The organism is Pseudomonas sp. LB3P25, from assembly GCF_054897985.1.
The window spans coordinates 6,595,729-6,653,399 of the sequence record NZ_CM142711.1; the positions used below are offsets into that span (position 1 = coordinate 6,595,729).

Sequence of the window (57,671 nt, forward strand, 5' to 3'; positions counted from 1 at the left end):
CCGGACAGCCGCAGCCCTCGCTCGGGCAGCGCGATGTTCCACTACCAGCCTGAAGACAACCCGAACAAGGTCATCAACGCTGGCTATCGCTATCGCAATGACCAGGTCCGTTACGACCAAAACACCGGTAAATGGTCGGTGGGCGGCGGTGACTATGGCACCCCGGGGCAGCCTGGCTTCGTGAAGGACTACTACAAGATCAAGCAGCACGATTTCTCGGTGATCTGGCCAATCGTGCCGCAGTGGAACGCCATCAGCCGCTGGCAGTATGACTACAACCGTAACCGTACCCTGGAAGCCTTTGGTGGTTTCGAGTACGACAACTGCTGCTGGAAACTGCGTTTGATCAACCGCTACTTCGTCGACTACGACGAATTTAGCCAGGACGCTCCGCAAAACGAAAAAGGCGACCACGGCGTCTTCCTACAAATCGTTCTGAAAGGTCTCGGCGGCCTCACCGGCGCCAAAGTAGAGAGCTTCCTCGACAAAGGCATCCAAGGTTATCGTGAACGTGAAGACCAAGCTTTCTGATTGTCTGCGCCCGCTAGTGTTGGGCGCGTTGTTCCTGGGTACCGCAGCGAACGCTGCGGTACAGTCCATTGATAAAGTGGTGGCCATTGTCGACAACGACGTGGTCATGCAGAGCCAACTGGACCAACGTGTCCATGAAGTTCAGCAAACCATCGCCAAACGCGGTGCAGCCGCGCCACCGGCCGGCGTGCTGGATCAGCAGGTGCTTGAGCGTCTGATCGTCGAAAACCTGCAACTGCAGATCGGTGAGCGCTCCGGTATCCGCATCACCGATGAAGAACTGAACCAGGCTGTCGGCACCATTGCCCAGCGCAACAATATGACTTTGGATCAATTCCGCGCCGCCCTGACTCACGATGGTCTGTCCTACGACGACGCCCGTGACCAGATTCGTCGCGAAATGATCATCAGCCGTGTGCGTCAGCGTCGTGTGGCCGAACGCATCCAGGTCTCCGAGCAGGAAGTGAAAAACTTCCTCGCTTCCGACCTTGGCAAAATGCAATTGTCAGAAGAGTTCCGCCTGGCCAACATCCTGATTCCTACGCCGGAAAGCGCCAACTCCGACGCCATTCAGAATGCCGCCAAGCAAGCCGACGCGGTTTACCAGCAGCTCAAGCAAGGCGCTGACTTCGGTCAGTTGGCAATCGCCAAATCCGCCAGCGAAACCGCACTGGAAGGTGGCGACATGGGCTGGCGTAAAGCCGGTCAATTGCCACCACCGTTCGATCGCATGCTGAGCACTATGGCTGTCGGTGACATTACCCAGCCAATGCGTACGCCGGGCGGCTTCATCATCCTGAAGATCCTCGACAAGCGTGGCGGTGAGACCCAGACGCGTGACGAAGTGCACGTGCGTCATATCCTGGTCAAACCGAGCCCGATCCGCGACGAAGCAAAAACCAAGGCTCTGGCTCAGTCGCTCTACTCCCGTATAGAAGCGGGCGAAGATTTCGGCGAACTGGCGAAAAGCTTCTCGGAAGATCCGGGTTCCGCCCTCAACGGTGGTGACCTGAACTGGATCGACCCGAATGCTTTGGTGCCTGAATTCCGCGAAGTGATGGCCAAGACCCCGCAAGGTCAGCTGTCCAAGCCGTTCCAGACCCAATACGGCTGGCACGTTCTGGAAGTCCTTGGCCGTCGCGCCACTGACAGCACCACCCAGGCCCGTGAGCAGCAAGCAATGACCGTATTGCGTAACCGCAAATACGACGAAGAGCTGCAAACCTGGCTGCGTCAGATCCGTGACGAAGCGTACGTAGAGATCAAACTCCCTGGTGCAAACCAGGCAGCGCAGTGAAACCCAAACGTTTCGCGCTGACACCCGGCGAACCGGCCGGTATAGGTCCTGACCTGTGCCTGCTGCTCGCCTCGCAAGCCCAGCCACATCCCCTGATTGCCATTACCAGCCGCGACCTGCTCCTTGAGCGGGCCGTGCAGCTGGGGGTGGCTGTCGATTTGCTGCCGGTAACCCCGGACAACTGGCCAGATGTACCCGCGCCAGCCAACAGCCTGTATGTCTGGGATACACCGCTCAACGCCAAGGTCACTGCCGGGCAACTGGACAAGGCCAACGCGGCTTTCGTCCTTGAAACCCTGACCCGAGCTGGCCAAGGCTGCCTGGACGGGCATTTTGCCGGCATGATCACGGCCCCCGTGCACAAGGGCGTGATCAATGAATCCGGGATCGCGTTTTCCGGGCACACAGAGTTTCTCGCCGACCTGACTCATACCGCACAAGTCGTGATGATGCTCGCCACCCGCGGATTGCGCGTGGCGCTGGTCACCACTCACCTGCCTCTTCGCGAGATTGCCGATGCGATCACGCCGGAGCGACTGGAACGGGTCACGCGAATTCTGCACGCCGACCTGCAAGAAAAATTCGGCATTGCCCAGCCACGCATCCTCGTGTGTGGGCTCAACCCCCATGCCGGCGAAGGCGGACACCTGGGCCATGAAGAAATCGACATCATCGAACCTACATTAGAGCGCTTGCGCGGCGAAGGAATGGACCTCCGTGGCCCCCTGCCCGCCGACACTCTGTTTACCCCCAAATATCTGGAGCACTGCGATGCGGTGCTGGCGATGTACCACGACCAGGGCCTGCCTGTGCTGAAGTACAAAGGCTTCGGCGCGGCTGTCAATGTGACCCTCGGCTTGCCGATCATCCGCACATCGGTCGACCACGGCACTGCCCTGGACCTGGCTGGAAGCGGAAAAATCGATACTGGCAGCCTGCAAGTCGCCCTGGAAACCGCCTACCAGATGGCCGAGACCCGTTTATGACCGAGCATTACCAACACCGGGCGCGCAAGCGTTTCGGCCAAAACTTCCTGCACGACGCTGGCGTTATCGACCGCATCCTGCGCGCCATCCGCGCCAAGCCCGAAGACCGCCTGCTGGAAATCGGCCCTGGCCAGGGTGCGCTGACTGAAGGCCTGCTTAACAGCGGTGCCCAGTTGGACGTGGTAGAACTGGACAAGGATCTGATCCCGATCCTCAACCAGCAATTCGCCGGCAAGAGCAACTTCAACCTGCACCAGGGCGACGCACTGAAGTTCGACTTCAACAGCCTGAACGCTGCGCCGAATAGCCTGCGGGTGGTCGGCAACCTGCCGTATAACATCTCTACGCCGCTGATTTTTCACCTGTTGCATAACGCCAGCCTGATTCGCGACATGCATTTCATGCTGCAAAAAGAAGTGGTCGAGCGCCTCGCGGCAGGCCCTGGTGGTGGTGACTGGGGTCGCTTGTCGATCATGGTTCAGTACCACTGCCGGGTTGAACATTTGTTCAACGTTGGCCCGGGCGCGTTCAATCCGCCGCCCAAAGTCGATTCGGCCATCGTGCGCCTGGTGCCCCACGCGGTGCTGCCACACCCAGCCAAGGATCACAAGCTGTTAGAGCGTGTTGTGCGTGAAGCCTTTAACCAGCGCCGCAAGACCCTGCGCAACACCCTCAAGCTGCTGCTGAGCAACGCTGAAATCGAAGCCGCTGGCGTTGATGGCAGCCTGCGTCCCGAACAGCTCGATCTGGCCGCCTTCGTGCGCCTGGCCGACAAGCTCAGCGAACAAGTCCTACAGATGCCCGCCGCTGACTGACAGGCTATGAGCGTTATCGGGTAGGACACCAGCCTTCATGTCTGGTTTACTACCCGATACTTGGCCTAGACTGAGTTCTATCAGCTACGCCCCGCGTTCCGCTTCGTTTTTAAGGCCTCTTGCATGTCCGATCCTCGTTATCAGGTCGACGTCAGCGTCGTCACCCGCTATCTGGCAGAACAATCGCAACCCGAGCACAATCGCTTTGCCTTCGCCTACACCATCACCGTGCACAACAATGGCGAGCTACCAGCCAAACTATTGTCGCGGCACTGGGTGATCACCGACGGTGACGGGCATGTCGAGGAGGTTCGCGGTGCCGGCGTCGTGGGTTTGCAGCCGCTGATCCAGGCAGGTGAAAACCACACCTACAGCAGCGGCACGGTCATGACCACCAAGGTCGGCACCATGCAGGGCACTTACCAGATGCTTGCCGATGACGGCAAACACTTCGACGCCATCATCGCCCCATTCCGCCTGGCGGTGCCCGGAGCCCTGCACTGATGGCAACGTACGCCGTCGGCGATCTGCAAGGCTGCCTTCAAGCATTGCAATGCCTGCTCAAGCAAGTCGCCTTCGACCCGACACGGGATCGTCTGTGGCTGGTGGGCGATCTGGTCAACCGTGGCCCGCAGTCCCTGGACACTTTGCGTTTCCTCTATAGCATCCGCGAATCGCTGGTGTGTGTGCTCGGCAACCATGATCTGCACTTACTGGCCGCCGGGAAAAACATCGAACGCTTGAAGAAGTCCGACACCCTGCTCGAGATTCTCGCGGCGCCCGATTGTGCGGAACTGCTGGAGTGGCTGCGTCAGCAAAAGCTCATGCACTACGACGAACAGCGCGATGTCGCCCTGGTACACGCTGGCATTCCGCCCCAGTGGTCACTGCGCAAGGCCTTGAAGTATGCCGGCGAAGTCGAGACTGCGCTGCGCGACGATAACCTGCTCCCGGCCTACCTCGATGGCATGTACGGCAACGACCCGGCGAAATGGGACAACGATCTCAAAGGCGTGACCCGCCTGCGGGTGATCACCAACTATTTCACCCGCATGCGGTTTTGCACCGCCGAGGGCAAGCTTGACCTTAAAAGCAAGGAAGGCCTCGACAATGCGCCACCAGGCTACAAACCCTGGTTCCAGCACAAAGAGCGCAAGACCAAGGGCCTGAAGATCATCTTCGGCCACTGGGCCGCGCTGGAAGGTCGGTGCAACGAACCGGGCATCTCGGCCCTCGATACCGGCTGTGTCTGGGGTGGCGCCTTGACCCTGATGAATGTCGACAGCGGTGAGCGCCTGTCCTGTCAATGCGACGAGCACGGCCTTGCGCTGCCGCCAGTCGCCCCACTTAGACCCGAACCATCGTCAGCCAGCGCCCCGCGCTAGACTGCGCTTTCAGCCGAGCCACAGGAGCCCGCCATGAGCGAATTCAAACGTATCCCCCCAGAACAGGCCCAGGCCCTGCGCGAACAAGGCGCGGTGGTGGTCGATGTCCGCGATCCTGCGACCTTTGCCGCGTTGCACATCGCCGGATCGAAGCATCTGGACAACGTTTCCATCTCGGATTTCATCCGCGCCGCCGACCTTGATGCACCGACGGTAGTGGTCTGCTATCACGGCAATTCCAGCCAGAGCGCAGCGGCGTACCTGATCAGCCAGGGCTTCTCCGACGTCTACAGCATGGATGGCGGTTTTGAGCTGTGGCGTACGACTTATCCTTCGGAAACGGCGCAAGGCACTTCCGAATAATATTTTTGTAACGCGCAAGCCCCGGCCCCCGCGGGCTCGCGCGGTGGCAGACGAACGGTCTGCCACAACTAATTACGTATCTCGCCTTTACCTGCCGAATTCCCAACTATCCTTAAGCGCAGGCCATCCAAAACAGGGGAGAGCCGGTACACCGGCGCGCGGGTCATCGGGAGTAGCTTTCGGGGTAGTCAGCTTCGAAAGAGTTCTGGGGGGTAAACAGCGACTGCATATTCGGTCGCTGCCAGCATCGACTGAATGATCCGGCGTCGGCTCCACGTATCGAGCGAGGTGACGTCATGAGTATCTTTAGCCACTTCCAACAACGCTTCGAGTCCACACGCCAGGAAGAACTCTCGCTGCAAGAGTATCTTGAGCTGTGCAAAAGCGACCGCAGCGCCTACGCCTCCGCCGCCGAGCGTCTGTTACTGGCCATCGGTGAACCGGAGCTGCTCGACACCTCCGCCAACTCGAGGCTGTCGCGAATCTTTTCCAACAAGGTGATCCGCCGCTATCCGGCCTTTGAAGACTTCCACGGGATGGAAGAATGCATCGACCAGATCGTGTCGTATTTCCGCCATGCCGCTCAGGGCCTGGAAGAGAAGAAACAGATTCTTTACTTGCTCGGCCCCGTGGGTGGCGGTAAATCGTCCCTGGCCGAAAAGCTGAAACAGCTGATTGAAAAAGTGCCCTTCTACGCGATCAAGGGCTCGCCGGTATTCGAATCACCTCTGGGTCTGTTCAACGCCACTGAAGATGGCGCGATCCTTGAGGAAGACTTCGGCATCCCACGGCGCTACCTCAACACCATCATGTCGCCATGGGCGACCAAACGCCTGGCCGAATTCGGCGGCGACATCAGCCAGTTCCGGGTGGTGAAGCTCTACCCGTCGATCCTCAACCAGATCGCCGTGGCCAAAACCGAGCCGGGAGATGAAAACAACCAGGACATCTCGGCACTGGTGGGCAAAGTCGACATCCGCAAACTCGAAGAATTCCCGCAGAACGACGCCGACGCCTACAGCTACTCGGGCGCCCTGTGCCGGGCCAACCAGGGCCTGATGGAATTCGTCGAAATGTTCAAGGCACCGATCAAGGTGCTGCACCCACTGCTGACCGCCACTCAGGAAGGCAACTACAACAGTACCGAAGGTCTGGGGGCGATTCCGTTTACCGGGATCCTGCTGGCCCACTCCAACGAATCGGAATGGCACACCTTCCGCAACAACAAGAACAACGAAGCCTTCATCGACCGGATCTACATCGTCAAAGTGCCGTACTGCCTGCGGGTCAGCGACGAAGTGAAGATCTACGACAAACTCTTGTTCAACAGCTCCCTGGCCAAGGCACACTGCGCGCCTGACACCCTGAAAATGCTCGCCCAGTTCACCGTACTCTCGCGCCTCAAGGAGCCGGAAAACTCCAACATCTACTCCAAGATGCGCGTGTATGACGGCGAAAACCTCAAGGACACCGATCCGAAGGCCAAGTCGATCCAGGAATACCGCGACAACGCGGGTGTCGACGAAGGCATGAACGGCCTGTCGACCCGTTTCGCGTTCAAGATCCTGTCGAAAGTGTTCAACTTCGATCCGCACGAAATCGCCGCCAACCCGGTGCACTTGCTCTACGTGCTGGAACAACAGATCGAGCAGGAACAATTCCAGGCCGAGACCCGCGAACGCTATCTGCGCTTCCTCAAGGAGTACCTGGCACCGCGTTACATCGAATTCATCGGCAAGGAAATCCAGACCGCCTACCTCGAGTCTTACAGCGAGTACGGCCAGAACATCTTCGATCGCTACGTGCTATACGCCGACTTCTGGATCCAGGACCAGGAATACCGCGACCCGGAAACCGGCGAGATCCTCAACCGCGTAGCGCTGAACGAAGAATTGGAGAAAATCGAAAAACCGGCCGGCATCAGCAATCCGAAGGATTTCCGCAACGAAATAGTCAACTTCGTGCTGCGCGCCCGGGCCAACAACAACGGCAAGAACCCGACATGGCTCAGCTACGAAAAACTGCGGGTGGTCATCGAGAAAAAAATGTTCTCCAACACCGAGGATCTTCTGCCAGTCATCAGCTTCAATGCCAAGGCCAGCAAAGAGGACCAGCAAAAGCACAACGACTTCGTCACACGGATGGTCGAGCGGGGCTACACCGACAAACAGGTCCGACTGCTGTCCGAGTGGTACCTGCGGGTCAGAAAATCACAATAACCCGCTGCCGGTCAGACCGGTTGTCGTCAGCCAGAGGCCTGTGTACGCATTTTCTGTTACACAGACCTCTGAAGGTGTTCGAAAGTCGGTAGCGAGGTTCAGGCGGCGTCCAAAAGCGCTTGGGGGAGCGTTAACATCCCTTGGCACGGTCGATGCTGCATAACCGCTCGCCCCTTTCAGGACAGCTTCTAAGGAGCAGTCATGAGCTATGTGATCGACCGACGTCTCAATGGCAAGAACAAGAGCACGGTGAACCGTCAGCGGTTTCTGCGGCGTTACCGTGATCACATCAAAAAGGCTGTCGAAGAGGCGGTCAGCCGGCGCTCCATTACCGATATGGAACACGGCGAACAGATCAGCATCCCCGGCCGCGACATTGACGAGCCGGTGCTTCACCACGGTCGCGGTGGCAAGCAGACTGTCGTGCACCCGGGCAACAAGGAATTCACCAGCGGCGAGCACATTGCCCGCCCGCCCGGAGGTGGCGGTGGCAGAGGCCCCGGCAAGGCCGGCAATTCGGGCGAAGGGATGGACGAATTCGTCTTCCAGATCACCCAGGAGGAATTCCTCGAGTTCATGTTCGAGGACCTTGAGCTGCCGAACCTGGTCAAGCGTAACCTGACCGGCACCGACACCTTCAAGACTGTTCGTGCCGGGATCAGTAACGAGGGCAATCCGTCGCGGATCAACATCATCCGTACCTTGCGCTCGGCCCACGCACGGCGAATCGCCCTGTCTGGCAGCAGCCGGGCAAAACTGCGCGAAGCCAAAGAAGAACTGCTGCGACTCAAGCGGGATGAGCCAGACAACTTCGGCGATATTCAGAAAATCGAAGCAGAAATCGAAAAACTCAGTGCGCGCATTCATCGCGTACCGTTCCTCGACACCTTCGACCTCAAGTACAACCTGCTGATCAAGCAACCCAACCCCAGTTCCAAGGCAGTGATGTTCTGCCTGATGGACGTGTCCGGTTCCATGACCCAAGCGACCAAGGACATCGCCAAGCGCTTCTTTATCCTGCTGTACCTGTTTCTCAAGCGTAACTACGACAAGATCGACGTCGTGTTCATCCGCCACCACACCAGTGCCCGGGAAGTGGATGAAGAAGAGTTTTTCTACTCCCGCGAAACCGGCGGCACCATCGTTTCCAGCGCATTGAAACTGATGCAGGAAATCATGGCCGAACGCTATCCGAGCAACGAGTGGAACATCTATGCCGCCCAGGCCTCTGACGGCGATAACTGGAACGACGACTCGCCGATCTGTCGCGACATACTGATCAACCAGATCATGCCGTTCGTGCAGTACTACACTTACGTTGAGATCACCCCGCGCGAACACCAGGCCCTGTGGTTCGAGTACGAACGCATCGCCGAAGCCTTCTCTGACACTTTTGCCCAGCAGCAACTGGTCTCGGCCGGGGATATCTATCCGGTCTTCCGTGAACTCTTCCAGCGCAGGTTAGTGACATGACCGCCAAAGAGCAGAAGCGCCAACCCATTTCCACCGGCTCCGAATGGACGTTCGAGCTGATCCAGGCCTACGACAAAGAAATCAGTCGTCTGGCGGCTCGCTACGCGCTCGATACTTACCCCAACCAGATCGAAGTGATCACCGCCGAGCAGATGATGGACGCCTACGCCTCCGTCGGCATGCCGCTGGGTTATCACCATTGGTCCTACGGCAAACACTTCCTCAGCACCGAGAAATCCTACAGCCGTGGGCAGATGGGGCTAGCCTACGAGATCGTGATCAACTCGGACCCCTGCATTGCCTATTTGATGGAAGAAAACACCATCTGCATGCAGGCATTGGTCGTCGCCCATGCCTGCTACGGGCACAACAGCTTTTTCAAAGGCAACTACCTGTTCCGCACCTGGACTGACGCCAGTTCAATCATCGATTACCTGGTCTTCGCCAAGCAGTACATCATGCAGTGCGAAGAGCGCCACGGTATCGACGCGGTCGAGGACTTGCTGGATTCCTGCCACGCCCTGATGAACTACGGGGTTGATCGCTACAAACGCCCGTATCCGATTTCTGCTGAAGAAGAGCGCCGTCGGCAAAAGGACCGGGAAGAGCATTTGCAGAAACAGATCAACGATCTGTGGCGGACCATTCCAAAAGGTGCGGACAAGTACAGCGACAAGGACAACGCGCGCTTCCCCGCCGAACCTCAGGAAAATATCCTCTACTTCATCGAAAAACACGCACCGCTGCTGGAGCCATGGCAGCGGGAAATCGTGCGGATCGTGCGCAAGATTGCCCAGTATTTCTATCCGCAACGCCAGACTCAGGTGATGAACGAAGGCTGGGCCACGTTCTGGCATTACACCCTGATGAACGACCTATATGACGAAGGCCTGGTTACCGACGGCTTCATGATGGAGTTTCTGACGTCCCACACCAGCGTGGTCTATCAACCCGGCTTCGACAGTCCCTACTACAACGGTATCAACCCCTACACTCTGGGTTTTGCCATGTACCGGGACATCCGCCGCATGTGTGAAAACCCTACCGAAGAGGATTACCGCTGGTTCCCTGAGATCGCTGGGACCGACTGGCTGTCGAGCATCAAATTCGCCATGAGCAGTTTCAAGGATGAGAGTTTCATCCTCCAGTACCTGTCACCCAAGGTGATCCGCGACCTGAAGCTGTTCAGCATTCTCGATGACGACCAGAAAGATGACCTGCTGGTCCCGGCGATTCATGACGAAGATGGTTACCGGATCATCCGTGAAACCCTGGCGGCGCAATACAACCTCGGCAACCGTGAACCCAACGTGCAGATCTACAGCATCGACCGGCGTGGTGACCGCTCCCTGACCCTGCGTCACCAGCAACATGACCGAAAACCGCTGGGCGAGTCCACCGAGGAAGTACTCAAGCACCTCCATCGGCTCTGGGGCTTCGACATTCACCTGGAAACCCTGCAAGGGGATCAGGTGATGAAAACCCATCACGTTCCGCCCAGAGGTGAACACGGCGAAGGGGATTACGGCCGGCTGGACCTGGCTGTCATCCATCTTTGATCCTGTTTCTGCCTCCGAAAGTTCGACGCAACGGTTATTCTGTCGAGCTAACGGAGGTTTTTTATGCAGATTTATAAAGTCGGTGGTGCGGTACGTGATCGCCTGCTGGGCAAGCCAGTCACCGATATCGACTGGGTCGTGGTCGGCGCCACCACTGAGGAAATGCTCGCCAAGGGCTTTCGCCCGGTGGGCGCGGACTTCCCGGTGTTTCTTCACCCAAAAAGCGGTGAGGAGTACGCCCTCGCCCGGACCGAGCGCAAAAGCGGACGCGGTTACGGCGGCTTTACTTTTCACGCCAGCCCCGAAGTCACCCTCGAAGAAGACCTGATCCGTCGTGACCTGACCATCAATGCCATGGCCGAAGACGATCAGCAGAACCTGACCGATCCTTATCATGGCCAACGCGATCTCGAGGATCGCCTCCTGCGCCACGTTTCCCCTTCGTTCGCCGAAGATCCCCTCAGGGTTCTGCGCGTTGCCCGCTTCGCCGCTCGGTATGCCGAACTCGGCTTCACCGTCGCACCTGAGACTCTGGAACTGATGCACCAACTTAGCGAGTCAGGTGAACTGGAAGCCTTGACCGCCGAACGCAGCTGGAAAGAAATCTCCCGCGCATTGATGGAAGATCAGCCTCAGGTGTTCATTGAGGTGCTGCGCGAGTGTGGCGCGCTCAAGGTGCTGATGCCGGAGGTCGATGCGCTGTTCGGCGTACCGCAACCGGAAGCCCACCACCCGGAAATCGACACAGGCGTGCACACCCTGAGCGTGCTGGAGCAAGCGGCGAAACATAAACAACCACTCACCGTGCGCTGGGCCTGCCTGTTGCACGACCTCGGCAAGGGACTGACGCCCGAGGAGGAATGGCCCCGACACATTGCCCACGAGCACAAAGGCCTGAAGTTAATCAAAGCGGTCAACGAACGCTTCAAGGCGCCGAGGGATTGCCAGGAACTGGCGCTGCTGGTGGGCGAATATCACACCCATGGCCATCGCGCCCTGGAGCTGAAAGCGTCGACCTTGTTGGAGTTGCTGCAGAGTTTCGACATCTACCGCCGACCGCAGCGGTTCGAGGAATTTATTGCGGCATGCGAGATGGACGCGCGTGGACGCAAAGGTCTGGAGCAGAGAAGTTATCCACAGGCGGATTATTTGCGCGGGGCGGCGAATGCGGCTCGGACCGTGGCAGTTCAGCCATTGCTGGAGAAAGGATTCAAAGGGCCGGAGCTGGGTGAGGCGATCAAGCGTGAGCGGCTCAAGGCATTGAAGGCTTACAAAGAAAAAGCCTAAGCAAGAGCAAAAGATCGCAGCCTTCGGCAGCTCCTACAGGGCGCACATCAATCCATGTAGGAGCTGCCGAAGGTTCGGGCCGCGTTCGGACGATCTTTTGCTTTACAGCAAATCTGAGGGCGTCAGCTGCTTACCACGCCACTCAAAAGCCACCGGCGCCAACACCTGATCAATCTGCGCCTGGCGCCACAACGTCGCAAAGCTCTTGCCTACACCCGGATGCACGCGATCCGGTGCGATCAGCGATAACGGCCACAGCACGAAGGCGTTTTTCAGAATTTCTGCCCGCGGCAGGATCAAGCCATCAAAGTTGCCCACCAGATCGCCGAACAGCAGCACGTCGATATCCAGCGGCAACCCCTTGCGATCCGGCGCATAACGGCCGTTGTCCGCCTCGATGAATTTCAGCCGGCGATCCAGCTCCATCAGCGGCAAATCGGTAAAAGCCGACACCACAAAATTGAAGAACGGCCCGCTCTTGATCCCCACCGGCTGGCTTTCGAACACCGCCGAGCAGCGTATATCCACCAGGAAACCTGCCAAGGCTTCCAGGCCAGCCTGCAAATGGGATTCACGCTCGATATTGCTACCGAGCCCGAGATACACCTGAGTCAGCGACATCCGCGCTCGATCTCCACGCCCACACCGCCCGTGGCAGCCGGGATGGCACCTGGCTTGGTCAGCTTGAGGCGCATCCATGTGATGTTGAATTCGCTCATCAGGACTTCAGCCAGACGCTCGGCGAAGGTCTCGACCAACTGGAACTGCGCCTGCTCGGCAAACGCCTGGATGCGCGACGAAACGCTCGCGTAATCGAGCGCCAGTGTCAGGTCATCACCGGCGGCGGCTGGGCGATTGTCCCAGGCGAAACTCAGATCAAGACGCAAGCACTGTCGGATGCCTCGCTCCCAGTCGTAGGCACCAATCACGGTGTCGACTTCCAGGCCCTCGATAAACACTCTGTCCAAGCACTTTTCTCCGCTGCACGACAAGGGCGCAATGCGCCGTTAGAATCAGGGCGTCCTTGCCCGGAATAGTTAGCATGTTTTGGTTACTGGCGACCCTCGCCTACCTGCTCGGCTCTCTGTCCTTCGCCATTTTGCTCAGCCGCCTGACCGGTAACCCCGATCCGCGAATGAGTGGCTCCGGCAATGCCGGCGCCACCAATATGTTGCGCCTGGCCGGCAAGAAACTCGCCGTCCTGACCTTGATCGGGGACCTCTTCAAAGGCCTGCTACCCGTACTTATCGCCGGCGTTGCGGGTCTTTCGCTTCAGGAACAGGCCTGGATTGGCGTCTGCGCCGTTATCGGCCACCTGTTCCCGCTGTACTTTCGCTTTCGCGGTGGCAAGGGTGTCGCCACCTCAGCCGGCATGCTGCTGGGCCTCTACCCGCCCGCCGCACTGCTGGCGGTTTGCGCCTGGCTGCTGACGTTCTACCTGACTCGCACCAGCTCACTGGCGGCCTTGATCGCCACACCGCTGACCCTACCGCTGCTGGCCTGGCAAGAACCGGCGGCACTGCTGCCCATGAGCGCACTCACGGGTCTGATCGTCTGGCGCCATCGCGGCAATCTACGCGACCTGTTTGCCGGGCGCGAACGGCATTTTTAAATACCGGGCATGAGCGCGGCTCATCCCGCACATCATCACAGCGCCGACAATTGCTCCATCGGCCAACGCGCCTGCACGCTGATCGCCAGGCTTTCGTGCTGACCGGCCTGTAAGCGCTGGCAGCCGGCAAACGCAATCATCGCGCCATTGTCGGTGCAGAACTCCGGACGGGCATAAAAAACATCGCCCTTCATGTCGCCGAGCATCTTCTCCAGCGAAGTACGCAGCGCCTTGTTGGCGCTGACGCCCCCAGCGATCACCAGACGCTTCATGCCCGCCTGTTTCAGGGCGCGCTTGCACTTGATGGTCAAAGTCTCCACCACGGCCTGCTGGAACGCCAGCGAGATGTCGCAACGGGCTTGCTCGCTGTCGTCCCCGGCGCTGACGCTCTGCTGCCAGGTGTTAAGGGCGAAGGTTTTCAAGCCACTGAAACTGAAAGCCAGGCCCGGACGGTCGCACATCGGACGCGGGAAAGTGAAACGTCCTGCAACCCCTTGCTCCGCCAGGCGCGCGATTTCCGGGCCACCCGGATAATTGAGGCCCATCATCTTCGCGGTCTTGTCAAAAGCTTCGCCGGCGGCATCGTCGAGGGTCTCGCCCAAAAGCGTGTATTGACCGATCCCGTCAACCTGAACCAGCTGCGTATGACCGCCCGACACCAACAAAGCGACGAACGGGAATTCAGGCGGCTGCGACTCCAGCATGGGCGCCAGCAAGTGCCCTTCCATGTGGTGCACACCCAGCGCCGGAATGCCCCAGGCAAAGGCCAGCGCCTGAGCACAGGAGGCGCCCACCAGCAAGGCACCGACCAGGCCGGGACCCGCGGTATAAGCGATGGCGTCGATCTCGGTCGGCACACAGTCGGCTTCAGCCAACACCTGACGAATCAAGGGCAGCATGCGTTTGACGTGGTCACGCGAGGCCAGCTCCGGCACCACGCCGCCATAGGCGCGGTGCAGGTCGATCTGGCTGAACAGCGCGTCGGCCAGCAGGCCGCGTTCACTGTCATATAATGCGACACCGGTTTCGTCGCAGGAGGTTTCTAATCCCAGTACTAGCATGGGTTTGCGCCTTGTTTAGGCTGAATTCGAAGGCGCGCATAATAGTCGCCACGTGATGCCCCGACCAGCGGTTTTCGATCAGAGGCTTTGCATTCCGAGCGATGAGGGGTTAACATCCGCAACCCTTAAAAACCGACGTCTTCAAGTGCTCTTTTGCCACGAGGATGTTGACCCCGGTAATGAATGAAGGTAGCTCTGGATGCCAGCCGTCAAAGTAAAAGAGAACGAACCCTTCGACGTAGCTCTGCGTCGTTTCAAGCGCTCCTGCGAAAAAGCCGGTGTACTGGCTGAAGTTCGTAGCCGCGAATTCTACGAGAAGCCTACTTCTGAGCGTAAGCGCAAAGCAGCAGCCGCTGTTAAGCGTCACGCCAAGAAAGTTCAGCGCGAACAGCGCCGCGCCGTTCGTCTGTACTAATACACAGACGTTCGTAGCAAGCTTCTGCCAAGCCCGGCCCTCAGCCGGGCTAATGGCATTTGCGGAAAACGCTTGATGCTTCACCGTCAAAGCCGCACACGCGACCGAGACAAATCTGCTTCACAGCGTCAGACCTGGCTCTTTTGCCAGCGGTGCACGTCTTTTCTGACGAGCCTTCCAAGGCTACTGACGAGCACACCCACTGATTCCTCTCACGACGATCAGCCCAAGGCACCTTCTTGCGTGCCAGTTTATGAGCTATCCGAGGCCATCGACGGGCCGCAGCCGGATTCAGCGCAACACTTTCAAATAGTCGAATACTGATTGGTACTAACGTCAGTGGATTTTCGGCAGATACACTTCCCGACAGCGAATACGCAGACGACACTGGTCGAGCCGCACACTTTGCGCGCCTCAAACAACGACCTGCGTTCGGCCGCTCTTTGTTTTGGGTCCATTTCAGCGCAGATGACGAGAACGCCATGGCCGGGCTAATTCCCCAGAGCTTCATTGACGACCTTCTGAACCGCACCGACATCGTCGATGTGGTCAGCTCGCGCCTGCAAATGAAAAAAGCCGGCAAGAATTACACCGCCTGCTGCCCGTTTCACAAAGAGAAAACCCCCTCCTTCAGCGTCAGCCCCGACAAGCAGTTCTACTACTGCTTCGGCTGCGGCGCCGGCGGCAATGCCCTCGGCTTCATGATGGACCACGACAACCTGGATTTCGTCCAGGCTGTCGAAGAACTGGCCAAAGCCGCCGGCATGGAAATCCCCCGCGAAGAAAGCGGACGGCCGCACAAACCACGGCAGCCGACCGATTCGCCGCTCTACCCGCTGCTCACCGCCGCCGCCGACTTTTACCGCCAGGCACTGAAAAACCATCCATCGCGAAAAGCGGCTGTGGATTACTTGAAAGGTCGCGGACTGACCGGTGAAATCGCCCGTGACTTCGGCCTCGGCTTTGCCCCGCCCGGCTGGGACAATCTGTTCAAGCACTTGAGCAGCGACACTCTGCAACAGAAAGCCATGATCGATGCCGGCCTGCTGATCGAGAACGCCGAAACCGGCAAACGCTATGACCGCTTCCGCGATCGCGTGATGTTCCCGATCCGCGACAGCCGCGGGCGAATCATCGCTTTCGGCGGCCGGGTATTGGGCGACGACAAGCCGAAATACCTGAACTCACCGGAAACCCCGGTATTCCATAAGGGCCAGGAACTCTACGGCCTTTACGAAGCACGCAAAAACAACCGCAACCTCGACGAAATCATCGTCGTCGAAGGTTACATGGACGTCATCGCCCTCGCCCAGCAAGGCCTGCGCAATGCTGTCGCGACCCTGGGTACCGCCACCAGCGAAGAGCACTTGAAGCGACTGTTTCGCGTCGTGCCCAACGTGCTGTTCTGTTTCGACGGAGACCAGGCAGGTCGAAATGCCGCCTGGCGAGCATTGGAGGCGGCGTTGCCGAGCCTGCAGGACGGGCGGCGCGCACGCTTTCTGTTCCTCCCTGAAGGCGAAGACCCGGATACGCTGGTCCGCTCCGAAGGCACTGATGCCTTCCGCGCACGGATCAACCAGCATGCCCAACCATTAGCGGATTATTTTTTTCAACAGCTGACCGAGGAGTCGGACCCACGCTCGCTCGAAGGCAAGGCCCACATGGCCACCCTCGCCGCGCCGCTGATCGACAAAGTCCCGGGTGCGAACCTGCGCATCCTGATGCGGCAGCGCCTGACCGAAATTACCGGGCTTAGCGGTGAAGCCGTCAGTCAGCTGGTGCAAAGCGCTCCTCAGGATGCCCCACCGGCGTACGACCCCGGCATCGATTACGACGCCATGCCCGATTACAGCGACTACCATCAGCCACAGGCACAAGAGATGTACGTGCCGCAGCAGGAATGGACGCCGAAAAAACCCGGTGCAGGCGGCAAGAAGTGGGACAAGAAGCCGTGGGACAAGAACGGCAAACGCGGTGGTGATCGCGACCAACATAGCGCCCCACGCACACCGATCGCTGTCGAAGCGCCAACGCTGATTGCGCTGCGCACCCTCATTCATCACCCGGAACTGGCGGGCAAGGTAGAAACCGCCGATCACTTCGCGAATGAGAGCAACACGTACGCGCAACTGCTGGTAGCCCTCATCGGGGCGGTGCAGAAAAATCCTAAGCTAAACTCTATTCAGTTGATGGCCCGCTGGCATGGGACTGAACAGGGGCGCCTGCTCAAGGCTTTGGCGGAAAAGGAATGGCTGATTGACGGCGACAACCTTGAACAACAGTTTTTAGACACCATTACTAGGTTATCGGCAAGTCAACACACGGATAGCCTGGAAGTACTTATCAGGAAAGCAAGGCAGCCAGGATTGACTGCGGAGGAAGCAAATCAGATAGCAAATCAGATGCGCGACCTATTAAAACGCAATATGGCTGTATCAGACCCGACCTCAACTGGCGCGTGAGGTCATAGCTCAGGTATAATCCTCGGCTTGTTTTTTGCCCGCCAAGACCTTCAGTGGATAGGGTGTTATGTCCGGAAAAGCGCAACAGCAGTCTCGTATCAAAGAGTTGATCACACTTGGTCGTGAGCAGGGTTACCTGACTTACGCGGAGGTCAACGACCACCTGCCGGAGGATATTTCAGATCCGGAACAGGTGGAAGACATCATCCGCATGATCAATGACATGGGGATCAACGTATTCGAGGTTGCGCCAGATAAGGATTCCCTTATGCTGGCCGACGCCGATACCGACGAAGCCGCGGCCGAAGAGGCAGCAGCAGCGTTGGCAGCGGTCGAGACCGACATTGGTCGCACCACCGACCCAGTGCGCATGTACATGCGTGAAATGGGTACGGTAGAGCTCCTCACACGTGAAGGCGAAATCGAAATCGCCAAACGTATTGAAGAGGGCATCCGCGAAGTGATGGGCGCAATTGCGCACTTCCCTGGCACGGTTGACCATATTCTCTCCGAGTACACTCGCGTCACCACCGAAGGTGGCCGCCTGTCCGACGTCCTGAGCGGTTATATCGACCCGGACGACGGCATTGCGCCGCCTGCTGCAGAAGTGCCGCCGCCTGTCGACCCGAAAGCCGTGAAAGCGGACGACGACACCGACGACGATGACGCTGAAGCCAGCACCGACGACGAAGAAGAAGCCGAAAGCGGTCCGGATCCGGTCATCGCAGCTCAGCGCTTTGGCGCTGTCTCCGATCAGATGGAAATCACCCGCAAGGCGCTGAAAAAGCACGGTCGTGGCAACAAGCTGGCAATTGCCGAGCTGGTGCTTCTGGCTGAGCTGTTCATGCCGATCAAACTGGTTCCGAAGCAATTCGAAGGCTTGGTCGAGCGTGTTCGCAGTGCCCTGGATCGTCTGCGTCAGCAAGAGCGCGCGATCATGCAACTTTGCGTTCGTGATGCCCGCATGCCGCGTGCCGACTTCCTGCGCCAGTTCCCGGGCAACGAAGTCGACGAAAGCTGGACCGACGCACTGGCCAAAGGCAAAAGCAAATACGCTGAAGCCATTGGTCGCCTGCAGCCGGACATCATTCGTTGCCAGCAGAAGCTGACCGCGCTGGAAACCGAAACCGGTTTGACGATCGCCGAGATCAAGGACATCAACCGTCGCATGTCGATCGGTGAGGCCAAGGCCCGCCGCGCGAAGAAAGAGATGGTAGAAGCGAACTTGCGTCTGGTGATCTCCATCGCCAAGAAGTACACCAACCGCGGTCTGCAATTCCTCGATCTGATCCAGGAAGGCAACATCGGTTTGATGAAAGCGGTAGACAAGTTTGAATACCGCCGCGGCTACAAATTCTCGACTTATGCCACCTGGTGGATCCGTCAGGCGATCACTCGCTCGATCGCCGACCAGGCCCGCACCATCCGTATTCCGGTGCACATGATCGAGACGATCAACAAGCTCAACCGCATTTCCCGCCAGATGTTGCAGGAAATGGGTCGCGAACCGACCCCGGAAGAGCTGGGCGAACGCATGGAAATGCCTGAGGACAAGATCCGCAAGGTATTGAAGATCGCTAAAGAGCCGATCTCCATGGAAACCCCGATCGGTGATGACGAAGACTCCCATCTGGGTGACTTCATCGAAGACTCGACCATGCAGTCGCCAATCGATGTCGCCACTGTTGAGAGCCTTAAAGAAGCGACTCGCGAAGTTCTGTCCGGCCTCACTGCCCGTGAAGCCAAGGTTCTGCGCATGCGCTTCGGTATCGACATGAATACCGACCACACCCTCGAGGAGGTTGGTAAGCAGTTCGACGTGACCCGTGAACGGATTCGTCAGATCGAAGCCAAGGCGCTGCGCAAGCTGCGTCACCCGACGAGAAGCGAGCATTTGCGCTCCTTCCTCGACGAGTAACAACGAAACCCCCGGCCCAGGCCGGGGGTTTTGCTTTTTGCAGATTAAATCCCCCGCGCCTCCCTCCCCCCGAATTGCCCGTCTACACTCGAAACATTCCCCGAGCCATAACGAGACCGTTATGCCCAGACTGCCGACCGTGCTTTTTTTGCTGTCGCTGATGACCTGGACCGCAACGGCTGGCGCGCTGACTCTGACCGACGAAGAACGTAGCTGGCTGGCGGCTCACCCGGATTTGCGCCTGGGTGTCGATGCGTCATGGCCACCCTTCGAGTTTCGCGACGATCAGGGCCGCTATCAGGGCCTTGCGGCAGACTATATCGACCTGATCCGTCAACGCCTGGCCATCAAGCTCACACCCATCGAGCCCGTCAGCTGGACCGTCGTCCTGGAGCAGGCCAAACAAGCCAGGCTGGACCTATTGCCCGGCATCATGTCGACCCCGGAGCGCCAGACTTACCTGTCATTCACCCGCCCCTACCTGGACTTTCCGATTGTCATCCTTGCCCATGTCGGAGGCCCCCAGCCACGCAAACTCGAAGACTTGTACGGTCTGAAAGTCGCCGTGGTGGAAAACTACGCACCCCACGAGCTGTTGCGCACCCACAATCCCGACCTCAATCTGGTGGCGTTGCCCAACGTCAGCTCAGCGCTGCAGGCACTGGCTACCGATGAAGTGGATGCGGTGGTCGGCGATCTTGCCTCCAGCGTCTGGAGCCTGCGTCAGCTCAAGCTAGACGGGCTTTATGTCAGCGGTGAAACCCCCTATCGCTATCAATTGGCGATGGGCGTGCCCCGGGACAACAAGATACTGGTCGGCATTCTGGATAAAGTCCTGGCGGACATGACCCCGGACGAAATCAATGAGATTCAGGAGCACTGGGTCGGCAACGTCCTCGATCATCGGACCTTCTGGTCCGATCTACTGGTTTACGGTCTGCCGGGATTGCTGCTGCTGATCATCGTGCTGGCGGTGGTTATCCGGATCAACCGCCGACTGAGTTCAGAAATTGCCCGCCGGGTCGATCTGGAACAAGAACTGCGCAGCAGCGAATACCACTACCGCGGGCTGGTGGAGAGCCTTTCGGCCATCGCCTGGGAAGCGCGGATCACCGATTTCACCTACAGCTATGTATCACCCCATGCCGAGGACCTGCTCGGTTACCCCCTGTCTCATTGGCTGATTCCGGGCTTCTGGCGCAACATTATTCACCCGGCCGACCTGACCCGCGCCCAGACCTTCTGCGACCACGAAGTACTGGCCGGGCGCGATCACAGCCTCGATTACCGGGTCATCACCGCCGATGGCCGCTGCATTTGGGTGCGCGATATCGTCAGCCTGATTGAGCACGGCCATGAACCAGTGATGCGCGGGCTGATGATCGACATCAGCGAAGCCAAGCGCACCGAAGAGGCGTTGCGCCTGTCGGAACAGAAGTTCGCCTCGGTGTTCCAGCAATGCCCGGACATTCTAGTCATCGCGCGACTCTCCGACGGCTGCCTGCTGGAGGTCAACGAGGCGTTCGAAGAACAGATCGGCCTCAAGGCTGAAGACGTCATCGGCCAGACGGCCACCGACCTGAACATCTGGGGCATACCCGGCGTCGGGCCGGGCTTGTTGCAACGGTTGCAGGCCGGCAGCATCCGTAACCTGGAGATGCCCTTTCGCCGCAACAATGGCCAAGTGTTTACCGGCCTGATCTCCGCTGAGCCGTTCGACCTCGATACAACCCCTGCGCTGGTAGTGGTCGTGCGGGACATCAGCCAGCTCAAGGAAACCCAGAAACAACTGCAAACCTCCGAAGAGAAATTCGCCAAGGCCTTCCATGCCTCCCCCGACGGCTTGCTATTGTCCCGGCAGAGCGACGGTTTACTGCTGGAAGTCAACGAGGGTTTCAGTCGCATCACCGGCTTCAACAGCGCGATGTCCGTGGATCGCTCCGCCCTCGAGTTGGGAATCTGGGTCAATCTCAACGAACGCAAACAGATGCTCGATCTGCTGCATAGGGACGGTTTCGTCCGCGACTTCGGTTGCCATATACGCCGCAGCGACGGGCAGATCCGCCTCTGTGAGGTGTCCAGCCGTCCGCTGCCGATCGGCGATGAAGATTGCATGCTGACCATCGCCCGGGACATCACCGAGCGACACCTGATGCAGGAGAAACTGCAACAGGCCGCCACGGTATTCGAGAGCACCGCCGAAGGCGTATTGATCACCGACACTCAACAGCACATCAGCGCGGTCAACCGTGCGTTTACCGAAATCACCGGCTACAGCGAGAGCGAAGCATTGGGCCACACCCCTCGCCTGCTCGCCTCGGGCCTGCATGACAGCGCATTTTATGCCGCCATGTGGCATCAGCTGACCGCCGAAGGTCATTGGCAGGGCGAAATTTCCAACCGGCGCAAAAATGGCGAACTCTACCCGAGCTGGCTGACCATTAGTGCGGTGCGTAACCGGGACAAATTCATCACCCACTTTGTCGCGGTGTTCGCGGACATTTCCAGTCTCAAACACGCCCAGGCCAAGCTCGACTACCAGGCTCACCACGACCCGTTGACCGGGTTGCCGAATCGCACGCTGTTCGAGAGCCGATTGCTGACCGCGCTCAACAACCAGCAGGAAAACGGTGGCCAGGGCGCGGTGCTGTTCCTGGACCTGGACCGTTTCAAACACATCAACGACAGCCTGGGTCACCCGGTCGGCGACTTGCTGCTCAAAGGCATTGCCGTGCGCCTCAAGGAGCAGTTGCGGGACATCGACACCGTGGCACGCCTGGGCGGCGACGAATTCATCATCTTGCTGCCCGGGCTGCAGCAATCCAGTGACGCTGACAACATCGCGACCAAGCTGCTCAATTGCTTCGGCGCACCGTTCCAGGCTGGCGAACATGAGTTTTTTATCAGCGCCAGTATTGGCACCAGCCTGTATCCCAAGGATGGCTGCGACGTCGCCACGCTGGTCAAGAACGCCGATGCGGCGATGTACCGCTCCAAGGCCAAGGGTCGCAACCGGGTCGAAAGCTACACCCGCGACCTCACCGCTCAAGCCAGCGAGCGAGTCGCACTGGAACATGAACTGCGGCGCGCTATCGAGCGCAACGAACTGCACCTCCATTATCAACCGAAGATCAGCCTGGTCGACCATCGCCTGGTCGGCGCAGAAGCGCTCATTCGCTGGCGCCACCCAACCTTCGGCGATGTGCCGCCGGAGCACTTCATTCCGCTGGCCGAAGAAAACGGCATGATCTTGCAAATCGGCGATTGGGTTCTCGAAACCGCCTGCCGGCAGATGTTCGAGTGGAATCAGGTTTACGAATCCGTCGGCCCGCTGTCAGTCAACCTCGCGGGCGCTCAATTGCGCCAGCCGACCCTGCTCGGCCGGATCGAACAATTGCTCAAAGACAACCGCCTCAAACCCGGTTTCCTGCAACTGGAAATTACCGAGAACTTCATCATGAGCCAGGCTGAAGAGGCGCTGGCAGTGCTGCATCAACTCAAACATCTGGGCGTACAACTGGCGATCGACGACTTCGGTACCGGTTACTCGTCCCTGAGTTACCTCAAACGTTTACCGTTGGACATTCTGAAGATCGACCAGTCTTTCGTCCGCGGCCTGCCGGATGATCCCCACGACGCAGCCATCGTTCGCGCCATTATCGCCCTGGGTCGCAGCATGCAATTCACCATCATTGCCGAGGGCGTCGAAACCCTCGCTCAGCAGCAATTCCTCGCTGCCGAAGGCTGTGAGCAGATCCAGGGCTATATCGTCAGCCTGCCCTTGCCACCGGACGAATTTGCCGCGACGTTTCTTCGTATAGCCATTTCAGACTTTTCGGATAGCACAGCGGAGAAACCGTCGCTATAATCCGCGGCCTACTGAGGGCCTATAGCTCAGTTGGTTAGAGCAGAGGACTCATAATCCTTTGGTCCACGGTTCAAGTCCGTGTGGGCCCACCAAACAAGAAAGCCGCGCAATGCGCGGCTTTTTCGTGTCTGTTGGAATAACTCAATCGCGACGACCGCCTGCCGAAACATCACTCAGTTGGCGAAATTCTCGATTCTGACCTGGCCCTCAGGAAAGGTCGCGATAATTTCCAGTTCGCCTCCCATGGCACGGATGTAGTTTCGCAAGGTGCTGATGTACATGTCTGTGCGCCGCTCCATTCTGGAGATCGCTGCCTGGTTGACGTGCAACGTCTTGGCCAGCGTTTCCTGACTCAGCTCTTGGGCCTTACGCAGCTCGTGCAGAGGCATTTCTTTCAGGTGCTGCTGGAACAACCGCTCTGCGTTAGCGCGAGACTCCGGGGTCATGCGAGCTTGAAGTTCAGCAAATTTTTTAGCCATCGTTGCGGCCCTCTTTACGCAATGTTTCCAAATGGTCGTCATACAATGTTTCCGCCTGTGGGACATGCTCGTCATACCAACGGTTTCGACCGGTTTTGTCCCCTCCGATTAAAAGTAACGCGCATCGGCGTGGATCAAACGCATAGAGCACACGATAAGGCCGACCCGCATGCTGGACCCGTAACTCTCGGAGATTGCCCAGTCGTGAGCCTTTAATATCGCTGCTATGCGGGTAACGCAGACCCGGCCCGAAAAACCCCAGCAGATCGACGCTGGCTGAAACCGAGGCTTGCTCCTTTGCATCCAACCCCTCCCACCAACCTTCAAATTCATCGGTGTATTCAATCTCCCAACCCATACCAATATGCCACCCAAGGAATATGATCTCAAGGGAATAACTCTAGGCTTTAACTGCCTTGCGACCACCTTGGTTGCCAATGAAATTGTTAACGGTGGTTTCTGGTTGGATCTGGGTGTTCGGTGCCTGGCGTTTAGTTGTGTCGCTGACCATTCAGCGATCGGGTGTGGTAACCCGGCGAAACCAGCGCAACAGCGCCTTCATCCCGAACATAGGCATTTTTTATGTCTGCGATCTCGAGTTATGGCGGCTGTGCGTGGGACGCCCTCGGGCGTGCCGGTTTCCTTGGTTCCCGGTTTACCACCCTGCGTACAGCTGCCTCCCTTTCATGTGGTAACGAAAATGACAGCTCCTCTAACCCAGGAGTAAAACCATGACCAAAACAAATCCATCCGAACCCTCAGAACTGAAAACCATCGGCCTCACGCCTTTCATCTACTGCTCAAACCAAGCGCTGTTCCATGTCAGTCGCGGCGTTCCCATTGCGGATGCCTTGGCCCAGGCCTCCGATCTGCTATTCCTCGCCAAAGCACTGACCGTAGATGCTGCCTACGCAAAAGATACCGACCACCCTACATGGGCCGCGCACTATCTGACGGCGATGAGCAAAGCAGTGATCGATGATGTCGTGAAAGTGCTGACACGGTGACTGCTCGGACGGCGACGAAATCTGAAGAGTAGCGGCAGCTCCCCATGAATACGCCCCGAGTTATCGTAATGCTGCTCACTTAAGACAATCTTCAGTCGAGCAAGAACCTGTGGCGAGGGGATTTATCCCCGTTGGGCTGCGAAGCGGCCCCAGCGTCTTTTCAGACAGACTTAAGTTGTCTGGATTTACGACTGCTTCGCAGCCGAACGGGGATAAATCCCCTCGCCACAAATGCAGGTGCTCGCGCTTAAGTGAACAGCATTACCGAGTTATCGGAGCTTTCACCCTCAGCTTAAGAAGCAACACTTAACGATGGAATGGCCTGCACGGGCCGCAGCCGTTCAAGCATTTCACCCGTCAACACGACCTCATACGTATCTGCCGCCCTACCCCACTGCTCCACGATGACCATGCCGTCTACCAGCGCCCCTGCCAGTCCGGTAATCGTATCGGCCAATGCCTCTACGATCGTTTGAGTCTGGAGCCACACACGATCAGTAATCTCTTTCAGCTCAGCCGTGATGCGGTCAGACGACGCCGGATCCGTATCGGGGTAGGCGATATTGCGCAACAAGTGCCGCAACTCCCTTATTTTTGCGAAATCCTGTTCCGCCCCAAGCTCTCCTTTGAGGATGGCTGTCGCTTTCGACTGATCAACGCGTTTTTCGGGCGAATGTTTTGAAGTTAATGCCTGCCCCATAGCGCCAGCAAAGAGGACCATCATCCGGGCTTCCAGATGTTCCTTCATGTCTTCCATCGACGAAATTGACCGCGCCAAGGTAATGGAGGCCCCACCTTGATGCCGCAAGTCCATGGTCACTGTCAGGGTCACGCCGCCCGTTGCAAACCCTAGGGCTCGGGCCATGACGTAGTGCCCCATTTCATGATGTGCAATCTGCAATGCATGGTCCCGTATAGCGGGAGACATCTTGTTCGTCATTTCCATCGCCTCGCATCCCTCGATTTCGCATTCGACTACGAGTGACTGTTGCTGTCCATCCTATCGTCCTGTTGATGGCGTAGCGCTCAGCTATCGCCATGGGAAGGACAGACGGGTCAGTTCGCTCAGCCAAAGTCACAGGTAAAAACGTCCCGAACGGTACAGAGGCCAGATCAAACATCCGCTGCGTGAGCCGTGCTGTAACATGCCAACCCACTGATTTGTGCTGCTGGAGACGACCTTTGCCTGACACTCGCCCACCCGTTCTTGACGAAATTGACCGCCAATTGATTGCAGCCCTGCAGATCAATGCCCGCGAGAGCGTAGCCATGCTCGCCCGCCAACTGGGCATCGCCCGCACCACCGTCACTTCGCGATTGGCTCGGCTGGAAAAGGCCAGAGTCATCACCGGTTACGGCGTGCGTTTGGGTCAACGTGTCGTGGATGGCGGCTTGCAGGCGTACGTCGGGATCACGGTGCAACCGCGCTCGGGCAAGGAAGTGTTGCGACGTCTCAGCGCGATGGCTCAGGTGCAGCAGTTGTGTGCAGTCAGTGGCGAATTTGATTACGTGGCGTGGTTGCGCACCGATTCACCTGAGCAGCTGGATCAGTTGCTCGATCAGATCGGCAGTGTGGATGGGGTGGAGAAGACAACTACGTCGATCATCTTGAGTAGCAAGATTGATCGGGGGCAGCCGGTTTGAGTTTTTGCCGATAGTTCTTTGGTGTCTGGGAGGGCCTCATCGCGAGCAAGCTCGGCTCCCACATTGACGGTGTGTAGCAATCTATCGTCACTCTGATCAAACAATTAGCAAAACGACGACACATTGCGTCTTATTAACGTGTTCTACGCTCTCTAGAATGGCTGCCATCTTTTCCTATACTCAGACGCGCATGCCGCGTCCGGTCGCCAGCAAGGTCAGCCATGAACAAGAACAATCGCCATCCTGCAGACGGTAAAAAACCAGTCACCATTTTCGGTCCGGACTTTCCCTTCGCCTTCGACGACTGGATCGAACACCCGGCCGGCCTCGGCAGCATCCCTGAACACAACCACGGTGCCGAAGTGGCAATCGTCGGTGGCGGGATCGCCGGTTTGGTGGCGGCTTACGAACTGATGAAGCTGGGCCTGAAACCCGTCGTCTACGAAGCCTCGAAGATGGGCGGTCGCCTGCGCTCCCAGGCGTTCAACGGCGCCGAAGGCATTATTGCCGAACTCGGCGGCATGCGTTTCCCGGTGTCGTCCACCGCGTTTTATCACTACGTCGACAAACTCGGCCTGGAAACCAAACCGTTCCCGAACCCACTGACGCCTGCGTCAGGCAGCACGGTGATCGATCTGGAAGGCCAGACCCATTACGCACAAAAACTGGCGGATCTTCCTGTACTGTTCCAGGAAGTGGCTGACGCTTGGGCGGATGCCTTGGAAGACGGTTCGCGCTTCGGCAAAATCCAGCAAGCGATCCGCGACCGCGACGTCCCACGCCTGAAAGAGTTGTGGAATACGTTGGTGCCGCTGTGGGACGACCGCACCTTCTACGACTTCGTTGCCACCTCAAAAGCCTTCGCCAAGCTCTCGTTCCATCACCGCGAAGTGTTTGGTCAGGTCGGTTTCGGTACCGGCGGCTGGGATTCGGACTTCCCGAACTCGATGCTGGAAATCTTCCGCGTGGTGATGACCAACTGCGACGATCACCAACACCTGGTGGTCGGCGGCGTGGAACAAGTGCCGTTGGGGATCTGGCGCCATGTGCCGGAACGTTGCCTGCATTGGCCGGAAGGCACCAGCCTCAGCTCGCTGCACAGCGGCGCACCACGCACTGGCGTGAAGAAAATTGCCCACGCGGCAGACGGGCGCTTTGCCGTCACCGATAACTGGGGCGACACCCGCGAATACGCAGCGGTGCTGACCACCTGTCAGAGCTGGCTGCTGACCACCCAGATCGAATGCGACGAAACCCTGTTCTCGCAAAAGATGTGGATGGCCCTGGACCGCACCCGCTACATGCAATCGTCGAAGACCTTTGTGATGGTCGACCGACCATTCTGGAAGGACAAGGATCCGGAAACCGGCCGCGACCTGATGAGCATGACCCTCACCGATCGCCTGACCCGCGGCACTTATCTGTTCGACAACGGCGACGACAAGCCGGGCGTGATTTGCCTGTCGTACTCGTGGATGAGCGACGCGCTGAAAATGCTCCCGCAGCCTGTAGAAAAACGCGTGAAACTGGCGCTGGATGCCTTGAAGAAGATCTACCCGAAAGTCGACATCGCCGCGCGGATCATCGGCGATCCGATCACCGTATCCTGGGAGGCGGACCCGCATTTCCTCGGTGCTTTCAAAGGCGCCCTGCCCGGCCACTACCGCTACAACCAGCGCATGTACGCGCACTTCATGCAGGCCGACATGCCGGCCGAGCAACGCGGGATTTTCATCGCCGGCGACGATGTATCGTGGACGCCGGCCTGGGTCGAAGGCGCGGTGCAGACCTCGCTCAATGCGGTGTGGGGCATCATGAAACACTTCGGCGGTGAAACTCACGCCGAGAACCCGGGTCCAGGAGATGTGTTCAACGAGATCGGTCCGATCGCCTTGCCCGAGTAAGAGGAATCCGAAATGCGCGTAGCCCTTTACCAATGTCCACCGCTGCCCCTGGATGTCGCAGGTAATCTGCAACGTCTGCATCAATTGGCGCTGGAGGCCAAGGGCGCGGATTTGTTGGTGCTGCCGGAGATGTTTTTGACCGGCTACAACATCGGCATCGATGCCGTCAGCGTGCTGGCAGAAGTGCACAACGGTGAATCGGCGCAGCAGATCGCGCGCATCGCCAAGACGACCGGGATCGCCATTTTGTATGGCTACCCCGAGCGCACTGAGGACGGTCAGATTTACAACGCCGTGCAGTTGATCGACGCCAATGGCGAACGCCTGTGCAACTACCGCAAGACTCACCTGTTCGGCGACCTCGATCACTCGATGTTCAGCGCCGGGCCAGATGAGTTTCCGTTGGTTGAACTCAATGGCTGGAAGCTCGGTTTCCTGATCTGCTACGACCTGGAGTTCCCGGAAAACGCCCGACGCCTGGCCCTGGCCGGCGCCGAGCTGATCCTGGTGCCGACGGCGAACATGATTCCTTACGACTTCATCGCCGACGTCACCGTCCGCGCCCGTGCCTTCGAAAACCAGTGCTATGTGGCTTACGCCAACTATTGCGGTAACGAAGGCGAGATCCAGTATTGCGGCCAGAGCAGCATTGCCGCGCCGGATGGCAATCGCATCGCCCAGGCAGGCCTTGATGAAGCACTGATTGTCGGCGAGCTGGATCGTCAGTTGATGGTCGATTCCCGCGCCGCCAATCGCTACTTCCTCGATCGCCGCCCCGAGCTTTATGGCGAGCTTAACAAGCGCTGAGTCTCTGTAATCCGCTAGCATTAGCGCTTCTCTGTTCTGGAAGTGCTCATGCCTGCGCTGAATCACCCCCACCTTCACACTGAAACCCTGGCCAACGGTCTGCGGGTGACGCTGCGTCATGCTCCTGATTTGAAACGCAGTGCTGCTGCGTTGCGGGTCGCCGCCGGCAGCCATGACGTGCCACTGGCCTGGCCCGGGCTGGCGCATTTTCTTGAACATCTGCTGTTTCTCGGAACGGAACGCTTTCCTGCGGGACAAGACCTGATGGCCTACGTCCAGGGTCATGGCGGGCAGGTGAATGCGCGGACCAGCGAACGAACCACCGACTTCTTTTTCGAACTGCCGCCTCAGGCATTTAGCGGCGGGCTGGCGCGTCTGTCAGACATGCTCGCCCATCCGCGTATGAATCTGGACGATCAGCGGCGGGAACGGGAAGTGTTGCACGCAGAATTTGTCGCGTGGTCCCGTGATGCGACCGCTCAGCAGCAATTCGCGTTGTACGACGGTCTTTCAGCGGCGCACCCGTTGCGGGCATTTCATGCCGGAAACCGCTACAGCCTGCCGGTGCCGCACTCTGAATTCCAGCAAGCCTTGCAGGATTTCTATCAGCGGTTTTATCAGACCGGACAGATGACCTTGAGTCTGACCGGGCCGCAGAGTCTTGATGAGTTGAGGGCGATGGCTCAGCGCTTTGGCGCTGCTATTCCCGTAGGGGAAGAAGTCCCGCAACAAGCGCCTACATCGCTGATGGACTCTTCGGACAAAAGTTATCAACAAGCTGGAGCGCGTCGACTGGATCTGCTGTTTGCCTTCGAAGCGTTGCCCGATTCATCGCCCGAGGCGCTGGCGTTCCTGTGTCATTGGCTGAACGCCGCGAAACCCGGTGGTCTGCTGGCGCAATTGCGTGAGCGCGGGCTGGCTGACAGCCTGAAAGCTGCTCCGTTGTATCAGTTCGCCGGCCAGGCTTTGTTACACATCGAATTCACGCTGCCTACCACCGCGACGCCCAACGGGATCCGCGAGCGGCTACTGGATTGGCTTGGATTCTTTGCCTCACAGCAACCCTGGGCCGGGTTGCGCGAAGAATACGCCGCCCTGCTGCAACGTCAGCAGCAAGTCAGCGGCGCCCTGCAACTGGCCCGACTGGACAGCGAACAGCGTGAAACAGGGTTATCCGATTCGGGCATTGCAGCCCTCAAGGAAGTCCTGAAACAAATCGGCGCTGTGGATAACTTCACCGGCCAATGGCAACTGCCAACACCTAATCCGTTTTTACGCACAGAGACTCAGGCCCCGAGTGCCGGACTGATCCGCGGCCAGACCAGCAAACACCGAGGCTTGCGGACTTTTGCCCAGGATCGCTCACGCGGTCGTCGTGAACGTTCGCCCATGCAGTTCAGTCAGGTATTGCCGGATAACAGTGCCGAAGGCGCCGTTTACCTGCGCTGGCGTCTGGACTCGGCACCTCACAGCAATCTTCAGACGAGCCTGGAAAACCGCCTTCAGCCATTGCGTGAAGACGCTCGTCAGGCAGGTGTCGATTTTTCCTTCGGCGCATCAGGCAATGAATGGCTGCTGAAAATGACCGGGCTACAGGAGCCGATGCCGACCGTCCTTGAACACGCGCTGAAAGAACTGACAACACCTGATGCCGGTTTCTCGCAAGAAGAGCCGCCGAGCGTTGCGTTGATGCCGATTCGACAGTTGCTTAAAGCGCTGCCTGATCACTGCCTTGAGCACACAGCTGACTCGGACGATTTGATGCAGCTTTGGTCGAGCGCGCGCTGGGATGGTCTGGCGACCGGCCTGTCCACCCAGATACAAGCGGCGATGGGCCTTGCCTTGAGTCGTGTGCCTGGCACTGCGGACAATCAACTGACGCCGCCCTCCCCGATAAACGCGCAGCATCTGTGGAGCGCGGTCGATACCGGATCCAGCGAACACGCGTTGTTGCTCTTCTGCCCGACGGCAACTGCGGACATCGCTGACGAAGCCGCCTGGCGCTTGCTTGCTCACTTCTGCCAGACGCCGTTTTACCAACGCCTGCGGGTAGAACTCCAGCTCGGCTATGCGGTGTTCAGCACCCTGCGGCAGATCCATGGGCAGACCGGGCTGCTGTTCGGTGTGCAATCACCGAGCGTTGCCCCTTCGAATCTGCTGGAACACATCGAACATTTCCTGAGCGGATTGGCCGGGTTGATCGACGATATCAATGACCAGACTTTCATCGACCAGCGCCAGGTTCTGGCCGATCAATTCGATAGCGCGGCACTGCCCAATGCGCAGGCCGCCGAACTGCTCTGGCAGGGCAAACTGGCCGGCCACTCGTCGGATTATCTGACTCAATTGCCCCAGGCCATTCTGAAGATCGACCGCGAAACGTTACTGGCCGCAGCACAACGACTGAATCAGGCCGAAGGCGGTTGGCGCTGTCTGGCCAGCGGGCCGTGCCCGGCCTCACCTTGGCAAGCGGCAAAATGATCATTACCGGTGCTGCAATTAGCTTTCTCAAAGATTCCCGGCCAATCGCCCTGTAATTTTGAGTAACATAGCCACCTAACTATCTGAACATCTCCGGCTGGAGGTGGACTATATGTATAGATCTCAACTGTCCCATCACCTGAAGGAGCGCTTCTATGTCCTGGTCCAAACCTGCTTACACCGACCTGCGTATCGGCTTTGAAGTCACCATGTACTTCGCAAGCCGCTAATCTTTTTGTAGCGCAGTGCAACGCCTCGGCTCGCCGAGGCGTTTTTATTTTCAGTTTTCAAATGATGGAGCGGCCATGTTTGTCCAGATTCTAGGTTCTGCCGCCGGCGGTGGTTTCCCCCAGTGGAACTGCAACTGCGTGAACTGCGCCGGTTTTCGCGATGGCAGCCTGAACGCCAAGGCGCGGACCCAGTCGTCCATCGCAATTTCCGATAACGGCGTGAACTGGGTGTTGTGCAACGCATCGCCGGACATCCGCGCCCAGCTCCAGAGCTTCGCCCCGATGCAACCGGGCCGCGCCCTGCGCGATACCGGCATCAACGCGATCATCCTGATGGACAGCCAGATCGACCACACCACCGGCCTGCTCAGCCTGCGCGAAGGTTGCCCGCACCAAGTCTGGTGCACCGACATGGTCCACGAAGACCTGAGTACCGGTTTCCCGCTGTTCACCATGCTGACCCACTGGAACGGCGGGCTGACCTGGAACCAGATCGAGCTTGACTGCAGCTTCACCATCCCGGCCTGCCCGAGTCTGCGCTTCACCCCGCTGCCGCTGCGCAGCGCCGCACCGCCGTACTCGCCGCACCGCTTCGACCCGCACCCCGGCGACAACATCGGCCTGATCGTTGAAGACCTCAACACCGGCGGCAAACTGTTCTACGCACCGGGCCTGGGCAAGGTCGACGCACCGCTGCTGGAGATCATGGCCGCCAGCGATTGCCTGCTGGTGGACGGCACAATGTGGGATGACGACGAAATGCAGCGTCGTGGCGTCGGCACCCGCACCGGTCGGGAAATGGGCCACCTGGCGCAGAACGGCCCCGGCGGCATGCTGGAAGTGCTGGAACAGCTGCCCAACCAGCGCAAAGTCCTTATCCACATCAACAACACCAACCCGATTCTCGATGAGGATTCGCCAGAGCGTGCGGAGCTGGTTCGGCGTGAGGTTGAAGTGGCGTATGACGGCATGAGTATTGTGTTGTAGGACATCGAGACCGCTGCGCGGTCTATCGCCAGCAGGCTGGCTCCCACAGGGGAATGCGATCAACTGTGGGAGCGAGCCTGCTCGCGATGAGGCCCGTCCTGACACCAACGAATCCACCGGTCGTACCCGGAGAACCGAAATGACTGACACAGCAATGTCCCCCGCCGAGTTCGAAGCAGCCCTGCGAGCCAAGGGCGCCTATTACCACATCCATCACCCGTATCACGTGGCGATGTATGAAGGCCGGGCGACGCGCGAACAGATCCAGGGCTGGGTCGCCAACCGCTTCTACTACCAGGTGAACATCCCGCTCAAGGACGCCGCGATCCTCGCCAACTGCCCGGACCGCGAGATTCGTCGTGAGTGGATTCAGCGCTTGCTCGACCATGACGGCGCCCCCGGCGAAGACGGCGGCATCGAAGCCTGGCTGCGCTTGGGCCAGGCCGTCGGCCTCGACCCGGATCAGCTACGCTCGCAGGAATTGGTACTGCCCGGCGTGCGTTTTGCCGTCGACGCCTACGTCAACTTCGCCCGCCGAGCCAGTTGGCAGGAAGCCGCCAGCAGCTCGCTGACCGAACTGTTTGCGCCGCAAATCCACCAGTCGCGCCTCGACAGTTGGCCGCAGCATTACCCGTGGATCGACCCGGCCGGTTACGAGTATTTCCGCACCCGCCTGGGTCAGGCGCGCCGCGACGTGGAGCACGGCTTGGCGATCACATTGCAGCACTACACTACGCGGGTCGGCCAAGAGCGCATGCTGGAAATTCTCCAGTTCAAACTGGACATTCTTTGGAGCATGCTCGATGCCATGAGCATGGCCTACGAACTGAATCGCCCGCCGTATCACAGCGTGACTGAGCAACGGGTCTGGCATAAAGGAATCACCTTATGAATTTTGATCGCAGCAAGACCCCGACTTGGCGTACCGGCTACCGCTTCCAGTACGAACCGGCGCAGAAAGGTCATGTGCTGCTCTACCCGGAAGGCATGATCAAACTCAACGAAAGCGCCGCGCTGATCGGCGGTTTGATCGACGGCGAGCGTGACGTCGCGGCGATCATCGCCGAACTGGACGCGCAGTTCCCCGGCGTGCCCGAGCTCGGTGACGACATCGAGCAATTCATGGAGGTCGCCCGTGCTCAGCACTGGATCGAACTTGCCTGACTCCGCGTCAGACAAGTTACCGCCCAAGCCCGAAATCGGCCTGCCGCTGTGGCTGCTGGCCGAGCTGACGTATCGCTGCCCGCTGCAATGCCCGTACTGTTCCAATCCGCTGGACTTCGCCGAGCAAGGCAAAGAGTTGAGTACCGAGCAGTGGATCAAGGTCTTTCGCGAAGCGCGGGAGATGGGCGCGGCGCAGTTGGGCTTTTCCGGCGGTGAACCGCTGGTGCGCCAGGACCTCGCCGAGCTGATTGCCGAAGCGCGCAAGTTGGGTTTCTACACCAACCTGATCACCTCGGGCATCGGCCTGACCGAGCAGAAAATCAGCGACTTCAAGAAGGCCGGCCTGGACCACATTCAGATCAGCTTTCAGGCCAGCGACGAGCAGGTGAACAACTTGCTGGCCGGTTCGAAAAAGGCCTTCGCCCAAAAGCTGGAAATGGCCCGCGCAGTGAAAGCCCACGGTTATCCGATGGTGCTGAACTTCGTGACCCATCGGCACAACATCGACAAGATCGACCGGATCATCGAGCTGTGCATTGCCCTTGAGGCGGACTTTGTCGAACTCGCCACGTGCCAGTTCTACGGTTGGGCCCAGCTCAATCGGGTCGGTCTGTTACCGACCAAGGAACAACTGGTCCGCGCCGAACGCATTACCAACGAGTACCGCGCCAAACTCGAAGCCGAAGGGCATCCGTGCAAGCTGATTTTCGTCACCCCGGATTATTACGAAGAGCGCCCGAAAGCCTGCATGAATGGCTGGGGCAGTATTTTTCTGACAGTCACACCGGACGGAACCGCTCTGCCTTGTCACGGCGCCCGACAGATGCCGGTGCAGTTTCCCAACGTGCGCGACCACAGCATGCAGCACATCTGGTACGACTCATTTGGCTTCAACCGCTTTCGCGGTTACGACTGGATGCCCGAGCCGTGCCGTTCCTGTGACGAGAAAGAAAAAGACTTCGGCGGCTGTCGCTGCCAGGCGTTCATGCTCACGGGTGACGCGAGCAACGCCGACCCGGTGTGCAGCAAGTCGGAACATCACGGCGTGATCCTCAAGGCCCGCGAAGAAGCCGAGCACGCGACCCAGACCATCGAACAACTGGCCTTTCGCAATGAACGAAATTCACGACTCATCGCTAAAAGTTGAACCCCTCAGCGCTGCCAGGGCCGTCGCGGCCGGCATCGACTTCGCCGAGTTGCAGGTAGGCCGGCACGGCTTGTTCTGGAACGAGTACCGACCCGAGGATGCCGCCTGCCGGATCTGGCATTGGCATGACGGCCAGGCCGTTTGTCTGACGCCACCGGGTTTCAGTGTGCGCAGTCGCGTGTACGAATATGGCGGTGGAGCGTTTTGTCTGACCGATGACGGGATTGTGTTCGTCAACGAGGCGGACCAACAGCTGTATCGGCAGTCACTGGCCGGCGAGACACCTGAGTTACTGAGCTCAGGCGAATGCCGATACGGCGATCTGCAGTTCGCTAACGGGCAGGTATTGGCGGTTGAAGAAAACCGCGATCGGCATCGTCTGGTGGCTATCGATGTGGCTGACGGGGTACGTCATCTGCTGGCCGAAGGCGCCGATTTCTATGCCGCGCCGACGTTGAGTCCCGACGCGCAACGCCTGGCGTGGATCGAGTGGAGCCGCCCGGATCAGCCATGGACCGCGACTCGCCTGATGGTTGCCGAACGCCAGAACGATGGCCGCTTTGCTCCGCCGCGTTGCGTGGCGGGCGAAGACGCCGAGGAGTCGCTGCAACAACCGAGGTTCGATGCAAGTAGCCGCTTGTTTTGCCTGACTGATCGCGGCGGCTACTGGCAGCCTTGGGTGGAATCGGCAGACGGTCTGAGCCCGCTGCCGAGTGCCGCCGCTGATCATGGGCCAGCGCCGTGGCAGCTGGGTGGCAGCACTTGGTTGCCGCTGAGCGAAGGCAGCTATCTGGCAAGCTGGACCAAAGACGGGTTTGGCAGACTGGGTCTTTGTGGTGATTCCTGTGAAGACTTCACTGGCGATTACAGCCGCTTCCGCCATCTTGCACTGGATGAGCAGTTCATTTACTGCATCGCCGCTTCGCCAGTCAGTTCATCGGCAGTCATTGCCATCGACCGCCAGACCCGGCAGGTCAAAACATTGGCTGGCGGTATTGCACCGTTGCCTGCCGAGCAGATCAGCGTCCCGCAAACCTTGCGTTACCCGAGCGGTTCGGGCGAGGCACACGGTTTCTTCTATCCAGCAATGACCGGTGACGCGAAACCGCCTCTGGTGGTGTTTATCCACGGCGGCCCGACTTCGGCCTGCTACCCCATGCTCGATCCGCGTATCCAGTACTGGGCGCAACGTGGCTTCGCCGTGGCCGACCTCAACTACCGCGGCAGCAGTGGCTATGGCCGGGCTTATCGACAAGCGCTGCATTTGAGCTGGGGTGAAGTGGATGTGGAGGACGCCTGCGCAGTCGTCGCTCATCTTGCCGAGCGCGGACTGATCGACGGCAATAAGGCGTTTATTCGCGGTGGCAGTGCCGGTGGTTACACCACCCTTTGCGCATTGGCCTACCACAACGTCTTTCGCGCCGGCGCCAGCCTATATGGCGTCAGTGATCCTGTGGCGCTGGGCCGGACGACTCACAAGTTCGAAAGCGATTATCTGGATTGGCTGATCGGCGACCCGGTGCGGGATGCCGAACGCTACGCCGCACGAACGCCGCGGCTGCACGCGGGCAACATCAGTGTGCCGGTGATTTTCTTTCAGGGTGAGCTGGACGCTGTGGTGGTGCCGCAACAGACTCGCGACATGGTCACGGCGCTACAGGACAACGGCATTCTGGTTGAAGCGCATTACTACGCCGACGAACGCCATGGCTTTCGCAAGGCCGGCAATCAGGCCCATGCGCTGGAGCAGGAGTGGTTGTTTTATCGGCGGGTGATGGAATTGGCGGGCTGAAGTCTGCGGCCCGTGCCCCATTCGCGAGCAGGCTCGCTCCCACAGGGATTTCTGTACACCACAGATCCATTGTGGGAGCGACGGTGCGACGATTCGACCTGCTCGCGAAAGCGATCTAACTGGCGCCGCGAAACTCAACGCTTGGCGATGATGTACACCGCATGCACGATCCCGGGGATGTAACCGCACAGCGTCAGCAGAATATTCAGCCAGAACGCTCCGGCGAAACCGACTTGCAGAAACACACCCAGTGGCGGCAACAGAATGGCGATGATGATGCGGATAAAGTCCATGGGGTCAGCTCCTGATTGAAGTTGGCTCGTGTGAGCCTACAGCTAATCGACCTTTGCCATTCGTCAGGGTTCAGTGCCATCACGTCCGAGACGTGAAACCTTTCCGGCGAAATTCACAGACAAAAAAACGCCCCACGCCAAAAGAATCAGGCATGGGGCGATGCGTTATACCGCGAGACGGTTCGGGAATTCGTGTAGGGCGGGTCTGATCAGACGGCAATCCCTTTGCGGCACTGCAGTTGCGCAGTGCGCACGCGGGAGAAGGCGCGGGCCAGGCGCAGGAGCATTTCGTCGATGTTGGCTTTGCTGACGGTCAGGGACGGGGTAAAGCGCAGACAATCAGGCTGCGGAGCGTTGAGCAGCAGGCCTTCGTACATCGCAGCTTTAACGACGGCGTCAGCCGATTCGTCGGACAGGTCAAGGCCCCAGAACAGTCCTTGCCCGCGCAACTCGCCATGACCATAGCGATGGGATAAACGCTGCAGACCTTCGCTCAAGTGCTGACCGGTTTCCCCGACATGATCGAGAAACCCCTTGTCCTGCACGCTGTCGAGCACGGCAAGACCGGCAGCCGTCATCAGCGCATTGCCATGATGAGTACCTGTCACTTCGCCGACCTCGAAACAGCAGGCCTTGCCCCGCGCCAGCAACGCCGCCAATGGCACGCCACCGCCCAGTCCTTTACCGAGAACAACGATATCTGCCCGTACGCCGTAGGATTGTTCGGCGAGCAAAGTGCCGCAACGACCGATACCGGTTTGCACTTCGTCGAAGATCAGCAGAATGCCCAGCTCACGACACAGGCGCTCGACCCCTTTGAGGTAATGCTCAGTGGCCGGTATCACCCCGGCCTCGCTCTGGATCGGTTCAAGCATGATCGCCACGGTCTGGGCATCGACGGCCGCATGCAAGGCCGGAAGGTCATTGAACGGAACGTGATTGAAGCCTGGAAGCAGCGGCTCGAATCGGTTAGTCAGATTCGAACTGTCCGACGCCGATATCGTCCCCAGACTACGGCCGTGGCAACCTTTGTTGGCAACGATGATCCGCGAAGCCCCGCCGCGATGCCGTTGGCCCCATTTGCGCGCCAGTTTGATCGCCGCTTCACAGGCTTCGCTGCCGCTGTTGAGCAGGTACGCCTGATCACTGCCGGTGCTGGAACACAGCCGCTCAGCAAGATTGAGCATGCCGCGGTTATGCAGGCCGAAACCAGGGTTGATCAGCGACTGAGCCTGCGCCGCGATGGCGTTGACCAGAACCGAAGGGCTGTGTCCGAGGCTATTGGCCCCGCCACCCTGTGAGAAATCCAGATAAGCACGGTCATCGCTGTCCCACAACCATGAGCCCTGGCCGCGCACGAATATCTGTTTCGGTCGCTCGACACTGGGCATCAGGCACTCGCTGGAAAGATTGTCGCCTTTGAACGGCAAGAAGGTGCCCACAGCCAGGTCATCAAGACTCGGAGGATTTCGCCGCAAATTAAACAGGTTCATCTGATCAAACCTCGTGCGAGGTTTTTTGCCTTACCTATGTAAACACCATCGAAGCAAACGGTATTCATCGCGCTCTGTGGCCCTGTAAGCCTTGTGAATGCGGTTAGACTAGGCTCACGAAAGGCCTTGAGCCATTTCGATTTCCCAGTATTTTCGATAAGCACACCTTATGGATTTCAAGCAACTGCGTTATTTCGTCGCGGTCTACGAAGAAGGTCATGTGGGCCGGGCTGCCGAGCGGCTTTCAATCTCCCAACCGGCACTGTCCCAGCAGATCCGCCACCTCGAGCAAAACCTCGATGTAAGCCTGTTCGAACGCAGCAGCAAACGCCTGCTGCCAACCCTGGCTGCTCATACGTTGTACAACCATGCCCTGCCCTTGCTGGATGGATTGCAACGGGCACGGGAAGCCTTGGGCAACTTCAAGGGTCAAGCGCTGCGCACCTTGGCCATCGGTGTATTGCAAACTGTCCACACCAGCCTGGTGCCGCAGATGCTCGAGCGCGTGCGCAAGGCGCAGCCGCATTTGGTGGTGCAGATCTATGAACTGACGGGGTTGGAAATCGAGCGGCGCTTGCTCAACGGTTCTCTGGACATCGGCATCAGCTATCTGCCGCCTCGTCAGCCGGGGCTGCACGGCGTGATGCTGTACGAAGACGAGCTGACCCTGGTCATCCCGGCAGACCATCCGTTGCGGGAATTCAAGAAAGTCTCGATGAGTCAGGCCGCCGAATTGCCGATGTTGTTGCTGGGTGAAGAGTTTCAAGTGCGGCAGATCTGGCAGGCGCAACTGGCAAGCCTCGGACGACGCCCGCAGGTACAGGCCGAACTGAACAACATGGCGGGGATTCTCGACAGTTTGCCGCACACACGACTGGCGACGGTGTTGCCCGGGCGCTCGCAACAGGCACACGGCAACAAGGAACTGTTGTGGAAACCACTGAGCGAGCCGCGGGTGCCGCTGAAAGTCGGATTGGTGTGTCGGGATGTGCAGCGACAACAGACCTCGCTGGCCTTACTGCGTACGTTGCTGGAAGAAGTGATGAATGGCTCGGAGGGGCGTTTGAGCAGCCCGGCAACACTGGATGAAATGACCTGAGCACTTTTCTGCAGGCAAAAGAAAACCCCGCCGAAGCGGGGCTTTGCAGACTGTTTCCCTGACATCCATTTCACTCCGCCGTCCTGGCAGAATCCTACGTGTCCGTGTTGTTGCTTTGCGCTTCCTGCGCGACGTCCATGTGAAGTAGATTAGCTGTGGATCCAATCTTCATCTATGGGAGAAGAGCAGCACGTCATGTAAGAGAATGCTTACATGACATTACAGTGTCAGAACTGCCCTGCGTCCAGCAGGAACAATGACTCGCTGCCGGCCTTCACCGACGCGCTCAACGAGTGAATACGCGGCAGCAGACGTGCGAAATAGAAGCGCGCCGTGCCCAACTTGCTCGCGTAGAAATCGTCCTGCGCTTCTTTGCCAAAAGCGGCCTTGGCCATCAGTGCCCACATGTACGCATAAGCTGTGTAACCGAATGCTTGCAAATACTCGACCGAAGCGGCGCCGATTTCATTCGGGTTGTTTTTCGCCCGGTCCAGCAACCAGGCGGTCAGCTCATCGAGCGTGGTCACGGCATCGTTCAGCGGCTTGGTGAACTCGGCCAGGTCAGCGCTGGCAGTCGCGGTGAAGTGACGGATCTCGTCAGCGAACAGGTTGTAGAACGCCCCGCCGGTGCCGACGATCTTGCGTCCGACAAGGTCGAGCGCCTGAATGCCGTTGGTGCCTTCGTAGATCTGGGTGATGCGCACGTCTCGGACCAATTGCTCTTGGCCCCACTCACGGATGTAACCGTGGCCGCCGAACACCTGCTGACCGTGAATGGTGGTTTCCAACCCGAGGTCGGTGAGAAACGCCTTGGCCACCGGGGTCAGCAAGGCCACCAAATCTTCCGCGCGCTTGCGGGTCGTGGCGTCTTCGCTGAACTTGGCGGTGTCCAGTTGCATGGCCACGTACGTCGAGAATGCACGACCGCCTTCGTTCGAGGCTTTCATGGTCAACAGCATGCGACGCACGTCCGGGTGGACGATGATCGGGTCAGCGACCTTGTCCTTGTTCTGCGCGCCGGTTGGCGAACGGCTTTGCAGACGGTCGCGGGCGTATTCGATCGCGTTCTGGTAGGAGCGTTCGCCGGTGGCCAGGCCTTGGATACCGACCCCCAGACGCTCGTAGTTCATCATGGTGAACATCGCCGCCAGGCCTTTGTTCGGCTCACCGACCAGGTAACCCACGGCTTCGTCGAAGTTCATCACGCAGGTCGCGGACGCCTGGATGCCCATCTTGTGTTCGATCGAGCCACAGTTCGCCGGGTTACGCGCGCCCAGGCTGCCATCGGCATTGACCATGAACTTGGGCACCAGGAACAACGAAATGCCCTTGGGCCCCGCCGGTGCGTCTGGCAGTTTGGCCAGCACCAAGTGGATGATGTTCTCGGTCAGGTCGTGTTCGCCACCGGTGATAAAAATCTTGGTGCCGCTGACTTTGTAGGAGCCGTCGGCCTGAGGCTCGGCCTTGGTGCGAATGATCCCCAGGTCAGTGCCCGCATGTGGCTCGGTCAGGCACATGGAGCCGGCCCAGACGCCTGCATACATGTTTGGCAGGTACGCGGCTTTCAGCTCTTCGCTGGCGTGGGCGTTGATCGACAGGCAAGCGCCAGCGGTGAGCATCGGGTACAGACCGAACGACAGGCTCGCGGAATTGACCATTTCTTCGACCTGAGCCGAAACAGCCTTGGGCATGCCCATGCCGCCGTAGGTCGGATCGCCACCGACACCGACCCAACCGCCTTCCGCGTAAGTCTGATAAGCCTGTGGGAAACCTGCCGGCGTGGTGACGGCACCGTCCGCCCAATGGCAACCTTCTTCGTCAGCCGCCCGGCTCAGGGGCGCGATGCTTTTGCTGGTGACCTTGCCGGCTTCTTCAAGAATGGCTTCGACGGTTTCCGCATCGACAGTCTCGGCCAGCGCAGGCAGCTCGGCCCAGAGTTTGGCGACCTCGAAAACTTCATTGAGGACGAAGCGCATATCGCGCAGGGGCGCTTTGTAGTCAGCCATGGCAAACCTCGCAAGATCTAAACAGGGGAGTCGTAGGAATGGTGCTTTCGTTGAGTTCGAGTGTAACCCAACAACTTTTACGACACATAGGGTCAACTCATGACCGTTTTGTTATTTTTAGTCACTGGAAAGCGAACCATTAAAGAAGCCCGCAACTAGGCGGGCTCTTTTACGTCGACTTGAAAACTATAGCGCGAATAACTCCGCAGGCAGGTTCATCAGACAATCGCTGCCCGCCTCAATGGCCGCCCGATGAGCTGCCGTGCGTGGTAGTAAACGTTTGAAGTAAAATTCGCTGGTCGCCAGTTTTGCCTGGCAGTAATCGGCATCGCCACTGCCCGAATCGAGCTGCGCCTGAGCGACCAGCGCCATGCGCAGCCACAAATAGCCGAGGATGATGTAACCGCTGTACATCAGGTAATCCACCGAAGCCGCGCCGACTTCATCCGGATTTTTCATCGCAGCCATGCCGACTTTGGTGGTCACCTCTCCCCACTGCTGATTCAGGTCGTTGAGCTGCGCCACGTAGCTGGCAAGTTGCGGATGTCCGGCGTTTGCCGCACAGAACTTGTGGACGATTTTGGTGAAGCCGCGCAGCAATTTCCCTTGGCTGCCGAGGACTTTTCGTCCAAGCAAGTCCAGCGCCTGAATGCCGTTGGTGCCTTCGTAGATCGGTGCGATCCGGCAGTCGCGTACCAGCTGCTCCATGCCCCACTCGCGAATGAATCCGTGACCTCCAAACACCTGCATACCGTGGTTGGTCACTTCCAGTCCGGTATCGGTCATGAAGGCTTTGCAGATCGGCGTGAGGAACGCCAGCAGGTCTTCGGCATCCTGACGCGCCGTCTCATCCGTACTCAGATGTGCCACGTCCAGCAACTGCGCAGTGAAATAAGTCAGCGCCCGATTGCCTTCGTTGAAGGCCTTCATCGTCAGCAACATCCTGCGCACATCAGGGTGAACAATGATCGGATCGGCGGCTTTTTCCGGTGCTTTCGGGCCGGTCAGCGAGCGCATTTGCAAGCGGTCGTTGGCGTACTTGATCGCACCCTGAAAGCTCGCCTCCCCCAGACACAAACCCTGCATGCCGGTGCCCAGCCGTGCATGGTTCATCATGGTGAACATGCAGTTCAGGCCCTTGTTCGGCTCACCGATCAAGAAGCCCTTGGCGTCGTCGAAGTTCAGCACGCAGGTGGCCGAGGCCTTGATGCCCATTTTGTGTTCGATCGAGCCGCAGGAAACGCCGTTGCGCTCTCCCGCCTCACCTTCGTCATTGGGTAGGAATTTAGGAACGATAAACAGCGAAATGCCCTTGGTGCCTGCCGGAGCGTCCGGCAGTTTCGCCAGCACCAAGTGAATGATGTTTTCACTCATGTCGTGCTCGCCGGCAGAGATGAAGATCTTGCTGCCGGAGATTGCATAGCTGCCGTCGGCCGCAGGCACGGCGCGGGTTTTGATGATGCCCAGGTCGGTGCCGCAATGGGCTTCGGTCAGGCACATGGTGCCGGTCCATTGGCCGGCAGTGAGTTTGCGCAGGTAAGTCTGTTTCTGTTCTTCGGTGCCATGGGCGTGGATTGCCGACATCGCGCCGTGAGTCAGGCCGGGGTACATGCCCCAGGAGGTGTTGCTGGAGCCGACCATTTCGCTGATGACCAGCCCCAGTGAACTCGGCAAACCCTGGCCACCGTAAACCGGATCAGCCGCCAGACCATGCCAGCCGCCTTCAACATAGTGTGCGAAGGCCTGCTTGAAGCCTGCAGGCGTCGTGACCACGCCATTGTCGAAATGGCAGCCTTCTTCGTCGCCGCTGCGGTTCAGCGGTGCAAGAACGTTCTCACAGAATTTCGCACCTTCTTCGAGGATCGCATTGACCATGTCCGGGCTGGCATCGGTGGCGCCCAGCGCGGCGTAGTTGCTGTGAAAATCGAAGACGTGGTCGATCAAAAAGCGCATGTCGCGCAGGGGAGCTTTGTACTCAGGCATGGTCATTTCTCCGGCAGCAGATTCCCCAAACCTACTGCCGCGCACCGGGCCTCACAATCACAGTCCAGACGCTGAATGCGCCATCATCACTCAATCAGTAGCGGCGTCCATGCGCACCGCGCCACGACGGGTCTGACCGAACGCCACCACACAGTTTCGCCCCGCCCCCTTGGCACTGTAGAGCGCCTCGTCCGCGGACTTGAGCACTTTTTCGGGGGTGCGCTGCTCCAGTCGTTCGGCCACGCCGATGCTGACGGTGACCGACACACTTGAGGCGCCCGAGCCCGCGCGACGTTGACGACCTTGCTGGTCGTCCTGAGGACGGCTGTCCTGATTGCGCAGCTGAATGTTGTAAGTGGCGATGGACTCGCGGATGACTTCCAGGTGCGGCATGCACTCTTCGAGAGTCTTACCTGCGAACACCAAGGCGAATTCTTCACCACCGTAGCGATACGCCCTACCGCCACCACCGATTTTCGACAGTTTGCTGGCGACTAGTCGCAGCACCTGGTCGCCGACATCGTGACCGTGGGTATCGTTGAATTTCTTGAAGTGATCGACGTCGCTCATCGCCAGCACGTAATTGCGCCCCAACCGCTGCATCCGCTCGTTCAAGGCGCGGCGGCCCGGCAGACCGGTGAGTTCATCGCGGAAGGCCATTTGGTAGGCCTCATGGGCGACCGCTGCGGCAATCATCAACATCACCTGACTACACATGATGTTCAGGGTGAACGGCAGGATGAAAGTTTTCGGCAGTGCCCAGAACAATCCGAGCAAACCCACCAGTTGGGCCGCGTGCAAGGGTCTGGGGTTACGCCAGTATTGCCAGCTCAGCAGCAAGAACGAAGCGATGAACACCGGATACGACAGCTGGATCAGGCTCATCCACGCGCCATGCAGCGCCGGCCAGCGGATTTCTGACAGCCATATCAACAGTGCCTGTGGGTAACTTTGCTCCACCCCCAACGCCACACTGCCAACGGCCAGCAAGACTGCGAAGCGCGCCACCATGTCCTGAAACAGGTGAGTGCGTTCCTGCCAGGCAGCGAACACGCCGAACATCAGTGGCAGCAACAGACAACACAGATGAAAAACCACCGCCGCATCTTCACGGACTTTGCCGTTGTCGCGGTAATAGTCGGTCTGGGTGTCGAGCAGGAAGTAGGCGATGTACACCGTGACCATCAGAAACAGCTCACGCTGACGTCGGTAAACCGCGCAGTACGCACCGCCGAGCAACAGCACCAGAGTGGGCAGCACGTTGAACAACGAGGTGAAGAAGACGTTGAGATCCTTGACATAGGCAGCTGCAAGCCCCGCAAGTAACAGCAGTAATGACGGCAGGAAATGACTGAAACGTACAGCGGAAGAACGCGGCAAGGGTAAAGCTCCGACCCGTCATATCAATAGATGGCATTGTGCCCACCTACTTTAACGGCAGAAACCCTGACTTTCTGAGTAATTTGCTAAGGTTTTTTTTGAAGCCGTGTAACTGGCTGCAACCGATGCAACCAGTTACACAAAATGAAGCATCAAAGGTCGTTGTAGTACGGCTGCAACGGCCCTTCCCTCACTTTGCGCCCTTCCGCGCCGACCGGTTTGAGTTTCACCACCGCATCCATGGCCCGCTGGGTCGTAATCTTCGGATTGACCGGTTTTGGCATGACCGCATTTTCATCCCCGACGTGGCCTTGATGAATCACCAGCGACGGATGATCGAACGGCGCTTGCTCCCACGCCACCCGCGGATCGGTCAAGCCGACCTCCATGAACTTTACCAGAGCATCGATTTCATCGGGCGTCAGGTTCAGCGGCGTCATGTCCGGATCGAGGTTCGAGGTGTTGTGCTGATTCACACTGGGATGATTGAAGCCGCTGGTGTTGTTCGCTTCCGAGCCACGCCGGTCACCGCCGCGGTTGTAGAACTCCATGACCTGTTTGAGCGTCGCCCGGCTGCCATTGTGGAAATACGGACCGGTCAACGCGATGTTGCGCAGCGTCGGGGTCTTGAAGGCACCATCCACTGCATCGCGGAAACCGACATTGGGTTTAAGCGTCGCATCGCAGGGGATTGCCGCGCTCAAGGGCACTTCGAAAGTGCAGACATCGACGTCAAGCGGGTCAGGCACGTTGCCGCCCTGGATTTGCGTGTTGTATTCACGGGTGAACGACAGCGGATTGCCCCACGCGTCCGTCCCGCCAAGCGCCAGGTCTTCCGACGTCGGGCGTACTCCGGTGTTGTAAAAACCGTTGTCGTAGAGCGTGGTCAGGTTGTCGGCCATGACCATCCGTTCAATGCGCTCGCGCGGATGAAACAGCAAACGGCTGCCGGCGTTGGTCAATTCTGCGCCGCCATGGCAACTGACGCACTTGCCCTTGCCGAGGAACAGGTTCATCCCTTCGACTTGCTGGGCATTCATTGCCTGATGATTACCTTGCAGGTAGGCGTCCAACGGCGCCTGGTCGGAAATCAGGGTCGATTCGTACATCTGGATCGCGAGTCCGAAGAACAGCGAGAAGTTGGCCTCCATTTGGGTAAACGGAGCGCCGCCGAGGGACACCTGTTGCGTGGCGTTCCACAGCCGTGGCTGGAAGGCCGCCTTGATCAGTTCACGATAGGTAGGCCGGGTTACATCGGAAACCCGGCCCAGCACTGAATCGGAGGGGGAAATCCGCTGCTCTTTGAGCAACATCGTGTCGAGCATGCGCCGGCCGATGTCCGCAAAGGTGCGTCCGCCGCAGGACATTTCCACCGCGCTACCGGGCGGCCCCACTGCTTGCGAGGCGGCAGACGCATCGTTGAGCGCCAGCCGCACTTTGGTCGCTACCCCGCTGCTATCGCGGGTGACGAAAATCCCGGCATCGGGGTCGCGATTGCCAAACGGCGAAAATCCGTTGAACACGTTGTTGGCCCGACCATCCCAGAAATTGCGCACGTTGAACGCGGCGTTGATCACCGTCGGCGCGTTACGCCCTGTCGCACGACGGACATTGATCCCGCCCACCTGGAAAATACCGTCCGGCTGCTGCGTGCACTTGTCGAAGCGCGATTGACGGGGCTTGACGAAGTTGGCGTCGAATACGCCTTGCGAGCCAACCACATCGTCGGTCGAATAGAGGATGGGCGAATTGCGATCGAGCGGATTAGCCAGCACGTGGGTGGGAAAGTCGGTTTTCTTGAGTGTGTAGTTCGGGCCGCCCTTGCCGCCGGACAGGGTCACGTAGGAAGCCACGTCGCCGGGGATATCCGAGGCTACAAACGGCTTGTTGAAGATCGACGCGACGTTGGCATTGGTGTTCGCCTGGCCGGGGTTGATCTGGTTGGTGATCCGGTGATCGACCCCGGCGTGGAAGTGGCAAGACGCGCAGGCGGTGGCGCCGTCGCTGCCAACCTCCATGTCCCAAAACAGGGCCTTGCCTAAGAGAACCGCCGCGCTGCGATTGAGGACATAGTCGGTCATCAGATCGACTTTGCGTCCGCCTTCGGTTCCCGAGGGGTCAGGGGGTGTCATGCCACGCAAGGATTGCAGAGTGGGCACGTCGGGCACAGGCAGATTGACCTCGGGCGCGGCGGCGGCGGCGGCGGCGGCCCATGCACTCATGCCCGGCAGACCGCTGGCGAGCAGAGCGCCCGCGATTGCACAGGCCAGACGGCGAGTTCGAAAGATGCTCAAGTATTTAACCATGATCACATTCTCGATCCAGTACGGAGTAGCCAGGCTCCGTGATTATCCTGTTGCGATGAACTCATCGCGATGAATCCTGCTACTTGTACCTGCGATCAAACCAACGCAAAAGTTGGCGGGCAGGGAATGGCCTCACTGCCAAAGTACACGCTTGGCTCAGGCTTTATTAAACATTGCTCTGTCGCACCTCCGAGGGCGCTCAATCCAACTCTAGCTGTAACAAAAAAATTTCAACAGTAAAAATCAATATTTTTTATTTTGACGCGACCAAGTAAAAAACTGCTTCACAAAAACGCCGATAGAGCACATCAACAGCAGTTGCACACATCCCCTAGGTACCGGTGTACTTCCCCCCCATTTCTGGGTGGCATTCCCCAACAGAAACTGCCAAGCGTCCAATAACATGGCTGTAAGCGTTGATTTAGAAGGCTTAAAGCACATCAACTGCGCCTTTCAATCAGCTGGCAGGGTAATTGCTATTACCAACAACGCATCGGCGGCGTGCAGTGTAGACACCGCTTGCCAGTGAGCAGTAAGAGTCGACTGGCATTAACTAACCACAGCAACCCCATGCGTGCGCAAGTTGCACTGCGCGAGCTATGGCTTTTATTTTATATCAAAGATAAATCAACTTTTATTGCGACCACTCCAGCAAACCCTACTTGCCAACCATCACCATTCAAAGTACATATAGACAACATTTCTCATTAACTTACTTATGGAAAAACCCAGCCTGAAACTGCGACTCAAGCTACTTATTGCACTCCCTAATATGGGCATGTATCCCCCCCTATATTGGTGAATATCCATCGGCAGCCTTTCGCGCAATGCCAGCAACAGCGGCGCAGCCCGCATTTTTATTGCACTCGCGATGATTGGTGCCGTTCAGGCACGACAACTGCTTAGTACGCCTCGGCTCAAGGAAATGTCTTTCGCGATTGTGTCTCTAACCGGCCAACACACGCGCAATGCATCTGAAGGGTGAGTGGCAATCGTGTATCCACCGTACAAAATCGCAGCCACTTTCCCTCTGGATCGAGCCAGCTCGACGCTCACACCTTCCGTCTTTCTTGCGCGGGATTCAGCGCATCAGCAGGCCTGCGAGTCGATTGGCCGGCAACTGGTCCCGCAAGATTCTGGAGAGAACCATGAGCTTATCTCTACACACAAAGACGCTCGCTATACCGCCGCTCCACAAACGACTTAACAGTAGGCTCGGTCGCCACGCGCTGCTGGCCTGTTCAGTTGCCCTCGCACTGACCGTTGGAGTAGGAGGTGATGCATTTGCAAAAGGGGGGGGAACCGCCAAACCCGTCAAGGGCGCACCCTCGCCGTTCTCGACCCCCACACTGCCCGATCCGGTATTCACCAACCCGGATGCGATTCACGGCTTCGACGTCACGGGTTTTATCCAGAACATGACCCTGGATCCCTCCAATGTGAACTGCCCGAATACCAGCGATCCCGGTCGTTTCGGGGGCACGGTCCAACTGAACGGGGTAACAATCACAGTCCCCTGCAACACGGTTCTCCAGATGCCGGCCAATACCCTGACCTGGGCTGATTTTGTCAGGGGAGGACCGCTGGGCCTTAACAAGGCGCCGTTGTCGTACCCCTCGTTCGAAATCCATGTGGTTGGCAATACCGTCGCCAACAAGCAGATCGCCGGGTTGATCTTTGTCTCCCAGCAATCCGCCAACGCTGGCAGCGGCTACATCACCAGGATCGACTACACCACCGGCAACATCGAAATTGACAGCGGTAACCCGCTTCAACCGACGATCATCCAGATCAACGATCCGAATGGGCGCTTTGGCCGCGCGCAAAGTCCCGACCCTCGTTTCTCCGTCGATGACGCGAACCCGACGATTCACTCCGCCACTGGCTACCCGATGTGCGTGCCACGCACGATTTCCGGTGACGACGCACTCTGCCCACAGAAAAACCGGCCAAAAGTGGTGACTCCGACCACGACCAACAACTGCCGGAACTTCAGCCAGGCCGGTGTAACGCCTCCAGCCAGCGGCGAGCTTTCCCCTCCGGTTCCGGGTCAGGCCTACTGCAGCCAGTACGTCATGAAAAGATTCAGCGATGCTTCGCGTACGGCGACAGACCCCGACCCGACGCAACAGGCGCCCTTTGAAGTCGGCGACTTCATCAGCTACGCGGGCACATTGTTCAAATCTGCGACAGCGGGTACCCCGGACTACATTTCTGCACACACGATTGAAGCTAACATCGGGATCTACACCCAGCCAGGTACGCAGCCCAGCTACCTGTCTATCGGAGAGTTTGGTATCGGTACCGCCGACCCCTCGGCAACGGCCATCAATGGTGTAGCGCAGGAAACGCAGGACCGGATATTCCTTGAAGCATCGACCACCGACATCAAGACTCCGGTCGACATCTATCTGATAGACGTCAATCCTTCGACGGGCTTACAAACCAATCGCTGGATTACACCCTATGAGATGACGGGCGAATGCAACCCTGCCCTGACGCTTGCTGCAAGTTGCTTTGGGGTTTCGGGCGGCATCACGACCCAGAACACGGGTCCTCAGCCACAACGCGCCAGGCTTCGTGCAACGAAGGCACCGACAGGCCTCCTCAGCCAGCCGACCCGTACCTTGCGTGTCGTTTCGCGCTCACTTTGCGTTCCTCAGTTGACCGCTTCCCAAACCGCCGTCGACAGCTGCATCCAAAATGCCGGCAGGCTGGCGGTGGCCAATGGTCTGACAGCCGGCCAGTATGTGGCGCCGGTCTTTGAGTTCATCTTTCCCGAAGGCGTCAAGCCAGGCGACCCTGTCACCCCGAACGACTTTTGGCACCTGCCGTTCCTGCGTAACGGAGAAGGCGTCAGCACACCGACCGGTGTCGGTCCTCTGGACCCGACCCCGTGGTGAGCCGAGGCTGATGAAGGCGTAAAAAAAAACCACCGTTCCCGAAGGAGCGGCGGTTTTTTTTCGAAGGACGCGTTAAGGCTTAGTAGCCCAGCGCGAAGTTCTCTTCTTTCATGTCCATCAGGTTGTTGGCGCCCGACAGCATGGTGACAACATGAGTGCGGGTACGCGGCAGGATGCGCTGGAAGTAGAAGCGCGCAGTCTGCAGCTTGGCGGTGTAGAACGCTTCTTCGGTAGTACCGGCAGCCAGTTTCTCGGCAGCCAGACGCGCCATGTCAGCCCAGAAATAAGCCAGGCAGGCGTAACCGGAGTACATCAGGTAGTCCACCGACGCGGCGCCGACTTCTTCACGGTCTTTCATGGCCGCCATACCGACCTTCATGGTCAGCTCGCCCCACTCTTTGTTCAGCGCCGCCAATGGCTCGACGAACTCTTTGACCGCTTCGTTGCCTTCGTTGGTCTGGCAGAACTTGTGGACGATCTTGGTGAAGCTTTTCAGGGCTTCGCCTTGAGTCATCAGTACTTTACGGCCCAGCAGGTCGAGTGCCTGGATACCGGTGGTGCCTTCGTACAGCATCGAAATGCGGCTGTCGCGAACGTTCTGCTCCATGCCCCACTCAGCGATGAAGCCGTGGCCGCCGTAGATTTGCACGCCGTGGTTGGCGGATTCGAAGCCGACTTCAGTCATGAAGGCTTTGGCGATTGGCGTCATGAAGGCCAGCAATGCGTCGGCTTTCTTCTTCTCTTCTTCGTCCACGCCGTATTTAACGATGTCGACTTGCTTGGCCGTGAAGTAAACCATCGCGCGGTTGCCTTCGGCGAAGGCCTTCATGGTCAACAGCATGCGACGTACATCAGGGTGCACGATGATCGGGTCAGCAGCTTTTTCCGGCGCTTTCGGGCCAGTCAGGGAGCGCATTTGCAGACGATCACGAGCGTATTTCAGGCCGCCCTGGAAGCCGATTTCGGCGTGAGCCAGACCTTGCAGCGCAGTACCCAGACGGGCGGTGTTCATAAAGGTGAACATACAGTTCAGGCCTTTGTTCGCCGGGCCGATCAGGAAGCCGGTAGCCGCGTCGAAGTTCATCACGCAGGTGGCGTTGCCGTGGATGCCCATCTTGTGTTCCAGGGAACCGCAGGTCACAGCGTTGCGAGCGCCGATCGAACCGTCTGCGTTCGGCATGAACTTGGGAACGATGAACAGCGAAATGCCTTTGGTGCCAGCCGGTGCATCCGGCAGACGTGCCAGCACGATGTGGACGATGTTGTCGGCCATGTCGTGTTCGCCGGCCGAGATGAAGATCTTGGTGCCGGAGACTTTGTAGGAACCGTCGGCTTGAGGTTCGGCCTTGGTGCGCAGCATGCCCAGGTCGGTGCCGCAGTGCGGTTCGGTCAGGCACATGGTGCCGGTCCATTCGCCGGAAACCAGTTTGGTCAGGTAAGCCTCTTGCTGCTCGGGCGTACCGTGCTCGGAAATGGTGTTCATCGCGCCATGGGACAGGCCTGGGTACATGCCCCACGACCAGTTGGCTTCGCCGACCATTTCGCTAACGGCCAGACCCAGAGACTCTGGCAGGCCCTGGCCACCGTGCTCTACGTCGTGGGCCAGGCTTGGCCAGCCGCCTTCGACGAATTGTTTGTAGGCTTCTTTGAAGCCAGTCGGGGTTTTGACGCCGGATTCGCTCCAGGTGCAGCCTTCGGTGTCACCCACGCGGTTCAGCGGAGCCAGCACCTGCTCACAAAACTTGGCGCCTTCTTCGAGAATGGCGTCAACCATGTCTGGAGTTGCGTCCTGGCAAGCCGGAAGGCTCTGATAGTGCGCTTCGTAGCCGAGCAGTTCGTCACGAACGAAGCGAATATCACGCAAGGGGGCCTTGTAGTCAGGCATAGCGATAAACCTCTGCTGATGTAACCGGGAATGAACGACCGCGTTGATTTGTTGTTGCGGTCAAACAGTTGTTTGAAACATACGTTTACGCCTAAATCTTGTCAAGCGCCGATCTTTTGCCGTTCGTCATCACGCGACGCAAATGCCAGACCCACAGCAACGCAACATCGTCGCCTGAGCAATACGCTGTGGAGGAAAGACTAGTTGAGAGAGAAGGATTCACGCAGAAAAACGCCGCGAATAGTCGCGGCGTTGAGGGAGCGGATTCAGCGAGGGATCAGACGAAGGTATCAATCAGCGTACCGAGCACTTCGTCGGATGCCTTGGCGACTTTGACACCCAGTTCAACCTGAAATTTGCCCTGGGACATCTCGACCACATTACTGGCCAGGTCCGACTGCTGACTGCGATCCACCGAACGCAGACGATCAACTTGAGCCTCGGAAGACTGGCTGGTCACTGAACGCTCGATCGTCGTGTTGGCGATCTGGCCGGAGGCTTGATCGACACGGTTCTGCCCTGTCTGAATGGTGCTCAGACCGGCATAAAAAGCGGTGTTTCCTGAGATTTCCATGGGAGAACTCGTCCTACAAAGGATCAACAGCGGCCATTGAAGCAGACCCACTGACAAAAGGCCCGACAAAAACACTAATGGCACTGTGCCTTGTCATAGTTAAAACCCCTGCCAGAAAACTCAGTCCAATAGATCCAGCTGCAGATACTCCGCCACCGCTTCAGCCGTCACCAACTTGAGTTTCGGCACCCGCCCCAGGCACGGTGCCGGGATCCGCTCAGCGAGTGTCGCAAGGTTTTCTTCCAGACGCGAAGTCTTCGGATCGATGATGTTGGCCACCCACCCCGCCAGCTGCAAACCATCCTGAGCAATCGCCTCAGCCGTCAGCAGCGCATGGTTGATGCAACCCAGGCGCACCCCCACCACCAGGATCACCGGCAGATCCAGGGCCATCGCCAGGTCCGACAGATTGTCCTGATCTGCCAACGGCACCCGCCAGCCTCCAGCACCTTCGATCAAGGTGAAATCCGCCTGCATATCGAGAATCTCCTGCATCGGCGTCAACAGTGATTGCACCGTCAATGCCACGCCGGCCTCCCGCGCTGCCAGATGTGGCGCGATCGGCGGCTCGAACGCCACTGGGTTGACCTGCGCATAAGTCAAAGGCAACGAGCACTGCGCCAACAGCGCCAATGCATCAGCGTTGCGCAAGCCCTTGGGCGTCACATCGCAACCGGAGGCGACCGGCTTGCCCGCCGCCGTGCTCAAACCGGCCGACCGCGCGGCATGCAACAAACCTGCTGCAATGGTGGTCTTGCCGACATCGGTGTCAGTGCCAGTGATGAAATAGGCTGCGCTCATAAAGGTTTCTCCAACACGGCGTAGACCACTTGATAAGTCGCCGGCAATCCTTCGGCCTGACGAAACTGCTCATAAGCCTCGATCAATCCGAGGATCCGCGCCCTGCCGGTCAAACCACCCGGCCGACCGGGGTTCAGGTTGTGGGCTCCCAGTGCCTTGAGTTCATGGGTCAGGCTACGCACATCCGGGTAATGCAACACGTGCGGTCGGGTTTCCAGACTCGCGACGCTCAACCCACTGTCCGCGCAAAGCTGTTGATAAACCCCGAACTCGCGGAAGCGGTTGACGTGCACCATGCCATCCACCTGACGCCAGCTGTCACGCAGTTCTAACAGTGTGCCCACGCACAGACTAGCAAACGCGAAAATTCCGCCAGGTTTCAATACGCGATTGGCTTCACTGAGTACCGAGGCGAAGTCCGCGCACCACTGCACCGCCAGGCTGGAGAAGATCAAATCGCAGGTCGAATCCTGCAACGGCAACCGCTCGGCATCGCCTGCGATGAAATGCGTTGCACCACCCAATGGCCGGGCGTGGTTGAGCATGCCTTCGGCGATGTCCAGTGCCAGCCCGTTACTGGCAGGAAATCGCTCGCCCAATGCACGGCTGAAATGCCCGGTGCCGCAGCCCAGATCCAGCCAGACACCCGGCACGAAATCCTCTGGCAAACGACTCAACAATTCACTGCCAACATCTCGCTGCAATTCGGCCACGCTGTCGTAGCTTGCCGCCGCACGGGAAAAAGATGCCGCCACCTGGCGTTTGTCGGGCAAACCGCCGGGCAGGTTGGGAAGGGATAAATCAGTCATCACCGGACTCATGCAAAAAGGCCTGAATCGCCCCCGCCACACCGTGAGGGTCTTCCAGAAGAAACGCGTGACTGGCCTGCTCGATCAGACCGATTTCGACATCCGGCAGCAACGCCAGCAGTTCCCCCGCCGCTTCGGCTGGAACCAATCCGTCGAGGCCCGCGAACAAATGAAGTTGCGGGCCACGGAAGGCCTGCAAAGCCTGGCGGGTATCCAGTTGTGCGAGCAACTCCAGGCCGCTCATCAGCACCTCTGCCGAAGTGTGTGGCGCCCCACCGAGCAACAGCCGAGACAATCCACGCGGGTCTTCGGCACCCTGAGCGCAGAGCAGCGAGAAACGTTTCAACGTCATGCGAGGATCAGCCTTGCAACCGGCCAGAAACGCATCGAAGGTTTCGGCAGGCATCGCACTCGGCCATTGCTCATGGGCGACAAAAGAAGGATTGCTCGCCAGCGTCAGCAAGCCGCAGCAGCGATCGCCGCGCCGGGCAGCCAACGCTGAAGCGAGCATGCCGCCGAGCGACCAACCGCCGAGCCAGGCGTCCTGAGGCAACGTCGAATCCAGCTCATCGAGCCACTCCTCAAGATCGCTTGATTCCAGTTCCGGCAACGGCTCGATCTCGACACGCAAGTGTTCATCCAGTCCTTGTAACGCGGCCGCCAAGGGCTCCAGGGGAGAAATTCCGAGGCCCCAGCCAGGCAGCAAAATCAGGCGATCACGCATGGCTTGGCTCCGGTCCCAGTTGTTGAAAACAATCGGCCAGTCCATTTAACAATAGCTGCACCTGCGCCTCGCTGTGCGCGGCGGTCAGGGTCACACGCAGTCGGGCGCTGCCGGCGGGCACGGTCGGTGGACGGATCGCAGTCACCATCAGACCGCGCTCACGCAGCATCTGCGACAGCCGAACCGCACGCCCGGCATCGCCGATCATGATCGGCTGGATCGGCGTGAAGCTGTCCATCAACTCCAGGCCGATCTGCTCGGCACCGTGGCGGAATTGGCGAATCAGCGTGTTCAGATGCTCACGTCGCCAGTGTTCGCTGCGCAGCAACTCAAGACTTTTCAGCGTCGCGCAGGCCAGCGCCGGCGGCTGGCTGGTGGTGTAAATGTAGGGACGGGCGAACTGGATCAGGCTCTCGATCAGCTCCTCGCTGCCCGCCACAAAAGCCCCGGCCGTGCCGAACGCCTTGCCGAGGGTGCCGACCAGTACCGGCACGTCTTCCTGGCTCAGGCCGAAATGCTCGACGATCCCGCCGCCATTGGCGCCAAGCGGACCAAAGCCGTGCGCGTCATCGACCATCAGCCATGCACCTTTGGCTTTCGCCTCCCTAGCCAACGCCGGTAGGTCGGCTATGTCGCCGTCCATGCTGAACACCCCGTCGGTGACCACCAGGGTATGGCCGGTCGCCTTCTCGAGACGCTTGGCCAGGCTCGCCGCATCGTTGTGCAGATAGCGATTGAAGCGCGCACCGGACAACAGCCCCGCATCCAGCAGTGACGCGTGATTGAGCCGGTCTTCCAGCACCGTATCGCCCTGCCCCACCAACGCAGTGACTGCGCCGAGGTTGGCCATGTAACCGGTGGTGAACAACAACGCGCGCGGGCGACCGGTGAAATCGGCCAGGGCTTCTTCCAGCGCGTGATGCGGGCTGCTGTGGCCGATCACCAAATGCGACGCCCCGCCGCCGACGCCCCAACGGGCCGCACCGGCGCGCCAGGCTTCAATCACTTGCGGGTGATTGGCCAGGCCCAGGTAGTCGTTGTTACAGAACGCCAGCAACGGCTGACCATCGACCACCACCTCCGGGCCTTGAGGGCTTTCGAGCAATGGGCGTTGGCGATAAAGATTTTCGGCACGACGGGCAGCAAGGCGTGCGGCGAGATCGAAAGACATGCAGGCCTCGTGGATCAGAATTCAGAAGCGATCGCTGTACCTTGTGGGAGCGAGCCTGCTCGCGAAGAGGCCATAACATTCAACATCTATGTTGAATATCAAATCGCATTCGCGAGCAGGCTCGCTCCCACAGTGTTTTGCATTTCAATCAGAGGTATCGGTAGCGCGATCAAACAGCAGCGTTATAGAACTGCTCGCTGCTCTTCTGCTCAACCAGCGCTTGTTCGATCGCGGCCTGATGGACTTCGTCTGCGTGCTCTTCGCGCGCTTCCGGCAAGATGCCCAGGCGCGAGAACAGTTGCATGTCCTTGTCGGCTTGCGGGTTGGCGGTGGTCAGCAATTTTTCGCCGTAGAAAATCGAGTTGGCGCCAGCGAAGAATGCCAGGGCCTGCATCTGCTCGTTCATCGCTTCGCGGCCGGCGGACAGGCGCACGTGGGATTGCGGCATCAGAATGCGTGCGACTGCGAGCATGCGGATGAAGTCGAACGGGTCGATATCGTCGGCATTTTCCAGCGGCGTACCGGCGACTTTCACCAGCATGTTGATCGGCACCGACTCCGGGTGCTCAGGCAGGTTGGCCAGCTGGATCAGCAGATTGGCGCGATCGTCGAGGGACTCGCCCATGCCGAGGATGCCGCCGGAGCAGATCTTCATCCCCGAATCACGCACATAAGCCAGGGTTTGCAGGCGCTCGCTGTAAGTACGGGTGGTGATGATGCTGCCGTAGAATTCCGGCGAGGTATCAAGGTTGTGGTTGTAGTAGTCGAGGCCGGCCTGGGCCAGCGCTTCGGTCTGATCCTGATCCAGACGACCGAGGGTCATGCAGGTTTCCAGGCCCATGGCTTTCACGCCTTTGACCATTTCCAGCACGTAAGGCATGTCTTTGGCCGACGGGTGTTTCCACGCCGCGCCCATGCAGAAACGGGTCGATCCGATGGCCTTGGCGCGAGCGGCCTCTTCGAGGACCTTCTGCACTTCCATCAGTTTTTCTTTTTCCAGGCCGGTGTTGTAGTGACCGGACTGCGGACAATATTTGCAATCTTCCGGGCAGGCACCGGTTTTGATTGACAGCAGCGTCGACACCTGGACCCGATTGGCGTCGAAATGCGCGCGGTGCACCGTCTGCGCCTGGAACAACAGGTCGTTGAATGGCTGAACGAAGAGTGCTTTGACTTCGGCCAAAGACCAGTCATGACGCAGGGTTGCAGTGGTGCTGGCGCTCATGGGCGTTTCCTTTGTTTTATGCTTGGCAAGCGGCTGGGGAATGGAATACCCACAGACGCGACACGGATGTTCGGCATATTTAAGGAAGACTTATGCGCTGTCAACCACGATACGAAGGACCGGTTT

General features: G+C 58.7%; 48 protein-coding genes, 1 tRNA gene and 1 pseudogene (2 of these 50 only partly in view). 31 read left to right on the plus strand and 19 right to left on the minus strand.

The window, feature by feature from the left end:
- The 11 genes from ACYZTW_RS30450 to ACYZTW_RS30500 form a co-directional block, all read left to right on the plus strand.
- Nucleotides 1-531, plus strand: partial view of an LPS-assembly protein LptD gene (locus tag ACYZTW_RS30450; protein ID WP_462002960.1) — the final stretch only. The gene continues 2,295 nt to the left of window position 1, outside the view; the window shows 531 of its 2,826 coding nt (coding positions 2,296-2,826); the start codon falls outside the window, past its left edge; its stop codon occupies nt 529-531.
- Nucleotides 512-1,828 (plus strand): peptidylprolyl isomerase SurA, encoded by a 1,317-nt coding sequence (gene surA / locus ACYZTW_RS30455; RefSeq protein WP_462002961.1) that lies wholly within the window; start codon nt 512-514, stop codon nt 1,826-1,828. Before ACYZTW_RS30450 ends, surA begins: the two co-directional genes overlap by 20 nt.
- Entirely contained in the window at nt 1,825-2,814 is a 990-nt protein-coding gene (gene pdxA, locus ACYZTW_RS30460; RefSeq protein ID WP_462002962.1) for a 4-hydroxythreonine-4-phosphate dehydrogenase PdxA, read from the plus strand. Before surA ends, pdxA begins: the two co-directional genes overlap by 4 nt.
- Entirely contained in the window at nt 2,811-3,629 is an 819-nt protein-coding gene (gene rsmA, locus ACYZTW_RS30465) for a 16S rRNA (adenine(1518)-N(6)/adenine(1519)-N(6))-dimethyltransferase RsmA (RefSeq protein ID WP_462002963.1), read from the plus strand. Before pdxA ends, rsmA begins: the two co-directional genes overlap by 4 nt.
- Nucleotides 3,630-3,752: 123 nt before the next feature.
- Nucleotides 3,753-4,133: a Co2+/Mg2+ efflux protein ApaG gene (gene apaG, locus ACYZTW_RS30470; protein WP_462002964.1), complete on the plus strand. Its 381-nt coding sequence runs from the start codon at nt 3,753-3,755 to the stop codon at nt 4,131-4,133.
- Entirely contained in the window at nt 4,133-5,014 is an 882-nt protein-coding gene (locus ACYZTW_RS30475; protein WP_462002965.1) for a symmetrical bis(5'-nucleosyl)-tetraphosphatase, read from the plus strand. The genes apaG and ACYZTW_RS30475 overlap by 1 nt, the downstream gene beginning before the upstream one ends.
- A 33-nt stretch (nt 5,015-5,047) precedes the next feature.
- Nucleotides 5,048-5,377: a thiosulfate sulfurtransferase GlpE gene (gene glpE / locus ACYZTW_RS30480; RefSeq protein WP_046045372.1), complete on the plus strand. Its 330-nt coding sequence runs from the start codon at nt 5,048-5,050 to the stop codon at nt 5,375-5,377.
- Between the two features lie 296 nt (nt 5,378-5,673).
- Nucleotides 5,674-7,596 carry a PrkA family serine protein kinase gene (locus ACYZTW_RS30485; protein ID WP_033056218.1) on the plus strand — a complete coding sequence of 641 codons (1,923 nt, stop codon included), beginning with the start codon at nt 5,674-5,676 and terminating at the stop codon, nt 7,594-7,596.
- 201 nt (nt 7,597-7,797) lie between these two features.
- Nucleotides 7,798-9,069, plus strand: a complete 1,272-nt coding sequence (locus ACYZTW_RS30490) for a YeaH/YhbH family protein (protein ID WP_095127215.1) — start codon at nt 7,798-7,800, stop codon at nt 9,067-9,069.
- The gene (locus ACYZTW_RS30495) at nt 9,066-10,628 is read left to right on the plus strand and encodes a SpoVR family protein (RefSeq protein WP_462002966.1); all 1,563 of its coding nucleotides are present in this window, start codon (nt 9,066-9,068) and stop codon (nt 10,626-10,628) included. Before ACYZTW_RS30490 ends, ACYZTW_RS30495 begins: the two co-directional genes overlap by 4 nt.
- A 63-nt stretch (nt 10,629-10,691) precedes the next feature.
- Complete coding sequence (locus ACYZTW_RS30500) at nt 10,692-11,915, plus strand: multifunctional CCA addition/repair protein (RefSeq protein WP_462002967.1); 1,224 nt, start codon at nt 10,692-10,694, stop codon at nt 11,913-11,915.
- Nucleotides 11,916-12,017: 102 nt separating this feature from the next.
- Here the strand turns inward: ACYZTW_RS30500 and folK are convergent, their stop codons facing one another.
- Nucleotides 12,018-12,536, minus strand: a complete 519-nt coding sequence (gene folK, locus ACYZTW_RS30505) for a 2-amino-4-hydroxy-6-hydroxymethyldihydropteridine diphosphokinase (protein ID WP_462002968.1) — start codon at nt 12,534-12,536, stop codon at nt 12,018-12,020.
- A complete protein-coding gene (gene folB / locus ACYZTW_RS30510) occupies nt 12,527-12,883 on the minus strand; it encodes a dihydroneopterin aldolase (protein ID WP_008008297.1) in 357 nt (118 codons plus the stop codon). Before folB ends, folK begins: the two co-directional genes overlap by 10 nt.
- Nucleotides 12,884-12,957: 74 nt before the next feature.
- On the opposite strand from folB, the gene plsY reads away from it, so the two are divergent.
- Nucleotides 12,958-13,527 (plus strand): glycerol-3-phosphate 1-O-acyltransferase PlsY, encoded by a 570-nt coding sequence (plsY, locus tag ACYZTW_RS30515; protein WP_008147193.1) that lies wholly within the window; start codon nt 12,958-12,960, stop codon nt 13,525-13,527.
- Between the two features lie 35 nt (nt 13,528-13,562).
- On the opposite strand, the gene tsaD is transcribed toward plsY, so the two are convergent.
- On the minus strand, nt 13,563-14,588 hold the full coding sequence (gene tsaD, locus ACYZTW_RS30520) for a tRNA (adenosine(37)-N6)-threonylcarbamoyltransferase complex transferase subunit TsaD (protein WP_046045367.1): 1,026 nt from the start codon (nt 14,586-14,588) through the stop codon (nt 13,563-13,565).
- 199 nt (nt 14,589-14,787) lie between these two features.
- Here tsaD and rpsU point away from each other — a divergent pair, with 199 nt between their 5' ends.
- The 5 genes from rpsU to ACYZTW_RS30545 all read left to right on the plus strand — a co-directional run bounded on the left by rpsU (nt 14,788) and on the right by ACYZTW_RS30545 (nt 23,343).
- A complete protein-coding gene (gene rpsU, locus ACYZTW_RS30525; RefSeq protein ID WP_002551877.1) occupies nt 14,788-15,003 on the plus strand; it encodes a 30S ribosomal protein S21 in 216 nt (71 codons plus the stop codon).
- Nucleotides 15,004-15,485: 482 nt separating this feature from the next.
- Nucleotides 15,486-17,465: a DNA primase gene (gene dnaG, locus ACYZTW_RS30530; protein WP_462002969.1), complete on the plus strand. Its 1,980-nt coding sequence runs from the start codon at nt 15,486-15,488 to the stop codon at nt 17,463-17,465.
- Nucleotides 17,466-17,532: 67 nt separating this feature from the next.
- Nucleotides 17,533-19,383, plus strand: a complete 1,851-nt coding sequence (gene rpoD, locus ACYZTW_RS30535; RefSeq protein WP_462002970.1) for an RNA polymerase sigma factor RpoD — start codon at nt 17,533-17,535, stop codon at nt 19,381-19,383.
- A gap of 121 nt (nt 19,384-19,504) precedes the next feature.
- On the plus strand, nt 19,505-23,251 hold the full coding sequence (locus ACYZTW_RS30540) for a bifunctional diguanylate cyclase/phosphodiesterase (protein WP_462002971.1): 3,747 nt from the start codon (nt 19,505-19,507) through the stop codon (nt 23,249-23,251).
- A gap of 15 nt (nt 23,252-23,266) precedes the next feature.
- Nucleotides 23,267-23,343, plus strand: a tRNA-Ile gene (locus ACYZTW_RS30545).
- A gap of 81 nt (nt 23,344-23,424) precedes the next feature.
- Here the strand turns inward: ACYZTW_RS30545 and ACYZTW_RS30550 are convergent.
- On the minus strand, nt 23,425-23,730 hold the full coding sequence (locus tag ACYZTW_RS30550; RefSeq protein ID WP_056741296.1) for a helix-turn-helix domain-containing protein: 306 nt from the start codon (nt 23,728-23,730) through the stop codon (nt 23,425-23,427).
- Entirely contained in the window at nt 23,723-24,088 is a 366-nt protein-coding gene (locus ACYZTW_RS30555) for a type II toxin-antitoxin system RelE/ParE family toxin (RefSeq protein WP_056741295.1), read from the minus strand. The genes ACYZTW_RS30550 and ACYZTW_RS30555 overlap by 8 nt, the downstream gene beginning before the upstream one ends.
- Nucleotides 24,089-24,461: 373 nt before the next feature.
- Here ACYZTW_RS30555 and ACYZTW_RS30560 point away from each other — a divergent pair.
- A pseudogene (locus ACYZTW_RS30560) lies at nt 24,462-24,769 on the plus strand (DUF3077 domain-containing protein).
- 260 nt (nt 24,770-25,029) lie between these two features.
- On the opposite strand, the gene ACYZTW_RS30565 reads toward ACYZTW_RS30560, so the two are convergent.
- Nucleotides 25,030-25,677 (minus strand): peptidase M41, encoded by a 648-nt coding sequence (locus tag ACYZTW_RS30565; protein WP_462005867.1) that lies wholly within the window; start codon nt 25,675-25,677, stop codon nt 25,030-25,032.
- Between the two features lie 242 nt (nt 25,678-25,919).
- On the opposite strand from ACYZTW_RS30565, the gene ACYZTW_RS30570 reads away from it, so the two are divergent.
- The 10 genes from ACYZTW_RS30570 to ACYZTW_RS30615 all read left to right on the plus strand — a co-directional run bounded on the left by ACYZTW_RS30570 (nt 25,920) and on the right by ACYZTW_RS30615 (nt 36,893).
- Nucleotides 25,920-26,381 (plus strand): Lrp/AsnC family transcriptional regulator, encoded by a 462-nt coding sequence (locus ACYZTW_RS30570; protein WP_008067391.1) that lies wholly within the window; start codon nt 25,920-25,922, stop codon nt 26,379-26,381.
- Nucleotides 26,382-26,602: 221 nt separating this feature from the next.
- Complete coding sequence (locus tag ACYZTW_RS30575) at nt 26,603-28,285, plus strand: flavin monoamine oxidase family protein (RefSeq protein ID WP_462002972.1); 1,683 nt, start codon at nt 26,603-26,605, stop codon at nt 28,283-28,285.
- A 12-nt stretch (nt 28,286-28,297) separates the two neighbouring features.
- A complete protein-coding gene (locus ACYZTW_RS30580; protein WP_462002973.1) occupies nt 28,298-29,092 on the plus strand; it encodes a carbon-nitrogen hydrolase family protein in 795 nt (264 codons plus the stop codon).
- Between the two features lie 48 nt (nt 29,093-29,140).
- Entirely contained in the window at nt 29,141-31,573 is a 2,433-nt protein-coding gene (gene pqqF, locus ACYZTW_RS30585) for a pyrroloquinoline quinone biosynthesis protein PqqF (RefSeq protein WP_462002974.1), read from the plus strand.
- A 155-nt stretch (nt 31,574-31,728) separates the two neighbouring features.
- Nucleotides 31,729-31,803, plus strand: coding sequence for a pyrroloquinoline quinone precursor peptide PqqA (gene pqqA, locus ACYZTW_RS30590; RefSeq protein WP_009045898.1), 75 nt, complete (start codon nt 31,729-31,731; stop codon nt 31,801-31,803).
- Between the two features lie 75 nt (nt 31,804-31,878).
- Nucleotides 31,879-32,790 (plus strand): pyrroloquinoline quinone biosynthesis protein PqqB, encoded by a 912-nt coding sequence (gene pqqB, locus ACYZTW_RS30595; RefSeq protein ID WP_462002975.1) that lies wholly within the window; start codon nt 31,879-31,881, stop codon nt 32,788-32,790.
- Between the two features lie 139 nt (nt 32,791-32,929).
- Nucleotides 32,930-33,682: a pyrroloquinoline-quinone synthase PqqC gene (gene pqqC / locus ACYZTW_RS30600; protein WP_449645284.1), complete on the plus strand. Its 753-nt coding sequence runs from the start codon at nt 32,930-32,932 to the stop codon at nt 33,680-33,682.
- Entirely contained in the window at nt 33,679-33,954 is a 276-nt protein-coding gene (gene pqqD / locus ACYZTW_RS30605; protein ID WP_462002976.1) for a pyrroloquinoline quinone biosynthesis peptide chaperone PqqD, read from the plus strand. Before pqqC ends, pqqD begins: the two co-directional genes overlap by 4 nt.
- Nucleotides 33,947-35,101, plus strand: coding sequence for a pyrroloquinoline quinone biosynthesis protein PqqE (gene pqqE / locus ACYZTW_RS30610; protein WP_429533184.1), 1,155 nt, complete (start codon nt 33,947-33,949; stop codon nt 35,099-35,101). Before pqqD ends, pqqE begins: the two co-directional genes overlap by 8 nt.
- Nucleotides 35,067-36,893: a S9 family peptidase gene (locus tag ACYZTW_RS30615; protein ID WP_462002977.1), complete on the plus strand. Its 1,827-nt coding sequence runs from the start codon at nt 35,067-35,069 to the stop codon at nt 36,891-36,893. Before pqqE ends, ACYZTW_RS30615 begins: the two co-directional genes overlap by 35 nt.
- A 134-nt stretch (nt 36,894-37,027) precedes the next feature.
- Here ACYZTW_RS30615 and ACYZTW_RS30620 read toward each other — a convergent pair whose 3' ends face one another.
- A complete protein-coding gene (locus ACYZTW_RS30620; RefSeq protein WP_007904205.1) occupies nt 37,028-37,186 on the minus strand; it encodes a YqaE/Pmp3 family membrane protein in 159 nt (52 codons plus the stop codon).
- A gap of 209 nt (nt 37,187-37,395) precedes the next feature.
- Nucleotides 37,396-38,679, minus strand: a complete 1,284-nt coding sequence (locus tag ACYZTW_RS30625; protein WP_462002978.1) for an aspartate aminotransferase family protein — start codon at nt 38,677-38,679, stop codon at nt 37,396-37,398.
- A gap of 169 nt (nt 38,680-38,848) precedes the next feature.
- On the opposite strand from ACYZTW_RS30625, the gene ACYZTW_RS30630 reads away from it, so the two are divergent.
- Nucleotides 38,849-39,778, plus strand: a complete 930-nt coding sequence (locus tag ACYZTW_RS30630) for a LysR family transcriptional regulator (RefSeq protein WP_462002979.1) — start codon at nt 38,849-38,851, stop codon at nt 39,776-39,778.
- A 227-nt stretch (nt 39,779-40,005) separates the two neighbouring features.
- Here the strand turns inward: ACYZTW_RS30630 and ACYZTW_RS30635 are convergent, their stop codons facing one another.
- The 4 genes from ACYZTW_RS30635 to ACYZTW_RS30650 all read right to left on the minus strand — a co-directional run bounded on the left by ACYZTW_RS30635 (nt 40,006) and on the right by ACYZTW_RS30650 (nt 47,453).
- Nucleotides 40,006-41,784: an acyl-CoA dehydrogenase C-terminal domain-containing protein gene (locus ACYZTW_RS30635; protein ID WP_462002980.1), complete on the minus strand. Its 1,779-nt coding sequence runs from the start codon at nt 41,782-41,784 to the stop codon at nt 40,006-40,008.
- A 186-nt stretch (nt 41,785-41,970) separates the two neighbouring features.
- Nucleotides 41,971-43,767, minus strand: a complete 1,797-nt coding sequence (locus ACYZTW_RS30640) for an acyl-CoA dehydrogenase C-terminal domain-containing protein (protein ID WP_462002981.1) — start codon at nt 43,765-43,767, stop codon at nt 41,971-41,973.
- A 90-nt stretch (nt 43,768-43,857) separates the two neighbouring features.
- Complete coding sequence (locus tag ACYZTW_RS30645) at nt 43,858-45,147, minus strand: GGDEF domain-containing protein (protein WP_462002982.1); 1,290 nt, start codon at nt 45,145-45,147, stop codon at nt 43,858-43,860.
- Nucleotides 45,148-45,299: 152 nt separating this feature from the next.
- Complete coding sequence (locus tag ACYZTW_RS30650) at nt 45,300-47,453, minus strand: cytochrome-c peroxidase (RefSeq protein ID WP_462002983.1); 2,154 nt, start codon at nt 47,451-47,453, stop codon at nt 45,300-45,302.
- Nucleotides 47,454-48,601: 1,148 nt separating this feature from the next.
- Between ACYZTW_RS30650 and ACYZTW_RS30655 the strand changes: the two genes are divergently transcribed.
- Nucleotides 48,602-50,356, plus strand: a complete 1,755-nt coding sequence (locus ACYZTW_RS30655; RefSeq protein ID WP_462002984.1) for a hypothetical protein — start codon at nt 48,602-48,604, stop codon at nt 50,354-50,356.
- Between the two features lie 79 nt (nt 50,357-50,435).
- Here ACYZTW_RS30655 and ACYZTW_RS30660 read toward each other — a convergent pair whose 3' ends face one another.
- The 7 genes from ACYZTW_RS30660 to bioB form a co-directional block, all read right to left on the minus strand.
- Entirely contained in the window at nt 50,436-52,241 is a 1,806-nt protein-coding gene (locus ACYZTW_RS30660) for a phenylacyl-CoA dehydrogenase (RefSeq protein ID WP_462002985.1), read from the minus strand.
- A gap of 277 nt (nt 52,242-52,518) precedes the next feature.
- Nucleotides 52,519-52,815, minus strand: coding sequence for a pyrroloquinoline quinone biosynthesis protein PqqE (locus ACYZTW_RS30665; RefSeq protein WP_462002986.1), 297 nt, complete (start codon nt 52,813-52,815; stop codon nt 52,519-52,521).
- A gap of 120 nt (nt 52,816-52,935) precedes the next feature.
- Entirely contained in the window at nt 52,936-53,616 is a 681-nt protein-coding gene (gene bioD, locus ACYZTW_RS30670) for a dethiobiotin synthase (protein ID WP_462002987.1), read from the minus strand.
- Nucleotides 53,613-54,425, minus strand: a complete 813-nt coding sequence (gene bioC, locus ACYZTW_RS30675; protein WP_462002988.1) for a malonyl-ACP O-methyltransferase BioC — start codon at nt 54,423-54,425, stop codon at nt 53,613-53,615. The genes bioD and bioC overlap by 4 nt, the downstream gene beginning before the upstream one ends.
- A complete protein-coding gene (locus ACYZTW_RS30680; RefSeq protein ID WP_462002989.1) occupies nt 54,418-55,149 on the minus strand; it encodes an alpha/beta fold hydrolase in 732 nt (243 codons plus the stop codon). The genes bioC and ACYZTW_RS30680 overlap by 8 nt, the downstream gene beginning before the upstream one ends.
- Nucleotides 55,142-56,320: an 8-amino-7-oxononanoate synthase gene (gene bioF, locus ACYZTW_RS30685; protein WP_462002990.1), complete on the minus strand. Its 1,179-nt coding sequence runs from the start codon at nt 56,318-56,320 to the stop codon at nt 55,142-55,144. The genes ACYZTW_RS30680 and bioF overlap by 8 nt, the downstream gene beginning before the upstream one ends.
- A gap of 169 nt (nt 56,321-56,489) precedes the next feature.
- On the minus strand, nt 56,490-57,545 hold the full coding sequence (bioB, locus tag ACYZTW_RS30690) for a biotin synthase BioB (protein WP_462002991.1): 1,056 nt from the start codon (nt 57,543-57,545) through the stop codon (nt 56,490-56,492).
- A 92-nt stretch (nt 57,546-57,637) separates the two neighbouring features.
- Between bioB and ACYZTW_RS30695 the strand changes: the two genes are divergently transcribed.
- Nucleotides 57,638-57,671, plus strand: partial view of a ComF family protein gene (locus tag ACYZTW_RS30695; protein WP_462002992.1) — the 5' portion only. 707 nt of this gene lie beyond the right edge of the window; only the first 34 of its 741 coding nucleotides appear in the window; its start codon is at nt 57,638-57,640; its stop codon lies beyond the right edge, outside the window.

Excerpts from the sequence above, each read along its gene's own strand:
- rsmA (WP_462002963.1), top strand. The coding sequence starts at position 2,811 with ATGACCGAGCATTACCAACACCGGGCGCGCAAGCGTTTCGGCCAAAAC.
- apaG (WP_462002964.1), top strand. The coding sequence starts at position 3,753 with ATGTCCGATCCTCGTTATCAGGTCGACGTCAGCGTCGTCACCCGCTAT.
- ACYZTW_RS30475 (WP_462002965.1), top strand. The coding sequence starts at position 4,133 with ATGGCAACGTACGCCGTCGGCGATCTGCAAGGCTGCCTTCAAGCATTG.
- glpE (WP_046045372.1), top strand. The coding sequence starts at position 5,048 with ATGAGCGAATTCAAACGTATCCCCCCAGAACAGGCCCAGGCCCTGCGC.
- ACYZTW_RS30485 (WP_033056218.1), top strand. The coding sequence starts at position 5,674 with ATGAGTATCTTTAGCCACTTCCAACAACGCTTCGAGTCCACACGCCAG.
- ACYZTW_RS30490 (WP_095127215.1), top strand. The coding sequence starts at position 7,798 with ATGAGCTATGTGATCGACCGACGTCTCAATGGCAAGAACAAGAGCACG.
- ACYZTW_RS30495 (WP_462002966.1), top strand. The coding sequence starts at position 9,066 with ATGACCGCCAAAGAGCAGAAGCGCCAACCCATTTCCACCGGCTCCGAA.
- ACYZTW_RS30500 (WP_462002967.1), top strand. The coding sequence starts at position 10,692 with ATGCAGATTTATAAAGTCGGTGGTGCGGTACGTGATCGCCTGCTGGGC.
- folK (WP_462002968.1), bottom strand. The coding sequence starts at position 12,536 with ATGTCGCTGACTCAGGTGTATCTCGGGCTCGGTAGCAATATCGAGCGT.
- plsY (WP_008147193.1), top strand. The coding sequence starts at position 12,958 with ATGTTTTGGTTACTGGCGACCCTCGCCTACCTGCTCGGCTCTCTGTCC.
- tsaD (WP_046045367.1), bottom strand. The coding sequence starts at position 14,588 with ATGCTAGTACTGGGATTAGAAACCTCCTGCGACGAAACCGGTGTCGCA.
- rpsU (WP_002551877.1), top strand. The coding sequence starts at position 14,788 with ATGCCAGCCGTCAAAGTAAAAGAGAACGAACCCTTCGACGTAGCTCTG.
- dnaG (WP_462002969.1), top strand. The coding sequence starts at position 15,486 with ATGGCCGGGCTAATTCCCCAGAGCTTCATTGACGACCTTCTGAACCGC.
- rpoD (WP_462002970.1), top strand. The coding sequence starts at position 17,533 with ATGTCCGGAAAAGCGCAACAGCAGTCTCGTATCAAAGAGTTGATCACA.
- ACYZTW_RS30540 (WP_462002971.1), top strand. The coding sequence starts at position 19,505 with ATGCCCAGACTGCCGACCGTGCTTTTTTTGCTGTCGCTGATGACCTGG.
- ACYZTW_RS30550 (WP_056741296.1), bottom strand. The coding sequence starts at position 23,730 with ATGGCTAAAAAATTTGCTGAACTTCAAGCTCGCATGACCCCGGAGTCT.
- ACYZTW_RS30555 (WP_056741295.1), bottom strand. The coding sequence starts at position 24,088 with ATGGGTTGGGAGATTGAATACACCGATGAATTTGAAGGTTGGTGGGAG.
- ACYZTW_RS30565 (WP_462005867.1), bottom strand. The coding sequence starts at position 25,677 with ATGACGAACAAGATGTCTCCCGCTATACGGGACCATGCATTGCAGATT.
- ACYZTW_RS30575 (WP_462002972.1), top strand. The coding sequence starts at position 26,603 with ATGAACAAGAACAATCGCCATCCTGCAGACGGTAAAAAACCAGTCACC.
- ACYZTW_RS30580 (WP_462002973.1), top strand. The coding sequence starts at position 28,298 with ATGCGCGTAGCCCTTTACCAATGTCCACCGCTGCCCCTGGATGTCGCA.
- pqqF (WP_462002974.1), top strand. The coding sequence starts at position 29,141 with ATGCCTGCGCTGAATCACCCCCACCTTCACACTGAAACCCTGGCCAAC.
- pqqB (WP_462002975.1), top strand. The coding sequence starts at position 31,879 with ATGTTTGTCCAGATTCTAGGTTCTGCCGCCGGCGGTGGTTTCCCCCAG.
- pqqC (WP_449645284.1), top strand. The coding sequence starts at position 32,930 with ATGACTGACACAGCAATGTCCCCCGCCGAGTTCGAAGCAGCCCTGCGA.
- pqqD (WP_462002976.1), top strand. The coding sequence starts at position 33,679 with ATGAATTTTGATCGCAGCAAGACCCCGACTTGGCGTACCGGCTACCGC.
- ACYZTW_RS30615 (WP_462002977.1), top strand. The coding sequence starts at position 35,067 with ATGAACGAAATTCACGACTCATCGCTAAAAGTTGAACCCCTCAGCGCT.
- ACYZTW_RS30620 (WP_007904205.1), bottom strand. The coding sequence starts at position 37,186 with ATGGACTTTATCCGCATCATCATCGCCATTCTGTTGCCGCCACTGGGT.
- ACYZTW_RS30625 (WP_462002978.1), bottom strand. The coding sequence starts at position 38,679 with ATGAACCTGTTTAATTTGCGGCGAAATCCTCCGAGTCTTGATGACCTG.
- ACYZTW_RS30630 (WP_462002979.1), top strand. The coding sequence starts at position 38,849 with ATGGATTTCAAGCAACTGCGTTATTTCGTCGCGGTCTACGAAGAAGGT.
- ACYZTW_RS30635 (WP_462002980.1), bottom strand. The coding sequence starts at position 41,784 with ATGGCTGACTACAAAGCGCCCCTGCGCGATATGCGCTTCGTCCTCAAT.
- ACYZTW_RS30640 (WP_462002981.1), bottom strand. The coding sequence starts at position 43,767 with ATGCCTGAGTACAAAGCTCCCCTGCGCGACATGCGCTTTTTGATCGAC.
- ACYZTW_RS30650 (WP_462002983.1), bottom strand. The coding sequence starts at position 47,453 with ATGGTTAAATACTTGAGCATCTTTCGAACTCGCCGTCTGGCCTGTGCA.
- ACYZTW_RS30655 (WP_462002984.1), top strand. The coding sequence starts at position 48,602 with ATGAGCTTATCTCTACACACAAAGACGCTCGCTATACCGCCGCTCCAC.
- ACYZTW_RS30660 (WP_462002985.1), bottom strand. The coding sequence starts at position 52,241 with ATGCCTGACTACAAGGCCCCCTTGCGTGATATTCGCTTCGTTCGTGAC.
- ACYZTW_RS30665 (WP_462002986.1), bottom strand. The coding sequence starts at position 52,815 with ATGGAAATCTCAGGAAACACCGCTTTTTATGCCGGTCTGAGCACCATT.
- bioD (WP_462002987.1), bottom strand. The coding sequence starts at position 53,616 with ATGAGCGCAGCCTATTTCATCACTGGCACTGACACCGATGTCGGCAAG.
- bioC (WP_462002988.1), bottom strand. The coding sequence starts at position 54,425 with ATGACTGATTTATCCCTTCCCAACCTGCCCGGCGGTTTGCCCGACAAA.
- ACYZTW_RS30680 (WP_462002989.1), bottom strand. The coding sequence starts at position 55,149 with ATGCGTGATCGCCTGATTTTGCTGCCTGGCTGGGGCCTCGGAATTTCT.
- bioF (WP_462002990.1), bottom strand. The coding sequence starts at position 56,320 with ATGTCTTTCGATCTCGCCGCACGCCTTGCTGCCCGTCGTGCCGAAAAT.
- bioB (WP_462002991.1), bottom strand. The coding sequence starts at position 57,545 with ATGAGCGCCAGCACCACTGCAACCCTGCGTCATGACTGGTCTTTGGCC.